50 protein-coding genes (1 of these 50 running past the window's edge) are annotated in these 57,671 nt (G+C 45.8%); 29 read left to right on the forward strand and 21 right to left on the reverse strand.

Features of this window, described 5'->3' with window-relative positions:
* Together putP and proB are read left to right on the forward strand one after the other, a co-directional pair.
* On the forward strand, positions 1-1,260 hold a 1,260-nt coding region (gene putP, locus ACTD55_RS16255; RefSeq protein ID WP_438865389.1), incomplete at its 5' end, for a sodium/proline symporter PutP.
* Positions 1,261-1,275: 15 nt separating this feature from the next.
* Positions 1,276-2,370: a glutamate 5-kinase gene (gene proB, locus ACTD55_RS16260; RefSeq protein ID WP_438865390.1), complete on the forward strand. Its 1,095-nt coding sequence runs from the start codon at positions 1,276-1,278 to the stop codon at positions 2,368-2,370.
* A gap of 18 nt (positions 2,371-2,388) precedes the next feature.
* On the opposite strand, the gene ACTD55_RS16265 is transcribed toward proB, so the two are convergent.
* Complete coding sequence (locus ACTD55_RS16265; protein WP_438865391.1) at positions 2,389-3,246, reverse strand: helix-turn-helix domain-containing protein; 858 nt, start codon at positions 3,244-3,246, stop codon at positions 2,389-2,391.
* Between the two features lie 135 nt (positions 3,247-3,381).
* On the opposite strand from ACTD55_RS16265, the gene ACTD55_RS16270 reads away from it, so the two are divergent.
* The gene (locus ACTD55_RS16270; protein ID WP_438865392.1) at positions 3,382-3,855 is read left to right on the forward strand and encodes a carboxymuconolactone decarboxylase family protein; all 474 of its coding nucleotides are present in this window, start codon (positions 3,382-3,384) and stop codon (positions 3,853-3,855) included.
* Positions 3,856-3,889: 34 nt separating this feature from the next.
* Here the strand turns inward: ACTD55_RS16270 and ACTD55_RS16275 are convergent, their stop codons facing one another.
* From ACTD55_RS16275 to ACTD55_RS16295, 5 genes are all read right to left on the reverse strand, one after another.
* Positions 3,890-4,870 carry a pectinesterase family protein gene (locus tag ACTD55_RS16275; RefSeq protein WP_438865393.1) on the reverse strand — a complete coding sequence of 327 codons (981 nt, stop codon included), beginning with the start codon at positions 4,868-4,870 and terminating at the stop codon, positions 3,890-3,892.
* Positions 4,871-4,969: 99 nt separating this feature from the next.
* Complete coding sequence (locus ACTD55_RS16280) at positions 4,970-6,187, reverse strand: ABC transporter permease (protein WP_438865394.1); 1,218 nt, start codon at positions 6,185-6,187, stop codon at positions 4,970-4,972.
* A gap of 9 nt (positions 6,188-6,196) precedes the next feature.
* Complete coding sequence (locus ACTD55_RS16285; protein ID WP_438865395.1) at positions 6,197-7,510, reverse strand: ABC transporter permease; 1,314 nt, start codon at positions 7,508-7,510, stop codon at positions 6,197-6,199.
* Positions 7,511-7,520: 10 nt separating this feature from the next.
* Entirely contained in the window at positions 7,521-8,222 is a 702-nt protein-coding gene (locus ACTD55_RS16290) for an ABC transporter ATP-binding protein (protein WP_438865396.1), read from the reverse strand.
* Between the two features lie 27 nt (positions 8,223-8,249).
* Positions 8,250-9,524 carry an efflux RND transporter periplasmic adaptor subunit gene (locus ACTD55_RS16295; RefSeq protein WP_438865397.1) on the reverse strand — a complete coding sequence of 425 codons (1,275 nt, stop codon included), beginning with the start codon at positions 9,522-9,524 and terminating at the stop codon, positions 8,250-8,252.
* A 208-nt stretch (positions 9,525-9,732) separates the two neighbouring features.
* Between ACTD55_RS16295 and ACTD55_RS16300 the strand changes: the two genes are divergently transcribed.
* On the forward strand, positions 9,733-10,599 hold the full coding sequence (locus tag ACTD55_RS16300; RefSeq protein WP_438865398.1) for a substrate-binding periplasmic protein: 867 nt from the start codon (positions 9,733-9,735) through the stop codon (positions 10,597-10,599).
* 3 nt (positions 10,600-10,602) lie between these two features.
* Here the strand turns inward: ACTD55_RS16300 and ACTD55_RS16305 are convergent, their stop codons facing one another.
* The 3 genes from ACTD55_RS16305 to ACTD55_RS16315 are packed head-to-tail and all read right to left on the reverse strand — an operon-like array spanning position 10,603 to position 18,034.
* A complete protein-coding gene (locus ACTD55_RS16305) occupies positions 10,603-13,671 on the reverse strand; it encodes an efflux RND transporter permease subunit (RefSeq protein WP_438865399.1) in 3,069 nt (1,022 codons plus the stop codon).
* Positions 13,664-16,960 (reverse strand): efflux RND transporter permease subunit, encoded by a 3,297-nt coding sequence (locus tag ACTD55_RS16310; protein WP_438865400.1) that lies wholly within the window; start codon positions 16,958-16,960, stop codon positions 13,664-13,666. Before ACTD55_RS16310 ends, ACTD55_RS16305 begins: the two co-directional genes overlap by 8 nt.
* 9 nt (positions 16,961-16,969) lie before the next feature.
* On the reverse strand, positions 16,970-18,034 hold the full coding sequence (locus ACTD55_RS16315; RefSeq protein WP_438865401.1) for an efflux RND transporter periplasmic adaptor subunit: 1,065 nt from the start codon (positions 18,032-18,034) through the stop codon (positions 16,970-16,972).
* Between the two features lie 354 nt (positions 18,035-18,388).
* Between ACTD55_RS16315 and ACTD55_RS16320 the strand changes: the two genes are divergently transcribed.
* Positions 18,389-19,336, forward strand: a complete 948-nt coding sequence (locus tag ACTD55_RS16320; RefSeq protein ID WP_438865402.1) for a GGDEF domain-containing protein — start codon at positions 18,389-18,391, stop codon at positions 19,334-19,336.
* 130 nt (positions 19,337-19,466) lie between these two features.
* On the opposite strand, the gene ACTD55_RS16325 is transcribed toward ACTD55_RS16320, so the two are convergent.
* Together ACTD55_RS16325 and ACTD55_RS16330 are read right to left on the reverse strand one after the other, a co-directional pair.
* The gene (locus tag ACTD55_RS16325) at positions 19,467-20,666 is read right to left on the reverse strand and encodes a M24 family metallopeptidase (RefSeq protein WP_438865403.1); all 1,200 of its coding nucleotides are present in this window, start codon (positions 20,664-20,666) and stop codon (positions 19,467-19,469) included.
* Between the two features lie 76 nt (positions 20,667-20,742).
* Positions 20,743-21,531 (reverse strand): hypothetical protein, encoded by a 789-nt coding sequence (locus ACTD55_RS16330; protein ID WP_438865404.1) that lies wholly within the window; start codon positions 21,529-21,531, stop codon positions 20,743-20,745.
* A 207-nt stretch (positions 21,532-21,738) separates the two neighbouring features.
* Here ACTD55_RS16330 and ACTD55_RS16335 point away from each other — a divergent pair, with 207 nt between their 5' ends.
* A complete protein-coding gene (locus ACTD55_RS16335) occupies positions 21,739-21,939 on the forward strand; it encodes a hypothetical protein (RefSeq protein ID WP_438865405.1) in 201 nt (66 codons plus the stop codon).
* 38 nt (positions 21,940-21,977) lie between these two features.
* Here ACTD55_RS16335 and ACTD55_RS16340 read toward each other — a convergent pair whose 3' ends face one another.
* The gene (locus tag ACTD55_RS16340) at positions 21,978-24,911 is read right to left on the reverse strand and encodes a Tn3 family transposase (RefSeq protein ID WP_438865406.1); all 2,934 of its coding nucleotides are present in this window, start codon (positions 24,909-24,911) and stop codon (positions 21,978-21,980) included.
* Between the two features lie 181 nt (positions 24,912-25,092).
* Between ACTD55_RS16340 and ACTD55_RS16345 the strand changes: the two genes are divergently transcribed.
* The 6 genes from ACTD55_RS16345 (at position 25,093) to ACTD55_RS16370 (ending at position 29,925) form a co-directional block, all read left to right on the forward strand.
* Positions 25,093-26,331, forward strand: coding sequence for an ATP-binding protein (locus ACTD55_RS16345; RefSeq protein WP_186507484.1), 1,239 nt, complete (start codon positions 25,093-25,095; stop codon positions 26,329-26,331).
* On the forward strand, positions 26,328-26,732 hold the full coding sequence (merR, locus tag ACTD55_RS16350) for an Hg(II)-responsive transcriptional regulator (protein ID WP_015485717.1): 405 nt from the start codon (positions 26,328-26,330) through the stop codon (positions 26,730-26,732). Before ACTD55_RS16345 ends, merR begins: the two co-directional genes overlap by 4 nt.
* Positions 26,733-26,808: 76 nt before the next feature.
* A complete protein-coding gene (locus ACTD55_RS16355) occupies positions 26,809-27,168 on the forward strand; it encodes a mercuric transporter MerT family protein (protein WP_015485718.1) in 360 nt (119 codons plus the stop codon).
* A 17-nt stretch (positions 27,169-27,185) separates the two neighbouring features.
* Entirely contained in the window at positions 27,186-27,473 is a 288-nt protein-coding gene (merP, locus tag ACTD55_RS16360) for a mercury resistance system periplasmic binding protein MerP (RefSeq protein WP_050660120.1), read from the forward strand.
* The gene (locus tag ACTD55_RS16365) at positions 27,473-27,706 is read left to right on the forward strand and encodes a GDCCVxC domain-containing (seleno)protein (RefSeq protein WP_015485720.1); all 234 of its coding nucleotides are present in this window, start codon (positions 27,473-27,475) and stop codon (positions 27,704-27,706) included. Before merP ends, ACTD55_RS16365 begins: the two co-directional genes overlap by 1 nt.
* A 230-nt stretch (positions 27,707-27,936) precedes the next feature.
* Positions 27,937-29,925, forward strand: a complete 1,989-nt coding sequence (locus ACTD55_RS16370; RefSeq protein ID WP_438865407.1) for a cytochrome c/FTR1 family iron permease — start codon at positions 27,937-27,939, stop codon at positions 29,923-29,925.
* Here the strand turns inward: ACTD55_RS16370 and cadR are convergent.
* Positions 29,903-30,310: a Cd(II)/Pb(II)-responsive transcriptional regulator gene (cadR, locus tag ACTD55_RS16375; RefSeq protein WP_438865408.1), complete on the reverse strand. Its 408-nt coding sequence runs from the start codon at positions 30,308-30,310 to the stop codon at positions 29,903-29,905. The genes ACTD55_RS16370 and cadR overlap by 23 nt on opposite strands.
* 77 nt (positions 30,311-30,387) lie before the next feature.
* On the opposite strand from cadR, the gene ACTD55_RS16380 reads away from it, so the two are divergent.
* The 7 genes from ACTD55_RS16380 to lspA all read left to right on the forward strand — a co-directional run bounded on the left by ACTD55_RS16380 (position 30,388) and on the right by lspA (position 38,351).
* Positions 30,388-31,287 (forward strand): cation transporter, encoded by a 900-nt coding sequence (locus ACTD55_RS16380; protein WP_438865409.1) that lies wholly within the window; start codon positions 30,388-30,390, stop codon positions 31,285-31,287.
* Between the two features lie 191 nt (positions 31,288-31,478).
* Positions 31,479-31,835: a hypothetical protein gene (locus tag ACTD55_RS16385; protein ID WP_438865410.1), complete on the forward strand. Its 357-nt coding sequence runs from the start codon at positions 31,479-31,481 to the stop codon at positions 31,833-31,835.
* Positions 31,836-31,918: 83 nt separating this feature from the next.
* Positions 31,919-33,259, forward strand: a complete 1,341-nt coding sequence (locus ACTD55_RS16390; protein ID WP_438865411.1) for a TolC family protein — start codon at positions 31,919-31,921, stop codon at positions 33,257-33,259.
* On the forward strand, positions 33,256-34,197 hold the full coding sequence (locus ACTD55_RS16395) for an efflux RND transporter periplasmic adaptor subunit (protein ID WP_438865412.1): 942 nt from the start codon (positions 33,256-33,258) through the stop codon (positions 34,195-34,197). Before ACTD55_RS16390 ends, ACTD55_RS16395 begins: the two co-directional genes overlap by 4 nt.
* Positions 34,198-34,271: 74 nt before the next feature.
* Complete coding sequence (locus ACTD55_RS16400) at positions 34,272-37,412, forward strand: efflux RND transporter permease subunit (RefSeq protein ID WP_438865413.1); 3,141 nt, start codon at positions 34,272-34,274, stop codon at positions 37,410-37,412.
* Positions 37,413-37,489: 77 nt separating this feature from the next.
* On the forward strand, positions 37,490-37,810 hold the full coding sequence (locus ACTD55_RS16405) for a P-II family nitrogen regulator (protein WP_438865414.1): 321 nt from the start codon (positions 37,490-37,492) through the stop codon (positions 37,808-37,810).
* 4 nt (positions 37,811-37,814) lie between these two features.
* Positions 37,815-38,351 carry a signal peptidase II gene (gene lspA / locus ACTD55_RS16410; protein WP_140907663.1) on the forward strand — a complete coding sequence of 179 codons (537 nt, stop codon included), beginning with the start codon at positions 37,815-37,817 and terminating at the stop codon, positions 38,349-38,351.
* A 66-nt stretch (positions 38,352-38,417) separates the two neighbouring features.
* Here lspA and ACTD55_RS16415 read toward each other — a convergent pair whose 3' ends face one another.
* From ACTD55_RS16415 to ACTD55_RS16425, 3 genes are all read right to left on the reverse strand, one after another.
* A complete protein-coding gene (locus ACTD55_RS16415; RefSeq protein WP_186507490.1) occupies positions 38,418-39,278 on the reverse strand; it encodes a sterol desaturase family protein in 861 nt (286 codons plus the stop codon).
* Between the two features lie 74 nt (positions 39,279-39,352).
* Positions 39,353-40,108: a helix-turn-helix domain-containing protein gene (locus ACTD55_RS16420; RefSeq protein ID WP_050991421.1), complete on the reverse strand. Its 756-nt coding sequence runs from the start codon at positions 40,106-40,108 to the stop codon at positions 39,353-39,355.
* Between the two features lie 26 nt (positions 40,109-40,134).
* A complete protein-coding gene (locus ACTD55_RS16425; protein ID WP_037431571.1) occupies positions 40,135-41,148 on the reverse strand; it encodes a tyrosine-type recombinase/integrase in 1,014 nt (337 codons plus the stop codon).
* 204 nt (positions 41,149-41,352) lie between these two features.
* Between ACTD55_RS16425 and ACTD55_RS16430 the strand changes: the two genes are divergently transcribed.
* Positions 41,353-42,402: a DNA-binding protein gene (locus ACTD55_RS16430; protein WP_438865415.1), complete on the forward strand. Its 1,050-nt coding sequence runs from the start codon at positions 41,353-41,355 to the stop codon at positions 42,400-42,402.
* 350 nt (positions 42,403-42,752) lie between these two features.
* Positions 42,753-44,642 (forward strand): TonB-dependent receptor, encoded by a 1,890-nt coding sequence (locus ACTD55_RS16435; RefSeq protein ID WP_438865440.1) that lies wholly within the window; start codon positions 42,753-42,755, stop codon positions 44,640-44,642.
* A 115-nt stretch (positions 44,643-44,757) separates the two neighbouring features.
* Here the strand turns inward: ACTD55_RS16435 and ACTD55_RS16440 are convergent, their stop codons facing one another.
* Positions 44,758-45,000, reverse strand: coding sequence for a YdcH family protein (locus tag ACTD55_RS16440; RefSeq protein ID WP_438865416.1), 243 nt, complete (start codon positions 44,998-45,000; stop codon positions 44,758-44,760).
* A 974-nt stretch (positions 45,001-45,974) separates the two neighbouring features.
* Here ACTD55_RS16440 and ACTD55_RS16445 point away from each other — a divergent pair.
* Complete coding sequence (locus ACTD55_RS16445; RefSeq protein WP_438865417.1) at positions 45,975-47,585, forward strand: phosphoethanolamine transferase; 1,611 nt, start codon at positions 45,975-45,977, stop codon at positions 47,583-47,585.
* Between the two features lie 56 nt (positions 47,586-47,641).
* Here the strand turns inward: ACTD55_RS16445 and ACTD55_RS16450 are convergent, their stop codons facing one another.
* From ACTD55_RS16450 to ACTD55_RS16460, 3 genes are all read right to left on the reverse strand, one after another.
* A complete protein-coding gene (locus tag ACTD55_RS16450; RefSeq protein WP_438865441.1) occupies positions 47,642-49,324 on the reverse strand; it encodes an ArnT family glycosyltransferase in 1,683 nt (560 codons plus the stop codon).
* A 75-nt stretch (positions 49,325-49,399) separates the two neighbouring features.
* Positions 49,400-50,125, reverse strand: a complete 726-nt coding sequence (locus tag ACTD55_RS16455; protein WP_438865418.1) for a TVP38/TMEM64 family protein — start codon at positions 50,123-50,125, stop codon at positions 49,400-49,402.
* Positions 50,122-50,844: a glycosyltransferase family 2 protein gene (locus ACTD55_RS16460; RefSeq protein ID WP_438865419.1), complete on the reverse strand. Its 723-nt coding sequence runs from the start codon at positions 50,842-50,844 to the stop codon at positions 50,122-50,124. The genes ACTD55_RS16455 and ACTD55_RS16460 overlap by 4 nt, the downstream gene beginning before the upstream one ends.
* A 178-nt stretch (positions 50,845-51,022) precedes the next feature.
* Here ACTD55_RS16460 and ACTD55_RS16465 point away from each other — a divergent pair, with 178 nt between their 5' ends.
* On the forward strand, positions 51,023-52,594 hold the full coding sequence (locus ACTD55_RS16465; protein WP_438865420.1) for a cation:proton antiporter domain-containing protein: 1,572 nt from the start codon (positions 51,023-51,025) through the stop codon (positions 52,592-52,594).
* Between the two features lie 29 nt (positions 52,595-52,623).
* Here the strand turns inward: ACTD55_RS16465 and ACTD55_RS16470 are convergent, their stop codons facing one another.
* Positions 52,624-53,076: a hypothetical protein gene (locus tag ACTD55_RS16470; RefSeq protein ID WP_438865421.1), complete on the reverse strand. Its 453-nt coding sequence runs from the start codon at positions 53,074-53,076 to the stop codon at positions 52,624-52,626.
* Between the two features lie 240 nt (positions 53,077-53,316).
* Between ACTD55_RS16470 and ccoN the strand changes: the two genes are divergently transcribed.
* The 6 genes from ccoN to ACTD55_RS16500 all read left to right on the forward strand — a co-directional run.
* A complete protein-coding gene (gene ccoN / locus ACTD55_RS16475) occupies positions 53,317-54,744 on the forward strand; it encodes a cytochrome-c oxidase, cbb3-type subunit I (protein ID WP_438865422.1) in 1,428 nt (475 codons plus the stop codon).
* A gap of 11 nt (positions 54,745-54,755) precedes the next feature.
* On the forward strand, positions 54,756-55,361 hold the full coding sequence (gene ccoO, locus ACTD55_RS16480) for a cytochrome-c oxidase, cbb3-type subunit II (protein ID WP_438865423.1): 606 nt from the start codon (positions 54,756-54,758) through the stop codon (positions 55,359-55,361).
* 2 nt (positions 55,362-55,363) lie between these two features.
* Positions 55,364-55,555 carry a cbb3-type cytochrome oxidase subunit 3 gene (locus ACTD55_RS16485; protein WP_438865424.1) on the forward strand — a complete coding sequence of 64 codons (192 nt, stop codon included), beginning with the start codon at positions 55,364-55,366 and terminating at the stop codon, positions 55,553-55,555.
* The gene (gene ccoP, locus ACTD55_RS16490) at positions 55,548-56,504 is read left to right on the forward strand and encodes a cytochrome-c oxidase, cbb3-type subunit III (protein WP_438865425.1); all 957 of its coding nucleotides are present in this window, start codon (positions 55,548-55,550) and stop codon (positions 56,502-56,504) included. Before ACTD55_RS16485 ends, ccoP begins: the two co-directional genes overlap by 8 nt.
* Before the next feature lie 66 nt (positions 56,505-56,570).
* Positions 56,571-57,059 carry a FixH family protein gene (locus ACTD55_RS16495; protein WP_438865426.1) on the forward strand — a complete coding sequence of 163 codons (489 nt, stop codon included), beginning with the start codon at positions 56,571-56,573 and terminating at the stop codon, positions 57,057-57,059.
* Positions 57,056-57,671, forward strand: partial view of a heavy metal translocating P-type ATPase gene (locus tag ACTD55_RS16500; protein ID WP_438865427.1) — the 5' portion only. The gene runs 1,772 nt beyond the window's last position; only the first 616 of its 2,388 coding nucleotides appear in the window; the start codon lies at positions 57,056-57,058; the stop codon falls past the right edge of the window. The genes ACTD55_RS16495 and ACTD55_RS16500 overlap by 4 nt, the downstream gene beginning before the upstream one ends.

Raw genomic sequence — 57,671 nt, forward strand, 5'->3', positions numbered from 1 at the left:
GGTTTATTATTAGGCGCCTTGGCCAATTACATATTAGTCGCCCCTCGATTACGGGTTTATACCGAAGTCGCTAGTGACGCGCTGACCTTACCGGATTTTTTTGCTAAACGATTTGGCCTTGAAAATGGGGCTATCCGTGTTATTTCAGCTGCTGTTATTGTAGTGTTTTTTACTTTGTATACCTCTGCAGGTATTGCCTCAGGTGGTAAATTATTTGAATCAGCCTTCGGTTTAAGTTATCACCTTGGCTTGTTTATTACGGTTTCTGTGGTAGTCGCCTATACCTTGCTCGGTGGCTTTTTAGCCGTGAGCATGACCGACTTTGTACAAGGTTGCATTATGTTTGTTGCTTTGGTTTTAGTCCCCATCGTTGCCTATATGCAATTTGATAATATGGGCGATTTAATGACTAATGCCACTCATACCATTAAGCCTTTTTCATCATTATTTGATGAGTTTAGTTTGTTGGCAGTGATTTCCAGTCTGGCTTGGGGATTAGGCTATTTTGGGCAACCACACATAATTGTGCGCTTTATGGCAATCCGTTCAGTACCCGATATTAAAGTTGCCCGTCGAATTGGTATGAGCTGGATGTCGGTGACGTTAATCGGTGCAGTTGCCACTGGATTAGTCGGCGTGGCGTATATTAATAAGTTTCCCCAACAATTAGATGATCCGGAAACTATTTTCATTCTATTTTCAGACATATTATTTCATCCCATTATTAGTGGCTTTTTGTTGGCGGCTATTTTAGCTGCGATTATGAGTACAATTTCGTCACAGTTATTGGTTTCATCTAGCTCGTTAACGGAAGATGTTTACCGTGCCTTTTTTAACAAAGATGTGGGTGAAAAAGAGTTAGTCAAAATAGGGCGAGTTGGAGTATTTGTAGTCGCGTTAGTTGCATGTTTACTGGCCTTTGACCGTTCCAGCAGCATCCTGTCGTTGGTTAGTAATGCATGGGCCGGTTTTGGTGCAGCATTTGGACCACTAGTCCTATTTAGCTTGTATTGGTCTAAAATGACTCATAAGGGGGCGGTAGCAGGAGTTATAACTGGAGCGGTAACAGTATTAGTGTGGATATATTTACCAGTACTGGCCGACGGTAAGACACTTAGCACGGTTATTTATGAAATTGTCCCCGGTTTTATTGTTAGTTCGGTGGCGGTTGTGGTGGTTAGCTTACTGGATACCCGTCCGAGCGAGCAGGTGCAGCAACAGTTTCATGCGACCCAAACGCAGTTAGAACAATATCATTAAACAAAAAGGATCCAGATGAATAAGTTTCAATGGCGCCGAGTCGTTATAAAGGTAGGTAGTGCATTAATTGCACCGGAAAAGAAAGGTTGTAGTTCTCGATATTTACTTAGCATTGCGCAGTTTATCCTGCGTTGCAGAATGCATGGGATCGAAGTCATTCTGGTTTCTTCCGGTTCTGTCGCAGCGGGTGCACATTTTTTCGCTGAAAGTGACAGAAACGATATTGCCATCAAAAAAGCGATGGCAGCGGCTGGACAAACTAGCATGATGGCCACATGGGATCGTTTCTTTGATTTCCCTTGTGCGCAAATATTATTAACTCATGCCGATTTAACGGATAGAGAACGTTACGAAAGTATCAGAGAGACGGTTTTTTCGCTGCTTCAGGGTGGGTTACTACCCATAATTAATGAGAATGACACGGTGACAACCGATGATCTCAAAGTGGGAGATAACGATAACCTGGCAGCAATGGTTGCGGCTGCTGCCGATGCCGATACCTTAATTATTTGTTCCGATGTGAAGGGGCTTTACGATAAAAACCCCAATAAACATGAGGATGCCAAACTAATTAATTGGGTAACCGAAATAACCGAAGACATTCACGCTATGGCGGGTGGTGCAGATAGTTCGGTCGGAACCGGCGGCATGAAAACTAAAATTGAAGCCGCGGAAAAAGCGACTTCCCATGGTATTAGTACCTTTATCGTGAACGGTTTTGAGGAAAATACCTTTAATGAGTTATTAAACGGTCGTAACCCGGGTACCTTATTTCAACCTTATAAACGTCCGTTACAGGAACGTTTGCACTGGATGACACATACGTCAAAAGAGCAGGGTGAGTTGATTGTCCATGGTAGTTTTGACGAACCACTGGATCAGGATAGCAGTCAATTAACCAGTGATGGCATTGTCGAAGTCAGAGGTGAGTTTGGAATTGGCGATACCATTTTGGTTCGTAGCGACGATGGTACCCGATTAGCCAAAGCGACCTCAAACTACAGTAGTTGCATGTTGACTTATATCTCTGAACAGGAAGGAGAGGACTTGCATTTACAGCCCGGTCCGCTTATCTCTGATGAAGATATTGCAATACTCGAAAAGCAGTAACGAGTGTGAAAAAAGCCGCTATTTTAATCGATAGCGGCTTTTTTGATCGCCAGGTTTAATTTGTGCGCTTTGTAACGCCCGTTGACGGTACTGGCCGGGAGTGATCCCGACCACTTGTTTGAATTCATGATTAAAATGCGCCTGGTCATAATAGCCAGCCTGATAAGCGGTATCGGTTAATGACAGATCAAACTGTTTCAGTGACTGGCGAGCATAATCAACCCGGTTTATGCGCGAAAATTGCTTGGGCGTTAATCCTACCCATTGTTTGAATAATCTTTCCAGCTGCCTCGCGCTGAGATTAAGTTGCTTCGCCAGAAGACTAATTGATTGTGGGGTACGATGCTGGTTAAGCCAGTCCATTGCCGGCACAATACGTTTTTCCAGCCCTGAATTGCCACTTAAACGTTGCAACAGCATCGATTCAATCATATTCAAACGTTTTTCAATAACAGATCCACCGCTATCGATAACCGGCTGAATGCCAAGATTGATCGACAACTCATCTGGATGCACCGGTAACCCCGGAATTTCATGGAGGGGCAGGGTAAAAAAATGGTAACTGGTACCGGGGTAAAAGCGCACACCCACTGCATCGATATAACCGTTTAAGGTTAGGCTGGCGGTGCGGGCATTCGGACCCATCACGATACAATCTGTTGTGACTTTTTGCTGGTTGTAAATAAAAGGAGTGGCGAAATTAAAAATAAGGCCGCTACCACCTTCGGGATGCAGGTATTCAGTGGTAGAGTCAATCGTTCCATGAACGTGCCAGTAGCTTTGCACATAAGGTTTGAGCATCAAACAGGGTTGATATCGTTGAAAACCGATATGAGATAACTCGGGGACTTGCATAAGCACCAAGAAATGACCCAAAACAGGCTCTTAGTTTAGCAATAAAGCGTCTGGCAACTAAATAGTTAAATCTGTTTGATGTCGTAAATATACAATTATTCGTTTTGCCAATCGTACAGAATTCATTTCCGTTAATTAACAACAGAGGAAATTAACATGACGATGAAACTTAACTATCAACAAGCTTCACCTGCTGCGGTCAATACCCTATTCGGTATGGAAAAATATCTTGCCGGAAAGGTAACTAAAAAAGAGCTGGATGACACTTTGGTCGAGTTGATCAAAATGCGTGTGTCACAAATAAATGGCTGTGCGTACTGCCTTGATATGCATAGTAAAGATGCCCGTGCCAAAGGTGAAACCGAACAGCGTTTGTATACATTGTCTGCATGGCGGGAAACCCCGTTTTTTAGTCAATCTGAACAGGCGGCATTAGCCTGGGCTGAGGCACTAACAAGGCTCGCATCGGCACATCCGCAAGATAAATTGCTGGAAGATTTACGTCAGCATTTCACTGACACCCAAATTACCGACTTAACGTTGGCGATTTGTGCAATCAATAGCTGGAACCGTTTTGCTATCGGTTTTGGTGCTGAAGTGGGGTCCTACAATGTGGGGGATTTTGGTTAGATCGCTTAAATAGCTTGGTATTGCAATTCTCCTGCTATCGAGTTGGTGACTTTTCCCACCAGCGGGCTTCATTATCACGACTTAATATGGACTCGGTCGTGATTTCGTTTGCTTGTTTGGTGCTAAGTTGGTGGCTCCATTTTACCCGCAGTAGTGGCGCGGCACCTGCACCACTACTGAGATATTCGCCATAATAACTGCTTTTTTGTGCATCCGGTTTCGACCAGTTGTGCCAACCTTCAGGGGCGATGTGTTGTTCCATTTGTGTTCTGATAAATAAAGTCTTTGCATAAAGACGCCAAGGTCGTCCCAGATACACCTTATTCAAATTTTTTTCTCCTGTTAGTTGGCTGTCAAAAAAGACCAAACCAAACGCTTGGTGTTGCGGGGTAGAGGCGGCGGTTATATATGAATTGGCTTTTGCATGGATTTCGCACTGGTTAAATACTGCCGTGGCGGCCCCGAAAATAAAATCTGTAGTACCTTCAATATAACAATTATTAAAATACTGGCGGTTACCTTCACCTGCGACGTATAAAGTATCCTGATTACCTATCAGACGAATATGACCAAAGCGTACGCGATCTGCGTTAACGGCTAAAGCAATAGCTTGCCCAACCGGTCCGGATGAGTTCTCGATAGTTAAACCTTCAGCATTAAAATCATTGCCATCAACCTGCATAGTCGCAGTATGAAACGTGCTGTTGCGTCCCAGATTGATTTTATTGAAATGATCATCAAAACGAATGATGGTTTGTTGTGGTCCGGCACCGATTAAAGATAAACGGGTATTCCAAGCATAAACCACCACTTTTTCTTGATAAATCCCTTTGCCAATGCGGATAGTAATACGTTTATCGGGAAACGACTTGGTATGATTGATCGCTTGCTGGATACTGGTGTAATCGCCGCTACCGTCCTGTGCAACGGTAATCTGGTATTGGATGTCGGCATAAATCAAACTGCATTTCAGTGCCCACAGCAAAGCTAAAATAGAAATAGCATATTTTTTCAACAAACTAACCTTACGAAATCGTAATAGTAGAGGGAACCATAATGTAAAACGGCTACCAAAGGTAGCCGTTGCGAAAGGTATATTGTCTGTGTTTCATATTTAAACTGTTCGGGTAGCCAGCGCCGGAGGGATCGATGCGGCACGTTTGGCCGGGCCGAATACGGCAATTTGGCCGACAATCCATAACACCACCATTCCGGCTGGAATTAAGTACCAGTCGATTCGGTTAAGTGAGAAGGCCTGCACCAGCCAGATATTTAATCCGACCGTTAATGCAGCACCCAGTACCACACCAACGCTGCTAATTAAAAAGTTTTCCAGCATAAAATAGCGCAAAATATCGCCCTGACTGGCACCCAGTGCCCGACGGGTACCAATTTGCTTCTTACGCCGGTTAACACTAAAACTGGCCAGTCCGACAATCCCTAATGCCGTTACTATGGTCAGGATCACCATAACGGTACTCAATATATTGATCATTGCACTATGTTGACGATAGCTGCGCTCACGCGTTTCTTCAATACTACGCATACTGCGGATAATCCGTCCTTTATTACTGGTGGCGAGCAGTTCTTCAACCTTAGGCATTAACTCGTCCCGACGACCGGCTTCGGTGCGGATGAAATAGCGATATGAATTAAAGTCTAAATATTGTGGTACCAACATGACATTTTCCACTTTATCCCAGCCAATCCACGGAGCCTGTAATTTATCGATGATGCCTTTGATGATGATCGCCTCATTGCGATTGATATATACCGTTTTACCTACCACTGATTGCCATGGATCATCAGGAAATAGGCTTTGCGCCATGGCTTTGGTAATCAGTATTTGCGCAGGCCAGTGATTTTGTCCTCTTTCCCGCCATTCAATATCGGTCGGTTTAAAATCTTCACCGGCAATCACTTCAACATCAAACGTTCGGGTCCCGTGTTCATCTACCATATAAACCGCAACGCCCGTGCCATCAATATCATCACCCGGTTCGGTTTGCAGTCCCATTGACCAGCCACCGCCACTAATGGGGATCGCATTAACCTGCATGGCATCTACTACGCCGGGTAGTTGTCTGATCATTTCCAAGTCTTCTTTTACCGTGACTTTAGTGTTGAATTCCGGTGCAAAGCTGTAACTGGTCAGATAAAAACTATTGGCTTCGTCCATGCCGCTTTCCCGTGCCATTAAGTCCTTACGTTCCGAGATAATAAAAATTGAATTAACGATAATGGTCATGGTGACAGCAATTTGCACAGCAATCAGTGCGGCTCCCACTTTATTGCGCATCATAGCGCGGAATATTGGTCCAATTTCCCACATAATATTATCCTATTGATCTTTTAATTGACTGGCAGGCTGAATACTACACGCTCGCCAAGTGGGGTAGAGTCCTGCGGCAATGCTGGAAAACAACGCCAAAAACATAGCCAGTATGACTAAATTAACATCCAGCGATGTTACCCGATCGGCAAACTCACCATAGAGTGCCTTGATCCCTTGCAATCCCAGTAAGGCCAATCCAATTCCTACAATACCTCCGGCTAAACCAATACAAGCGGTCTCTACCAGATGCTGCTTAAATAAGTCGGCTTTGGATGCGCCTACCGCTCGGCGCAGACTGATTTCTGCAGCTTTACCGGTAAACTTGGCCAGTAGTAGCCCAATGGTATTGAGCAAACACACCAGTAAAAACATAAAGCTTAACCACAACATTATTTGCGCATCATCGGCCACCACTTCCTTGATCTCCATCCATTCCATTACGTCAGATAAACGATTATTTAACGGGCGAGGGAAGCGGCCAAAGGCTTTTTGTTCATTCACATAGTTGTTCAGATAGTCCATAAATTGCTGTTTTTCTGTATCGTCACGTAACTCAACCCATATCTGGTAGTTAACGCATTCAGAGTTAAGAAAACCTTTAAATCCTTCTTCTGCAGGACTTTTCCAACAATTGGTATTGCCTCCTTGTGGCATTTCCAGTTCTTCTTTGAGCAAAAAGGGCATAAAAATTTCTTCAGGTTCATTAAACTGCCCGGTGCTTAAATCGTAAAACTTGGGAACCGGTATCCAGGTATCCAATACGCCTACAACACGGAAATTATTGCCTTTTACTTTAATAGTGCGACCTATCGAGTTTTCTCCACCAAAGACTTTATCGTTGGTCTCGCGACTGATAACTACCACAAACTCACGGTTTTGATCAGCCGTTTCACCCCAACCAGAGCCGTACAAAAAGGGTGTCTGAAACATGGCAAAGAAATCTGCGCTGGTTAGACGAATTTCCGCCATGAATGGTTTGCTGTCTTGCCCGGGAGGCTCAACTGCCGCTGAACTGCTGGCCATTACCGCTTGACGATAGGCTTTTTTAGCGTGCATAAAGTTTTTTGCTTCGGTCCAGGTCAACTGATCTGGCGGCTCATTAGGTTCGTCAAATGGATCGTTAGGATCCCAGCTATCTACCTGCACATAAAACAGCTGATCGCTTTTTTGCGGAATCGGATCTGCCGACATTAAATAGTTGATAGTAATAGTGGTCATACAGGCACCAATCCCCAGTGCGATTGCCATAACCATCAAACTGCTGAGGATGGGGTTACGCTTAATACTCAGCAGGGCTAAACGTAAATAATAATTAAACATGATGTGCCCCTTAACCGTTAACCGCTTCGGGAATGACCGATACATCATGCAATTCACTGACTCGGCCGTCACGTACGTATATATTTCGTTTAGCCTGATTGGCCAAGGTAGCGTCATGGGTCACCATCACGATAGTCGTACCTTGAGCGTTGATATCCTGCAGCAACTCCATCACGCTTTGTGCCATTTTGGTATCCAGATTGCCGGTTGGCTCATCGGCCAGTAAAAAACGAGGGTCGCCCGCCAATGCCCGCGCAATCGCCACACGTTGCTGTTGTCCGCCTGAAAGTTGTGAGGGCAGGTGTTTCATCCGATTGGCTAAACCCACCCGTTCCAGACTTTGTTCAATGCGTTGTTTACGTTCTTTGCTGTTAAAACCGCGATAACGTAACGGTACATCGACGTTATCAAATAAATTCAGATCGGGAATAAGGTTAAAGCTTTGGAAGATAAAACCAATTTTTTCGTTACGGATACGACTACGTTGTTTGTCGTTTAACGCACTAACATCCAGTCCATCGAGCATATATTTGCCTGATTCAAAGGTTTCCAGCAAACCGGCAATATTCAAAAAAGTGGTTTTACCTGAGCCGGAAGGGCCGGTAACTGCAACAAATTCACCTTCGGCTACACATAAATTAAAATCCTCCAGAGCATGGGTTTCTACCAGTTCGGTTCTGAATATTTTTTTTACATTAGTCATCTCTAACATGATGTTTTCCTTGGATTGAGTCTTGTTTTAATCGTTGATTAGTACAGTGTCGGCGCCTTGAAACTGGTCGGTGCCTGAAATGATAATTTGCTCACCCGCTTGCAGGCCATCGAGTATCTCTACACTGGCTAAGCTACGAGCGCCGGTTTGAATACGTCTTTTTTGTGCCACGCCATCGTGAATTACATAGGCAATGCTGCCGTTACCGCTTTCCAGAAATTGTCCGCGCTGTACCATCAAAACATCCGATTTATGTTCCATCAGTATGCGAGTGGTTAGACGTTGATTCTGGCGCAAACCGGCAGGCGAATGGTTGGCGAAACGCACCCGGCCGATCACTTGATTGTTCTCAATTTCAGGAGAGATAGTGATCAATTTAGCCTGATGCGTTTCACCATTAAGGGAGATTTCGGCATCCATGCCGATTGCCAAATCATCGGCATAGCTTTCCGGGATAGCTACTTCTATTTCAAATTCAGATAAATCCACCACACTTAAAATGGGTTGATTCTTGGCGACCTGATTCTTTTGTTCAACGGCGAGATTACCCACCAAACCATCAACCGGAGAACGCAAGGTAAGTTCGCTTACTTTACGTCTAAGTTCTGCCACCAGCAGGGTTTGCCGATCCAGTTGCAATTGCATGGTCTGAATTTCAAATGACAGGCTTTCCTTATTCAGGTCGGCATCGGCCACTGCATGTTGATAAACCAGTTGAGCGTTTTCCAGCTCATCCTGAGCTTTTTCATAATCTATCTGGCTAATGGCGCTGGTTTTATATGCCGCATCGGCTCGGCGCTTTTCTCGATCGGCAGCGGTTAAGGCCACTTTGGCCAAATCTACCGATTTTTGATTTTCTAACGCCTGTTTTTTGGCCTGAATTCGTTGGCGATCCAGTCCCATTTTTAAACTTAATTCGGAGGACTCTTCCTGTTTAAGCTGGTTGGTGAGTTCCGGACTATCGATGGTGGCCAGAACTTGATCTTTGCTAACCTGATCACCGGCATCGACTTCGAAGGTAATGGTACCTTGTGCGGTACTGTACAATCTGGGACTAACTGCTGCGACAACTTGCCCCTGTACCGATAAGTCTCGGATAAAATCCCCTTGAGTGACTACTGCGGTGCGTAATCGCTGTGAATTAATCGAAGCCTCAGCACTCGACCAATTATTTAATGTGGGCATTATCCAGACCAAAACGATAAGGACAGATAAGACAGTCAAACTGACAAATAGGTAGGTTTTCTTTTTGCTTTTGGGAGCCAAAACTACGTCTTGGCCACTGGTATCACTAATTTTCATTTAAGTCTCTTGAAGTAATAAGAACAATCAACAGATAAGTCGAGACAAATGATCAAAAAGTTTAAATTGAAAATAAAACTTTAATTGTGCAATAATTGGTCAGGTTGAAAAGATAACTTGTTTAAGTTAATGACGGCGGTGGGCGAGGGACTGTCAGTTTAGTTAACGGAAATTCTGTCGAATTACTTCCATAACAATAAGTATATAAATGAAGATATTCGCCACAAAACTGTTTTTCATTCTTGTACTAACTAGTAATGTCTATGCGGGCGATACTCAGCCTCACTCACTCCGATATATCAGCAATGTCACCAATGATAACGATCCGCAAAAAGGTTATTTTGTGGACTTACTGCAGCTAGCCATTTCGGCATCCGCTGAACATTATCAACTTCAACCTATCTATCTACCCATGAATCAGCAGCGACAGGTTCGTTATCTAGATTCGGGAAATATGGACGTCATGTGGAGTATGACCAGCAAGGAAAGAGAACAACAAGCGTTACCCATCCGCATACCATTGATGAAAGGGCTATTGGGGTATCGTATATTTGTTATTCGCAAAAAAGACCAACCGCGTTTTGAACGCATCAGCCATACAAGTGAACTGAAAAAATTTACCGCAATTCAGGGGAATGGTTGGCCCGATGTAGAAATATTGAAATACAATGGATTACCGGTTGAAACAACATACTGGTATAAAGCAATTTATAAGACCTTAAGTGCAGGGCATTTTGATTACTTTCCCCGTTCCGTGTTAGAAGCCCATTCCGAACTCTCGCATTATCAGTTTGATAACCTTGCTATTGAGTCACGCCATGTATTGTACTACCGCAGCGCGATTTATTATTTTGTTAAAAATGGTAATACTCAATTGGCAAATGCAATCGAAAAGGGACTAAGAATACTGATTGCTGATGGACGTTTTGATAAATTACTGTTTGAATTCCCCGAGCATAAAATAGCGCTGGAACAAGCCCACCTGGCAGACAGAACTATCCATAAACTGGATAATCCCTATTTATCTGACCAGATGCCTGAGGATCCGGCATTGTGGTATGCCGGACCTCAGTAATCGTTATATTTTAACCACCTTGTTAACCAGTCCTTTACTGTGTTCGATCATCTTGGTGGTATTGCGGCGCAGTTTGAGCAATAGCAAATAAGTCAGTGGTACTAAAAATAAACTGGTGATCGTGGAAAAAACCAATCCACCAATAATTGCAATTGCCATGGGCGCGTAGGGAGGGCCATCTCCACCAACTTGGGTGCCACCTAATGCTAATGGTACTAAGCCTAAAACCGTTGTTCCCACCGTCATTAATATTGGTCTGATGCGATTAACACAACCTTCCATAATTGCAGCTGGAACCGCATAGCCGAGGTTGACTAGCTGGTTTATCCTGTCCACCAGTACAATCCCGTTATTGACCACGATCCCCATTAAAATCAGCATGCCGATCATGCCCATAACCGACATGGAGGTCCCTGTTAGCAAGAATGCCCAAAAAACCCCGGTAAAGGAAAAGAGCAGGGAGGTAATCACTGCTGTGGGTAATAATATGGATTCAAATAAGGCGGCCATCACCACATAGATCATGCAAACAGCTAACAACATATTGGTTTGCATAACGGCTTGTTCTTCTCGCTGACGTTCAAAGCTGCCATCCAGTGTCCATTTATAGCCTGCGGGAAGTTGAATATTGTTCATCACCTTTTCAATTCGTTCACGGGCTTGCTCGATAGTGACATCCTTTTCCAAATTAGCACCAATCACCAGCGCAGTTTGGCGGTAATGACGATTAATTTGCGATAAACGAGGCTGGATTGTCATGTTGGCAACCATATCCAGAGTAATATTCCGGTCACCATCCTGTTTAATCGTCATCCGTTTTAGTTCTTGTACCGAATGTTGCAGTTTTTCATCGAACATCATTTTGACACCGACTTCACCACTTTCACTATGTCGGAAAGTTCGCAAATTCGTGCCCCGCAGCGCGGTGGCGACAATATTGGCAATATCCTGCACGTTTAAACCAAACCGATAAGCCTTTTGGCGATCAACATTGAGTTGAAGTTCGTATTTTTGTCCATCCAGTTCAGTTTTTACGTCGGTTAGTCCTTCAATATTGGCTAACGTAGGTACAATTTGATTGGCTACTTTGATCAATGTGTCAGAGGATTGGCCAAGTAATGTCATCCGTACTCCGCCACCATTGCCGTTATTCCACTGAAAAGTTGGTTTGGCCCGCACAAAAGGGGGAAAGTCTTTTTTAATCATCTCTTTGACTTCAGCTACTTTTATTGGCAAGTCATCAATCAAGGTAATGCCGGAGACTGCTTCACCGGCGTTGTAATAGCTATATACTTGTTTAATATAGAATTTTTCTTTATTTGCAAATAAATAATCTTCCATTTTATTAACGGTTTTTTCTACTTCATCAAGGGAATAATTACTATTCATTGCGTAGTTCAGCCAAATCCGGTTATTTCTGCCATTGTTATCCTCATTATTGGTGACGACACTCATCGGAATAGCCGTGCTTATCAGGATTAATAGGGCTATTACACTGGTTTTACCCTGATGTAATAATGTCCACTGCAGAATACGTTGATACCAGAGAATGTAGCTGCTTATCTTGGCATCTTGTTTGACCGGTTTAGGCTTTATTTTGGCTGCCAGAAGCGGGATTAGGGTCTGTGCAATCAATAATGAAGCAAACAATGAAATACAAATCGCGATAGCCACGTGTTCCAGAAAAATAGTCAGGTCAATTTTTTTACCTACAATGTTGGGTAAAAATACAATGGCGGTGGTGGCCGTACCGGCAATCACCGCCATGCTTACTTTGCTGACACCGGCTTGAGTCGCTTTAACAGGATCGGTTGTATGTTGTTTTTCCTGAAAAATACTTTCGGTAATAACCACCGCATTATCGACCAACATACCGACTGCCAGCATCAGTCCCATCATTGACAGAATGTTCAGCGTATAACCCATAAAATACATACAAGCTAAGGTGATACAGATAGAGAAGGGGACCGATAACACCACGATCAAGGTCGTGGTAAATTGGCGTAAAAAAGCGTAAAGCACCAGTATGGAAAGTAACGCTCCGATCAATCCGGCATCCAGTAAGTCATTTAGTGAACCGGTAACCGTTTTGGCTTCATCATCCATCATATATAAGTTGATACCGTTAAACGCCGGATCGGTTTTGGCCTCGTCAATGACTTTGTTGACTCTTTCAGAGACCTCTACCAAATTGGCACCTGATTCACGGAAAATATTAAAACCTACCGCAAAGGTTTTATCCAGATGACGTCCTTCGGTGCGTATCGGCGTTTCATAATTAACATCGGCAATCTCTTTAAGCTGTATGCCTTTGGAAATGTATAAATCCTCAATTTCAGCTTTGCTGCGAAACTCACCAACGGGGTTGACGGATATTCTTTGGTCTTGCTGGTAAAAATGTCCGGCTGTCATCGAGAAATTAGCCTCTCTAAGACTTTTAGCTAATTGCAACGCATCAATGTGCATGGCGGCCATGCGTTCAGAATCGAGGCGAATGGATATTTGCCGTTTTTGTACGCCGTACAGTTCAACCTTGGAGACACCCGCAACACGTTCCAAGGGCATTTTCAAATTACGCTCAAGCAAATCGTAGGCATCGGACAAGTCCCGATCACTAGATACTCTAAATTGGAAAATAGGCGCATCGGACGTGTTAAATTGATATACCAGTACTCGTTCGACATCACTGGGTAATAAATGTCGAATAGCATCGACTTTTTCCCGAGCTTCTACGCTTTTCGCCTTTAGGTTTTCATCCCATTTAAACTCCATTTCAATTTCAGCCCGGGTTTCATTCGAGCGGGAACGCATTTTTACGATCCCTGACATCGTTGCCAGAGCTTCTTCTACCGGACGGGTTATCATTTTTTCTACTTCGACGGGAGTCGCATTCTCGTAGGGTACAACGACGACAATAAATGGCACATCAATGGCCGGAAACCGTTCCAGCGGCAACAAACGGCTTGCCATCAGGCCCAGCATCAGCATGGAAAAGAACAGCATACAAATGGTAACCGGACGGCGTAAGGCAAATGTGGCCAGTCCGGCGCCCATTGACTCAAGCTTATTCATGACTGTTCTCCACTACAAAGTGTTTGCGATCAAACAGACTATAAAGCACCGGTATCAGGAACAATGTAAGCAAGGTCGCGAACAGTAAGCCGTAAATTACCGTAATAGCCATCGGCGTCCGTATTTCCGCGCCTTCACCTAAACCGATAGCCATAGGTAGCAAACCTAAAGTGGTCGTCAGGGTTGTCATTAATATTGGGCGTAAACGACTGCTAGCTGCTTCGAGGATGGCCGTGGATTTTTCAGTCCCACTGGTACGTAATTGATTGATTCGGTCAATTAGTACGATGGCATTATTCACAACAATACCGGCCAACATAATCAACCCGATAAACACCACCACAGAGACATTAGTGCCAGATATAAACAGGCCGTAAATTGAGCCAGCACAAGCAAGTGGCACGGTAAATAAAATCAGTAACGGATGCAGTAACGATTCAAATTGTGATGCCATCACCAAATAAACCATAAATACGGCCAGCAGCAAGGCGAACTTGAGTGACTCAAAAGACACCTGCATTTCTTCATTTTGTCCGGCAACTTGAGCTTTCATATTCATGGGCAGATTTAACTGCTTAAGTAATTGTTTGGCCTCAAGTGCAGCTTCACCTAAATCGCCATAAGCCAGATTGGCAGAAATTACCGTTACCCGTTGTTGGCCTACCCGGGTGATTTCACTTGGTCCCACCGACATTTGAATATCCGCAACTGCATTTAATGGCACTGAAGGAAGTGAACCTGGATTGACAATCATTTGGGCAATGTCATCTACGGAATCCCGCTGATGCTCGGCGGTGCGCACCAAAATATCAACTTTACGATCATTAATGGTAAATTGGCTGGCTATCTCACCGCCAACTTTCGCGGCGACCATTTTGGCGACATCGGGTGCATTAAGGCCAATTTGAGCTAATTTGGTATGATCAAAATAAATTTGCAGCTCCGGATTGCCATTTTGCAGGGTCGACTTCACATCGGCAAAACGATCGTTTTGCTGCATCAATTCGACCAGTTTATCGCTATAGCGACGCAGCATGCCCAAATCATAACCACTTATCTCTATTTCCAGTGGTGTACTGAAACTGAACAGCTCAGGTTTGCCAAATTTAGCGTCGACACCGGCTTGATTGCGTAAAAAATCACGCATTGACTGGATAGTTTGTTGTTCGGTATCGGCGGTGCTGCCGGGTTTTAGTACGACATTCAGTCGCCCCCAATAATCTCCTCCTTGACCGGGAGAGGCATTCATCAAACTGCCGGTTCCGGCTAATGAATAGGTGCGCTCAACTGGGTCAAGAGTTTGGGTGTATTTTGCCAACGACTCTAACACCGCATCGGTATTTTCCAGTTTGGCACCGGTAGGTAAGGTTATTTCGGCATATAGCTCACCTTGTGCCATTGACGGAATGAGCTCTACGCCAATACGAGGTAATAGCAAAAGGGAGCCTAATGACACTAATAAAATGGCAGCTAATACAGCTAATCTACTTTTTAATGCCACTTGTAAGGCGCGCTGATAAATAAGGCTCAGGCGGGTATACGTGCGATCAAATAGCCACAATATGGGCGTAAATATTTTACCCAGTAGGGCGCTAATTAACCGGAACAGACTGACAATCGCACTGCTGATGGTCAGACTAATGTAATAAATTGACTGAGTTAGTAACCATAACAAGGTTTTAAATGGCCACAGTAAATAGTATCCAACTTTTCCCAAGGTAGTGGTCGGTTTAGCGGCTGTTGTCGACTCACCTAAATCCAGTTGATCGACGTTATTGGCTGATTGTTTTTCTCGTGCGGCCATCATTGGAATAATGGTTAACGCCACGAGCAGTGAGGCACCAAGTGCAAACGTCACGGTTAAAGCTTGATCGCTAAATAACTGGCCTGCAATCCCTTCTACAAAGACCAGCGGAAAAAACACCGCCATGGTAGTGAGGGTTGAAGCAATAATCGCGGTAGACACTTCTTTAGTGCCCAAAGCCGCCGCTTGCTCAATCGGCATGTTGTTACTTTTTAGCCGATCGATATTTTCCAGTACCACAATGGAGTTATCCACCAATAAACCAATAGCAAGTGCTATCCCGCCTAAACTCATAATATTTAAGCTAATGTCATTGGCGTACATCAAATTGAATGTGGCAATAATAGAAACCGGAATAGAAATGGAAACGATCAAGGTTGGCCAGATGTTCTTTAAAAACAGGAAGAGTATTAACATCGCCAAGATACCGCCCATAATACCCGCGGATTTGACCTGATTTATTGCATTGGAAATAAATTGAGACTGATCATAAACCAGTTGCAGCTGGTATTTATCTGATAGCTCCTGATTAATTTCGGAAAGCCGTTTTTGTACGTTCTGAGCAACTTGAACGGTGTTGGCATCACCTTCTTTGTAGATGGCGATTTCTACGCCTTCCAGTCCATTAAAACGAGTAATCGACGAGCGTTCCTTGTAGGCATCTTTGATCTGCGCTATATCACCTAAGCGAATATGACGGCCTTCACGAGTGGCAATAAACACATCTCGCATTTCATCCAGCGTTTCAAACTGATTCAGGGTACGGACCAGATATTCCTGATTACCATCTTCAACGCGCCCTCCGGACGTATTGACATTCTCCGCTTTTAAGCGATTGATAATATCTTCGACTTTAATATTGAGTTGGCTGGCTTGGTCTTGGTTAAATAACACCTGAATTTCATTTTCCAGACCTCCTCCAATACGAACCGAAGCCACCCCCGATACTGATTCAAGCTTGCGCTTGATCTGCTCTTCAGCGTAGGTTCGCAGGGATTTCATTTGTTCAATATTAAGCTTCGAGGCGTCATTTATATTGGCCCCATCAGCGATTTTATTCCCAAATCCAAAGCGTAAAATAGGATCTAAACTGGGGTTAAAACGCAATAACAAGGGTCTTTTGACATCCAGAGGTAACCACAACACATCCAGTTTTTCACGTACTTCAAGGCTTGCCACATCCATATCAGTACCCCATTCAAACTCAAGTACCACATCTGATTGACCGGCTTTGGAAATAGATTCGACTTTACGTACGCCTTTAACCACACCGATGGCTTCTTCAATCGGTTTAGATACCAGCTGCTCCAATTCGCCTGGAGCGGCACCCTCATAATTAGTGCGGATGGTCAGGGTAGGGTAGGATAACTCGGGCAATAAATTAAGCGCTAACCGTGATAGGGACACAAAGCCAAACAACAAAATGGCAAAAGTAAACATCCATACCGTTACAGGCCGTTTTACAGCAACATCAACAATACTCATGGTCAGTCCTTAACCGTTAACGATTTCGACGGAGGCTTTATCTTTTAAATTATGGTGGCCGGTAATCACGACTTGTTCATTCCCGGTTAAACCTTGGGTAACCTCGATAATACCTTCTTCCTGATAACCGATACTGATTGGCGTTTTAGTTGCGATCCCATCTTTAACCACAAAGACATTAAGTTGGTCATCTATATCTAACAAGGCTTGGCGAGGTAGCAAAATCGCATTATCACGGGTGTCATAATTGAGTTTTACTTGAGCAAACATGCCTGCTTTAAGGGTGTTACTTTGATTTGGAACACTTAGCGTTACTTTAAATGTACCGGTTTTGGCATCAATTACTGGACTGATCCGCTCTACCGAAGCATTGACAATTTGATCGGATAACGCGGTTAAATTTAAACTGGCATGTTGTCCTTTATGCACCCGGGATAGTTCTTTTTCGGGTAAGTGTACAATGCCGTACAATTGTTTTTGTTGAACAATGTGAAACATTCTTTCACGTTGAAACGATTCGGTTAAATTACCAACTTTGGCGTTACGTTCGGCGATAAAGCCGGAAATAGGGGCTAATATGGTGGTTTCTTCCAGATCAAGCTGAGCGAGTTCCAGTGATGCTTTCGCCGACGCATACTGCGCTACCAGTTTGTCGTAGGTGTCGTCGCTGACTAATTTTTTTTGATAAACATCTTTAATTTTACTGAGTTCTTTTTCGATACCAACCAGATTGGCCTGGGCTTTAAGCAAGTTAAGGCGATAACGTTCTGTTTCCAATTTGGCTAGAACTTGGCCTTTTTCTACATAATCACCTTCTTCGACCATTATTTCATGAATAATCCCGGATGCTCGAGCAACCACAAACGCCTCTTCTTTGGCTTCAAGCACCGCAGTGGTGGCATAGTTCGATGAAATGGCACCCTGTTGCAGGGTGGCGACTTCAACCGGGATGGCGATGACATCATTTTTTTGTTCTGTACTACTGGTGGCTTCCGCTTCTCCGCAACCGGACAATAAAGTACTGCTGGCAAGAAAGGCGCAGAGCATAATGGGTTTCAAAAGGTGGCGTTGCATGTGTTCTCCCTAATTCGTATTTTAATTTGGTTTATTAAACCAGTTAAAGCGTGTTTAAAAAGGTTAAAAGCAGTTTTTATGCCATTAAAAAATACTTAATAAAATCATCTATTTAGCCTTTTTAATAAGTGATTCCCAAAACGTTAAATAGAGTTATTTAGTTGTTTTGACCAAAAGTTAGTTAAACCGACACGTTTCACTGAACTCAGAGAAAGTGGAATACCGTATATTGTGATGGGCGACAGACTTTTACTTACCCTTAAAAGAGAACTGTGTATATACTGAGCAATACATACTCTATAAATAAATACTGTAGAGCATTAACTCTGTGCAGATAGTCAAGCAAGGTGTGTGATGGAATCTGTTTTTTTGACATTAAGTTCACGCATTGGTGATTTTTTAGATGTGACTCAAGATGGGTATGCCATTTTTTCCGCTGAAGATATTGTCATCGGTTGTAATAAAGCATTTGCTGAAATTATGTTTGTTAATTACGAACAGATTGTAGGGATGAGTTTTAATCAAATACTTAAAGCCGCCTTTATCGCCAATAATGGTCCTAAAATAAATACCGATGATATTGACCAATGGTTGTTAGTGGCTAACAGTAAAAGACGTTCACGAGAATTTCGGTTGTTTGAAGTCGATTTAGTCGATGGTCGCTGGTACTTAATGTCGGAACAAACATTAGCTAATGGTGAAATGCTCCTCCAGGCAAAAAATATTACTAAGCAGAAAGTTCTGGAGCATACTCTTTATGAACATTCTCACCAACTGTCTAACTTGGCCTCAACCGATGAGTTAACCCAAATATCTAACCGACGCAGTTTTATCGCTCAAGTCAATTCAGAGTTAAATCGCAGCAGCAGGAATGACACACCCGTTGCGTTCTGCTTGTTAGATATTGATTACTTTAAAAAAGTAAATGATGAATATGGTCATCAGGCCGGTGACAGGGTATTGACCGAGTTGGCTGACATGATCCGTACAACACTTAGAGAATATGATTTATTTGGTCGTATCGGTGGCGAAGAGTTTGGAATTTTATTGCCTGACACCGACGGTGATAGCGCCAAAGAAATTATGCAACGATTACGATTATTAGCCATGCAAAATGTTTTTTCACCGCTCGAACATCGGGTCAATATCACGATTTCTATTGGCATTGTCGTTGGTGAAGCAGGGTGTAAATTTGAACAGCTCTATAATGAAGCTGACATTGCCCTATATCAGGCAAAAAACAAGGGCAGAAATTGCGTCGTACAGCGGCAGAGAATGAGTGTCGATAAAGGTGTGGCATAATTACTAATATTTAATATATCAGTTTAAATACAATAACTTAAAATAATTCTCCCGAGTCACGCATAACCCATTTTAACCAAGCTGGCAGGCTAAAAATGGCTTTTAGCCTGCTTTTTTAATCGGTGTTTATTTAGGCTTGATAACCAAAGGGATCATCGATTGAAAAACTGGGTTGAGTAAACCATTTCGGTCCGCTATCAGTCATATAAAAGTGATCTTCCAGCCGTACTCCAAACTCACCAGGTAGCACTAACATGGGTTCGTTGGAAAATACCATTCCCGGTTTAAGCGGGGTTTTATCACCCTGCACCAGATAGGGACCTTCATGTATATCCAGTCCGCAACCATGCCCAGTGCGGTGAGGTAAGCCCGGAACCGCGTATTCAGGTCCAAAACCATTTTGTTGCAGTGATTGGCGTGCCGCGATATCGGCGGCTTCACAAGGCTTACCAAGTTGGGCGGCATCAAAAGCGGCTAATTGTGCCTGTTTTTCACGTTGGCGCTCTGTGGCCTGGCCATAGGCATAACTGCGGGTAATATCTGAATTATAGCCATGCAATAAACAACCAGTATCGATCAGTACCCAATCATTTTCTTGAAGTATTTGGGGATCTTTCACGCCATGGGGGAAACTGCTGGCCAAGCCAAATAACACAATACAAAACGACGAGCCGGACGCGCCGACTTTTTTGTGCGCATCGTTAATAAACTGGGTAACTTCAACCGTGCTAATTCCCGGCCGTAATATTCGCGCCGTGGCTTTATGCACTTCCAGGGTCATATCTTTAGCCCGTTGCATTAGCGCGATTTCTGCTGCTGATTTTTGTTCACGGCAAGCGGCGGTAATACTGTTGCTGGTGACAATATTTAATGCTGGATTAGCCTTACAAATACCATCGACTACAAAAAAAGCACTACTTTCATCAATGGCTAAGGTTCCAGTATTTATATTGGCGTTTTTAAGCACTTGGCCTAGTAAAACATAAGGGCTTTCGTGTTCTTGCCAGCCATGAAACGGGGCATCGATTCGCATAAAATCAGATAAGGAATCGTACTCAAAAGCGGGTGCAATATAATGTAGTTCACCGCTGGCGGTGAGTAAGGCGCCCACCAGACGCTCACTGGCGTACCATTTTAATCCGGTAAAATAGGTCAGGTTAGAACCGGCATTTAGATAGAGTGCAGAGATATTTTGCTGCTGCATTAACTGACAGGCTTTTTGCTGTCGCTGACGGATTTCATTGACACTGACAGGATTAATATCGACTGTCATATCGGTTAGTTTTGCGAGTTCTATTTCTGCGGTGGAGCCGCCAACACCTATTGTCATTTACTGTTTCCTGTGCATTTACTAAGGCCTTACATCATACCACAATGACAGATTCTACTCAGGCAAAAACCTGTGGTTATAACCCATCAAGTAATTGGTTAAAGGCAAATTGATAACCTAAATCCGTTAATAACTGACTGGATATAATGCGTTGGTGCGCTTTACCTGACGTAAATTCCGGGGCAGGGAGATTGAGCTTTTGCGCGGCTTGTTGATAAAACGCCGCTTTGGTTGGATGATCCGGCATAACTAGATTGATAATCGGTGGTATTTTGTCGATATGCTCAATGATGTAGCCAATGGCCCTTACCGCTTCCGTTTGATGGATCATATTGACTGTTTCAGCACCATTGGAGCTAGGCCTTTTATGTTCAAAAAAACGGCCCGGATGTCGCTTGGGTCCATATAATCCTGCCAACCTGAGTACTTTACCTTTATTACCCAATGCCGTTGTTAAGGCTTCATTTTGTAGCAGGCGAGACTGTCGTTCTGAGGTTGCTGTAATATGATCACTTTCGTGATAAAGCCCGGCTTCAGTGGGGTAGACGCCCGTAGTAGAGCATAAAACGAATGCTTGCATATTTAACTGCGTTGCCAACTGGATTGCTCTGGCTAAGTAATGGCGATAACTTGCCTGTTTTTCCGGTGTTCGGCCAGCAGGAATACAAAATATCCATACCGCTTGTTGTAATGTAATACGGTGCTCAATGGTGTTTCCTTCGCAATTAAATAGTGTCCAATAATGTTGGCTAGACCTGAGCGGTTCACGGGTTGTCATCTGTACGCTAAGCCCAGCATCGATTAAATGTTGCCCCAAGGCTTGGCCAAGCCATCCGGCTCCCACAATTACCGCGTTCTCGATCACGTATCCGCACTCCATCAATTAAAAACGCTATAAGAAACCAAACCTGTACTAGTTTCAACATTAATCCTGTCTTTTGTTTGCTTCGACGCATCCAGTTTGGTGATTAAATCGTTTACTAGTAGAGTCCGCATTTTTGCGTATTCCCAACTTAGTCCGCCTGCGAAAGAATATGAATAAATATCAGATATTTAGGGAGATTGATTAATAATGACAAACGACCGGTTGCAACTAATCGCCAGCGCTGTATTGCTATCCATGCTTTCTGCGCAAAGTGTCGCCGATGACAAAATTGAAAAGATCACTATTCTAGGCCACGACACCGATTTAATTGGTTCGGCAATCTCGGCCTCTGAAGGTTTTGTCGGTGAGGACCAGCGGGGGCATTTGAACGAAAACCTACGGTTTTGACTCCCAGGCCCTCCGCGTAACCGTAGGTTTCCGAATAATCACCCCTTCCCCTCATCTTCAATAAAGTACGTACCATTGGTCAACACATGCTTATAGGGCAATAACGAGATATGGGATAAGGTCTTGTCGTCGATATCCTCCCCCTGCTGCCGGAGCTGCTCAACCACGTCATTTATCTTGATCGTGTTCCAGTACAGAATGGCATTGGATACAAAGCTGAGGCTGCTGGCCTTGTTCATGATTTCCTCATAGTCCCCAGTGGTGAATTCACCCTGGTCCGCAAAGAATATCCAGCGCGGCAGTTTGTGCCGGTATTCCCCTTTGTTCAGTTGCCGCTGGACGGTTTGGCGCAGTTCTTTGTCAGTCAGGTACCGCAGAATGTATTCGGTCTTGATGATCCGGCCCAGGTTGGTAAAGGCCTTGGTGAGGCGATCGGAGGGTGAACTGTTGGTCAACCGTTGAACGATGACGTGTGCTGGCGCAGTTTTCTGCTTCAGAGAAATAACCACCCGCATCATGTATTCCCATTGCTCCTCAATGATCGACAGATCAGCTGTTTTCGTGAGTAAATGGTTGAGGTCACCATAATCGACGGATTTGTCGATACGGTATAGCTGCTGATCCTTCAGATCCCGAATACGTGGCATAAAGTAGAAGCCAAGCAAATGACAGAGGGCGAAGACGATTTCAGTGTACCCGTGCGTATCGGTGGTGTGCTCTCGGATTTTCAGAATCGTGTTGTTTTCCAGCAGACCGTCCAGAACATACAGGGCTTCACGAGGGCTACAGGAAATGATCTTGGTGCTGAACACGGAATATTGATCGGATACGTGGGTGTAGATCCCGATGGCTTTTTCATAATAGCCGTAATAGCGGGGATAGTATGAAGCCAACAGGCTGTCGGCGCGGATTTTAAAGCGTTGCGCATCTGAAGAGGACAATGTACCGGAACCATACACCGCACTCAACGGCAGCTCATGGTGTTGATTCACAATTTCAGCACTGGCGTTGATCAGGGTTTCTTCGCGAATATAGTATTGCAGGATATGCCTTAGCATATCGACAGTAACGCCATTGACGCTGTTACTCATGGACACGACGCCCAGGTTTGTGGCTTGTGAAATAATGGCAGCCATCAGGCTTTTGTAAAAGTTTTTGGGCCGTGACTGGTGATGCTGGATAGGGACAAAGTGACGACTGTAATGCGTCATTTGATCCACCTCCATCAGCAGTTGCTCGATGCGTATGCTGGGCATATGCGCATCGATCACCTTTTGCAGTTGGTTGACTTTATCCGGTACGTCCAGTTTGTCGTCACGCTTGAGTTTCAGCCGGCCATTGTGTATCTCGGCGAAATTATCCAGTCCAAAACGCTTTTGCGCTGCTGACACCGCTTCGTGGAACTGGGATGAAATGGCGGAACGCACTTCGTGTGGCAAAGGCTGCTGTAGCTCGGTATAGACGGTGTGTTTGGTTTCATCCCAGTTGGGCTCGTTCAAGGTCAGATCCCAGAACGACACATGCTGTTTGCTCTGTGGTAAATACAAATCGCCGGAACGCAACGCATCTTTCATCGCGAGAGCAAGGCCCATTTCCCAAACATTGCGATTGATGTTGCCGGTTTGATCTTTAAGGCTGCGACGCAGCTCGCGGGGAATGAACGCAGTCGGTGTATTCTCCGGCAGTTTTTTCAGATCGCCGTCATCCAACTGCCGGACGAACTGGATGGCTTTTATCAGTGGCCCAGAACCTTTCGCCACTTCAAACGGTAACCGTATAAAGTCGGAAAAATACTTTCGTAAACTGGGGTAACGGGTCAGCAACAAATCGCAATAGCCGCGTTCTTCCAGGCGTTTAAAAATGTGCAGATCCTCAATGGAGGCCAGCAAGTGCTTCTCGTCAATACGCTGCCATAAGTCATTCTTGTACAACGGCTGTTCCTCCGGCCATTCCAGCAAAACATGCGTGGTATCGAGCACAGCATCGATGGCTTTCTTCTGGCGTTTACGGAATTCCTTGTGCTTTTTGTCGTGACTGTTTCTGGTTTGTCGGCACAGTTCCGTCATGTACTGATCGTGCATTTTGACCAGGTTATCCAGCAGAATCTTGCGGGATTCTAACAGGAAGCACACCATCAGGGCATAGCGCTTGTGGTCTTTGAAGCGTTTCATGTCCTTGGCGCTGTAGCGCTTGGTCAGTCGATACAGGTAGTGAAGAAAAGCGGTATCAATGACCTTTTCCTCGAATTCATTAATGCCGGTGGCCACCAGATTGTCATAGCGCTCCAAATAGCGTTTCAGCGATGAGATTTTGGCGGCCGGTGGATACTCTTTGAGTTGGTTGAAGTAGGTTCGTTGATTACCGTCCGTGGTTTGCAACAGATCGTCGATGGCACCGCGCAGTTCAGGGGACATCTGATCAAACACCTGCTCGAAAAGCTGAGTGTGGACCTGGTTACAAATACGGATGATCTGCCGTTCGATGGTCGAGGGTCCTGGCAACATAATACGGTTCAACAACAGGTAACGTTCTGCCCGGTGAAAAAGTTCATCCGGCAGCAGCCCCTGACGGGCGTGTTCCTCTATCCAGCGATCCAGGTCGGCTTCCACTTTGTCATCAAACCGTTGAAAGCCCAGATACTTGAGGATGTTATTCCGATGCTCCAATAGTGTCGCTTCCCGCTCGGGCACGTCCACGGTTAGCGTGGGCGGGTGGTCGAGTTGACTGCTTAGGTAGCTGATTACCCGGGGGGATAGATCATGGAGCTGGTTAAGAAACCGGCCATAGAGACGCATGGCGCACAGTTGGATGGCAAATCCCAGACGGTATTGCTTACGGTACTTGTTGACCACCTGGCAATCGCGTCGGCTCAGCGTCCAATCGCGAACCATTTCTTCGTCGGAAAATCGTTGTGGCAGCATTAACGGTTGGTATCGCTGCTGGTTGGTTAAGAACTGCTCTTTGGCTGTCATGGGCTCTCACTTGGGCTCAGTCACGCCAACTACTCCTATAGCGTTGTTTTTATTGATGTTTTTATATTCGTAAGTCGCCATTGTCGTATCTAACAATCAGACGGCATTGTAATAACGAATAGACGATAATAAAATAACGAATAGACGAATTTCAACCATCAATTAGCCGAGCGCTTATTTTATGTACCCACGTTACTCTGAATACAATGTCAAAGAAGCGCTGAGCGACACCCCGGTGGTCTTTGTGATGGGGCCTCGCCAAGTCGGTAAAACCACTCTGGTGAAGGCGTTGATTGGTGAGATGGGCGCTGAAAACTGGGAATACATTACCCTGGACGATCAGGCCCAATTCGAAATTGCACAAGCTGATCCCGTCGGGTTCATCCGTAATCTGCCACCGAAACGAATTGCGCTCGATGAGGTTCAGCGCCTGCCTGAACTGTTCGTCTCCATTAAGCAGGCTGTGGATGAACAACGCACGGCAGGTCGCTTTCTCCTGACGGGTTCCGCCAATGCCTTGTTATTGCCCCGGCTATCGGATTCCCTGGCCGGCCGGATGGAGTCGGTTCGCCTGACAACGCTTTCCGAATGTGAGATCCATGGACGACCCCCCAGCTTTTTAAGCAAACTACTGAACCAGGAAGCGCCTTCGGCTCAGGACATTCGTGTGCGGGATCATCTACTGCAACGGTTGATTACGGGGTGTTTCCCCGAGCCTCTGCAACGTGCCAATGAGCGGCGAAGCACCGCTTGGTATCAACAGTACGTCAGTACATTGATCCAGCGGGATATCCGCGATCTGACCCATATCGATCACCCCGATCTGATGGCCAAGTTACTCAAACTCACCGCCTTTTATGCGGGGAAACTGGTTAACCTGACCGAACTGGGCGCTAAACTTGGGCTGGATCGACTGACCATCAAAAAATACATGGCGTTGTTGGAGCAGTTGTTTTTGGTGGAACAGCTGCCGGCCTGGCATTCCAACGAATATAAGCGCCTGGTGAAAACACCCAAACTGCACTCGGTCGATACCGGCATGATGTGCGCCGTGCGGGGCCTCAATCGGGAGCGCCTGCTGAAACAGCCAGGTGATTTTGGGTTGGTGCTGGAATCCTTCGTCTACAACGAATTGCGCAAACAGGCGGTGTGGATCGAGGAGCCCTTGAACTTCTACCACTACCGTGACAAGGACAAGGTGGAGGTCGATGTGATCATTGAAAACGCCATGGGCGATTGTTTTGCCATTGAAGTCAAAGCGGCGGCAACCTTGAGCACGAAAGATTTTACCGGCTTGAAACGCTTTCAAAGTGTGGCCGGCAAGCGCTTTAAAATCGGTGTCCTGCTCTACGATGGCGATCATACGACGGCTTTTGGTGACAATCTCTTTGCTGTCCCGCTGGGAGCGCTCTGGTCATGAACGAAAACCACACCATTGGCCAGCTGGCCAAGACAGCAGGTGTCAACGTCGAAACCATCCGCTACTACGAACGCCGTGGTTTGATCCGTCAACCACCCAAACCCGCAGAGGGATACCGTACCTACCCAAACGCAACCTTGGCTCGGATTTTATTCATCAAACGCGCCCAGGAACTGGGTTTTACGCTGGAGGAGATCAACAACCTGCTGTCATTGGGCGAGTCGCATTGCTCGGAAGTCCAGGAGCTGGCCGAAGCAAAGCTGGCCAGCGTGCGTGAAAAAATTAACGATCTACACCGCCTGCAACAGGTGTTGGAAGAGCTCGTCACACAGTGCCGGACCAATCCTGACAATGCGGCATGTCCTATTGTTGAATCCCTCCAACCTGCTCCTCGTCAATAAAAGGCATTGGACTTGACTCCGTACCTTGGTACGGGACTTACACTGATTTCACTAGGTCAATAAAGTGGAGTCGGCGATGGCAGGAAAAGAGTCATTCACCAACACAAGGCTACCTATCATCGGTGGCATTACCGCTGCCACCGTCGCCAGCCTGTGTTGTGTTGGGCCTTTTGTGCTCCTGTCACTGGGTATCAGCGGGGCCTGGATCGGTAACCTGACTGTATTGGAGCCCTACCGTCCCGTATTCATCATGCTTGTTATGTTGTTGCTCGGTTGGGCTGGCTGGCAGGTTTATCGACCGGTCGATACCTGTGAACCGGGAACCGTCTGCGCTGTGCCGCAAACTCGGAAACGGCGGCAAATGGTTTTCTGGATCGCTGCAATCGTGGCGCTGGTGCTCGTCACCAGCACCTACTGGATTCCTCTGTTCGCATGAACACTCTGGAGCTAACCATGCAGAAAATCATTCTCGGTCTCGTATTCACCATCGCCAGCTTCTCGGCCTGGGCCAAGCCACAAACCATCACGCTGGATCTGCCAACCATGAACTGTGCCATGTGCCCGATCACGGTCAAAAAGGCACTCACCAAGGTCCAAGGCGTGACAAAAGCCGAGGTCAGTTATGAGCATAAGCAAGCCGTAGTAACCTTTGAGGATTCCCTGACCAACGCTGACAGATTGGTCGAAGCGACCACCCATGCCGGTTATCCATCGACCATCGTGAAAACGGAAACACCATGATGCCAGAGGTGATTTTGCAGTCAGTGCTGACTTGTCCCGAATGCGGCCATAAAAAAACAGAATCCATGCCCACCGACGCGTGTCAGTGGTTCTACGAGTGTGAGCAGTGCCATGTTTTATTGAAGCCGAAGCTCGGTGACTGCTGTGTCTACTGTTCCTATGGCTCGGTACCATGCCCGCCGATACAGTTGTCACAGGGCAATAAAGACACAGGAACCTGTTGCGGCGGTTAAGTGGACCTCGCAAATCTGCATGTCACTCACCCGGTTAAGTCGATGATTTTCCAGTATCAATCCACCTTCAATGATCTCTGTAAGATAAAGGAGCGAGCCTTGGTAAGGCCTCTCTATCAAAACGGTTTCCAACCGACTGTAATTTTTACTTCTCTTGACTCTATAGCGGCTATAGGGTTTACAATTGCGATCAATAATCATTAGCGATTCATGAATAAGAGAACACCGAGATGTTTGATTGCAGATTGCAACGCCTGAAACGAGCCACCCTTCATGCCATCATATTTCTGATGCTGCCACTTTCTCTATCTGCCGGGGCGAATGAAGCTGAGATCCCAGACAACGTTACTCAACTCCGGCAACTGGCACAGCTCGCTGAATACATAGGCGTTGATTATGCCGAAGCGGTGAAAAACGGTCAGGTAATTAATGACAATGAATATCAGGAGATGGTGGAGTTTTCACAACTGATTGTTAGCAAGAGCTCGCTGGCCGCCACTGCTGATGCAGAGTCACTCGCAGTGCAAGCAATGGCATTGCAGAGGGCCATCCATGATAAGAAAGGTGTTGATGAGATCCGTCAAATGAGTGCCAGCCTACGCGGCACATTGTTGGGATTGATGCCACATTTATCCCTGCCGGAACGGATATTACCTCAAGAAAAAATCCGGCCGGTATTTGAGACTAACTGCGGATCTTGCCATGGAGTATCTGGTCAAGGTGACGGAGTGCTGGCAGCACAACTCGATCCCGCACCCACGGACTTTACCGATAAAGAGCGGGCATTAAATCGATCAATTTTGGGTTTATACGACGCCATTACCAATGGCATTGACGACACCGCCATGCCATCTTTTCAACAACTAACGGAGCAAGAGCGTTGGTCAATGGCATTCTATGTCGGTGGACTCGCTTTTCAATCCAGCGAACCTACTCACAATGATTTGAATATTACCAAACTGCAGCTGATTAATCACAACCCACTGCAACTGGCAGCAGCACGCCCTGATATAACCCTACAAGCTTTGGAGAGTTTACGCGCTAACCCCTCGGCATTATTCAAGGCATCCCAAGATCCCTTGGCAATCACATGGAATCGACTTCAAGCCGCCCAAAAAGCGCATCAGAAGGGAGATTTTTCAACCGCAAGTGAACTCGCCGTCAGTGCTTATCTGGACGGTTTTGAACTGATTGAAAACAGCCTCGATGCGCATGACAAAGCACTGCGCCAATCCATCGAGTCCAACATGATGGCACTACGACAATTGACCAGCCGCCCCGACGTAAACGGAGAATTGGGTGCGCTAATGGCGGAGACGCGGCATTTGTTGGATGACGCACAACGTTTGTTATCAGAGTCCACCTTGTCCGAAGGAACCTTATTCACTGCTAGTCTGGTCATATTGTTGCGCGAAGGCCTGGAGGCATTGCTGGTTATCATTGCCTTAACGACGGTTTTGATAAGAACCGGGCGTCGGGATGCGCTTAAATATGTCCACATAGGCTGGATTGCGGCATTACTTGCCGGTGGTGCCACCTGGATCGCCGCTCAATCGTTGATCACGATCAGTGGTGCCAATCGTGAAATCATGGAGGGAATTGCCGCTTTATTGGCCGCGTTGGTACTGCTCTATGTTGGGATCTGGATGCATAGCAAAACCCAGGCTGCACAATGGCAAGCCTACATTCAGCAACATGTCGATACCCAACTTAAGTCTGGCACCTTGTGGGGGCTGGTGGCGTTGGCATTTGTGGCGGTTTACCGGGAGGTGTTTGAAACCGTATTATTTTATCAATCGCTGTTAACGCAGGCGGTATCAACCCAATATTCTTCTGTTGGTGGTGGCTTTGCGCTCGGTTTGTTGCTGTTAGCCATATTGGCGTGGGTGTTGATTCGCTTTTCCGTCAAGCTGCCGATCGCCAAATTCTTTTCAGCCACCACCTACTTGCTGCTAGCGCTGGCATTTGTCCTGATGGGCAAAGCTGTGTCGGCATTACAGGAGGCGGCCATCATCGGTATGACGTCATTACCTGTGAGTTTTGAGATTGACTGGATTGGCGTCAAATCCACCTGGCAAGGCGTGCTTGCGCAACTTTCGGTACTTCTGGTTTACCTGGTATTTTTAATACTATCCAAATCAAAACGCGCAACATCACAGCCGATAACACAGGCGTCCGATTTCAAGCGCGTAAGTGTTACCGCTTCTGATGCTGATTAGTGGTTAACGTTTGCAAGATGCCGCACTGTTCGATCGTCCTTTCACTGGAGCAGCTGCGGCGAAGTACTTTCAAATGCTCGCGCAGCTGAACCAGCTCCTGAATGCGCGTTTCCACTTGTTGAATGTGCGTATCCATCATGCGATTGACTTGATCACATTGCGCACCCGGTGAGCGTTTTAATGTGAGTAGCTGGCGGATCTCGGACAAACTGAGATCCAGGTTACGGCAGAGCTTGATAAATAGCAGCTGTTCGACAGCAGCTTCATCGTAAAGTCGAAAATTGCCGTCACTACGCTGTGTCGTGCACAGCAACTGTTCTTTTTCATAGTAACGGATAGTTTGCACCGAGCAATCCGTCCTTTTTGCCAGCTCGCCAATCTTCATTTATTCAATCTCTGTGCTTGACTCTATAGTAACTATAGAGTTTAAACTGCCCACCTTGGATAGAACAAGGGTTTTTTATGACGACCACATGCGGTGGCAATTGCCAAAATAACGCGACGGAGAACACTCCCCAAATTGCCGAAGTACACGACGCTTCTCATGGCGGCTTTGTTAGTGAGTATCATGTCCCCAAGATGGACTGTCCTTCAGAGGAAGGCATGATCCGTATGGCGTTGGACAGTGTGCAACCTAAAGTCACATTGGAATTCGATACCCCCAAGCGCAAGGTGAGTGTCTACCATGGTGATAACGCTGACCTTATTGAAAAAAGAATGCAATCAGTCGGTCTGGGCGCGAGACTTGTCAGTACAATGCCCGTCGCCAGCGAGTCCATCGCCCGTGCGCAGGCGTCTGCAAAACAGGAGGCAGAAAGAGAAGCTGGCATTCTCAAGTGGCTACTGGCAATCAATGGCATCATGTTTGTCATTGAAATTACTGTCGGCTGGTGGGCGCAATCCACTGGTTTGATTGCGGACTCCCTGGATATGTTCGCTGATGCCGCCGTCTACGGCGTGGCGCTGTATGCCGTAGGGCACAGTGTGCGGATGAAGTTGCGTGCAGCCCATTTTTCCGGTTGGCTTCAGATCATTCTCGCCCTGGGCGCTTTGGGCGAGGTGGTAAGGCGATTAGTATTGGGTAGTGAACCGGTTTCCACTTTGATGATGAGCTTCGGGCTTGTTGCCTTGACGGCCAATGTGATCTGTCTGCTGTTGATTGCCAAAAGCCGGGATAGCGGCGCCCATATGAAAGCCAGCTGGATTTTCTCCGCCAATGACGTGATTGCCAATCTAGGGGTGATCCTTGCCGGTGGATTGGTGGCCTGGACGGGCTCACGTTATCCAGACTTGGTGATTGGCCTTATCATCGGTTTGATTGTGTTGAATGGTGCGCGCCGTATCTTGCAGCTCAAGTCCTGAGCCGAGCACAATATGAACAACAAGCAATGGTCTTTTTTTGATAACTCGCCAATAAAAATCCTCGACCTGGCTCGCTTTGATAAGCGGATAACAGGTAAACGAAAGGCGCTGGGACAATCGGGGATTGAATCCGTAATCAAGGGTGGACTGCTTCGCAGTTTATTCCATTTCATTGGGGTTATGTTCGGTTTATGAGTCGAAAAGCACTGTCTTATCTGCTGTTACTCTTGATTGCACTGCCATCAGTGACAGCTATGGCTGACGTGCATCCCATTAATTATTCGGATACAGCCCCTTATTCCTCTGATTTCATCGATGGCTCATCATCGGGAGTACTGGATAGCTCGACCGTTACTGATCCCACTGATCAGAATATGTCCACTGACTGCCTGTTTCATTGCCATCACCATGGCTGCCATTGCCATATCTATTTATCCGGTAACCTGACTCACTCAAACTTTTTGCATAAACATTCGTTGCATAACGACTCTCAAGCCCTCATTCCCGAGGCCCCATCCTCGTCGCTGTACCGCCCTCCAATCGCCTGATTTTACCGATTATGTTTTTTCTGTGTTGCCGTTATCGCTGCAACGCGCGGTTTGAATTATCTTAAATAAGTAGGATCTACCATATGCTATCAATACGTACTGCGCCGGGTTCTGGCGCTACGGGTCGGCGGAATATCAAAAGCCGCTGCATTCTGTTCAGTTTATTATTTTTTATTTCTTCGTCGGGGCTTAACGCCGCACCTGGGGACTCAACGATCACGCTGACCAATGCAGTGCAGCGCGCCTTGTCACAAAACCCGTCTTTAAAAGTTTTTCCCTACCGCTATGCAGCCCTTCAAGGGCAGGCCGAAACAGCCGGGTTAAGACCGGCGTATGAGCTGGGATTTGACGCTGAAAATGTCGGGGGCACTGGGGACTTCAGCGGCGCAGGTGCTGCTGAGCTGACCATTGCCCTGTCTTCGGTCATCGAAATGGGGGATAAGCGCGCGGCACGACAAGGCGTAATCTCCCACAGTCGGTCGGTGCTCAATGCCAGCCGCCAGGTGGAATCCTTGGCCTTATTGGGCGAAGTCACCCGCCGTTACGTCGATGTGCTAGCAGCACAGGAGCAGGTCACCCTGGCTGGCGAGGCCGCCCAATTGGCGAGCGAGAGCTTACGCATTGTGAAAAAGCGGGCTACGGCGGGAGCGACACCCGAGGCGGAAGTCAAACGGGCACAGGCCGCTGCCGAGCAAGCGAAGCTCGCGTTGCTGTCGGAGCAGCAACGGCTTACTTATTTGAAAGTGTCGATGTCTGCCTTGTGGGGGGTAACCTCACCGGACTTTGACAAAGTGGAAGGTGATCTATTCCAGTTTGGCGAGGATGTGGCATTCGACCTGTTGTACGCCAAAGTTGAAAAAAATCCTGCGATAGAAGTATTCGCAGCAGAGTCCCGCCTCAAAGAAGCAGAAATACGCCTTGCTCAAACCCAAGCCAGTGCCGATATCAGTTGGTCGGTGGGGGTTCGTCGCTTGCAGGAGACCGATGACACCGCATTGGTAGCGGGTTTCAGCATGCCGTTGTTTTCCGGCAAGAGAAATGTCGGCGCCGTTTCGACCGCGTTGGCCGAAAAAAATCAGGTGTTGGCAGAGCGCGACGTAATGCTGCTGGATCTACACACGCAACTGTTCCGGGCTTTTCACAACCGCAAACAAGCCATTGTCGCGGTCAAGGCGCTACGTACCGCCATCATTCCCGCCCTTGAGCAGGCCCTGGTAGAAACTCAGGCGGCCTATCAACGCGGTCGCTACGGGTATCTCGACTATGTCAGCGCGCGGCAGGAATTATTGAGCGCCAGGCGTACCCAGATCGAAGCGGCCGCAGCCGCCTTAACCTATGGTGCAGAAATTGAGCAGCTAACAGCAGAGCCCCTGGCCTTGACGCAGTATGGCGAAGACAACACATTTCCAGGAACCCCACAATGAAATCAAATACCCAGTTAAAAAAATCATTTATTCGTCTAATTACGTGTTGCTTTGCGATCACCCTGTTGTCCGGACAAACTTTCGCCGAGACGGGTCACGGAGAAGAGGAAGAGCACGGTGAAGAAGGCCACGTCGAGCTGACCCAGGAGCAGATAAAACATGCCGGCATTACGCTGGCAACCGTTACCTCGGGCACCATCCGCGATGTTTTGCCAGTATATGGCGTCGTCGCCACCAACGCAGAGCGTGTACAGTCGGTAACGGCACGCTTCGACGGCGTTATTCGGGAAGTTAAAAAAAGTGTTGGTGATCCGGTTCGCAAAGGCGAAACCCTGGTGACTGTGGAAGCGAATGAAAGTCTGAAAACCTATTCGATAGTATCCGCACTCAATGGTGCCGTTACCCAGCGTAATGCAAACGCTGGCGAGCACACTACGGATACCCCATTGTTGGTGGTACAAGATTTCTCAACGGTTTGGGTGGAGCTGTCGGTTTTTCCCAAGGATGTTGCTCAGGTTGAATTAGGCCAGCGGGTTCACATTCTCAGTCTCGATTCGACCCAAATCGCAGAGGGAAAAATCATCTATATTGCGCCGCTTGGCCAAGCTGGTAATCAGGCCATTACAGCTCGCGCTTTGATCGACAACCCGAATGGCATTTGGAAACCCGGTCTCTTTGTCAACGCGCAAATCACCCGTGCCGAAATAGCCGCTCCGGTGGTGATCCGCAACGAAGCCTTGCAAATTATCGACGATAACCCCGTCGTTTTTGTCCAGGGTGAAGAGGGTTTTGAACCACGTGCGGTGACGCTGGGACGCAGCGATGGCGAGCTAAGCGAAGTCGTAGCTGGTCTGTCCGCAGATGAAGTGTATGTCAGCAACAACAGTTTTATTTTGAAAGCGGAATTGGGTAAAGGGGAGGTTGGCGATGATGATTAATAGCTCCCTGAAAGACATTCTGGATTCCATCGGCCGGAGCAGCATTCTATCGCCGCTCAACGAAGGAGTGTGTGATGATCGATAAACTCATTCAATTTTCCATCGCACGCCGCTGGCTGGTGATGTTTCTGGTGCTGGTAACGGGCGCCCTGGGTGTCTGGAACTATCAGCAGCTACCCATTGACGCGGTACCCGATATCACCAATGTCCAGGTGCAAATCAATACAGAAGCCCCAGGCTACTCACCGCTGGAAGTGGAGCAACGCATTACCTACCTGGTAGAACTGGCGATCACGGGGTTGCCCTACGTTGAGAGTACCCGTTCGATATCACGCTATGCCCTGTCTCAGGTGACCGTGGTGTTTGAAAAAGGCACGGACATTTACTTTGCCCGCAATCTTATCAACGAGCGCTTGCAGCAGGCGAAAAGCGAGATGCCTTCGGGAATCGATCCGGCGATGGGACCCGTTGCCACAGGCCTCGGTGAAATCTTTCACTATGCGGTGCATGCGAAACCGGGCGCCTTGAAGGAAAATGGTGAGCCGTATGATGCGACGGCCTTACGCACCTTGCAGGATTGGGTGATACGTCCGCAATTGCGCCTGGTTCCAGGTGTTACCGAAGTCAATACCATTGGCGGCTTTGAAAAGCAGTTCCACGTCACCCCGGAACCGTCAAAACTGCTGGCCTACCAGCTCAGCTTCGATGATCTGGTGGCGGCATTGGAGAAAAACAACGCCAACATCGGTGCCGGATATATCGAAAAAAATGGCGAACAATACCTGATTCGTGCCCCCGGACAGGTAGCTGACATCCCGGCGATCGAAAAAATCATCGTCGCCCGTCGTGACGGCCTACCCATAACCGTGGCTGACGTGGCCGAGGTGGGATTCGGCAAGGAATTGCGCACCGGTGCTGCGACGCTCGATGGCGAGGAGACGGTCTTGGGTACCGCCGTCATGCTACTGGGCGGCAACAGCCGGACGGTTTCCCAAGCGGTGTCGGCCAAGTTGCTGGAGATCAACAAAACACTGCCCGAAGGCGTGGTTGCAGAGCCGGTTTATAACCGTACAGTACTGGTCGATAAAACCATTGCCACGGTACAGACCAACCTGGTCGAAGGCGCGATTTTGGTTGTCGTCGTGCTCCTGGTCATGCTCGGCAATGTCCGGGCGGCCTTACTCACCGCAATGGTGATCCCTTTGTCAATGTTGATGTTGATGACAGGCATGGTGCAAACCAAGGTCAGTGCCAATCTGATGAGTTTGGGCGCACTCGATTTTGGCTTGATTGTGGATGGCGCGGTGATCATTGTCGAAAACTGTATCTTGCGCTTGGCCGGGCGGCAACACCATCTTGGGCGTACCTTAAAACTGGACGAGCGCCTTCAGACGGTGTTTGCGGCCACCCGCGAGGTATTTACACCAAGTCTGATCAGCGTGTTAGTGGTGATTCTGGTGAACTTACCCATCCTGGCTTTGACGGGCGTGGAAGGCAAAATGTTTACGCCCATGGCCATGGCGGTAATCATGGCCTTGCTGTCTGCGTTGGTGCTGTCACTCACCTTCGTCCCTGCCGCCGTGGCGCTGTTTATGACGGGGCATATCGAGGAGAAGGACAATTTTATTGTTCGCCACTCCAAACGGTTTTACGCCCCGGTTTTGGCGTGGGCACTCAAATTTCGCGTACTCGTATTGTCTGCGGCCCTGATCTTTGTGGTTTTGGTCGGCGCACTGGCAACGCGGATGGGTACGGAATTTATCCCGAATCTGGATGAGGGCGATATTGCCATCCAGGCGCTGCGAATACCGGGTACCAGTCTCACTCAATCTCTGGATATGCAGTTTCAATTGGAAAAAGCGGTGCTGGAAATCCCTGAAGTCAAAACCTACTTCGCACGCGTCGGCACGGCTGAAGTTGCCAGTGACCCCATGGGACCCAACATTTCCGATGGCTATGTCATGCTCAAGGATCGCAGTGAATGGCCCGATTCTGATAAAACCAAAGCGCAGCTGTTAGAAGAAATTGGTGAGAAACTGACGTTGTTGCCGGGAAATGCCTATGAGATCAGCCAGCCGATCCAACTTCGCTTCAACGAGTTGATTTCAGGTGTGCGTTCCGATCTCGGGATCAAGGTGTTTGGTGACGATTTGACGCAACTGCTTAAATCGGGCGGCGAAATCGCGGCGGTATTGAACGGTATTGAGGGCGCCGAAGAGGTTAAGGTCGAGCAGGTGTCCGGCTTGCCTATTCTGTCCATTAATGCCGACCGTTCAGCCATGTATCGCTATGGCTTGAATGTCGCCGATGTGCAGGACGTAGTCGCCGCCGCCACGGGTGGTGAAGAGGCCGGCCTGATCTTTGAGGGCGATCAGCGTTTCTCGATAGTGGTGCGGGTAGCCGAGCGCGTCAGGGGTGACTTGCGCGCGTTGGAGCGTTTGCCGATACCGCTGCCAGACGGCGGATACGTGCCACTGCGGGAAGTGGCCAGTCTCACCCTGGCGCCTGGACCTAATCAGATCTCTCGTGAAAACGGCAAGCGGCGACTGGTGGTCAGCGCCAATGTTCGCGGTCGCGATTTGGGTGGCTTTGTGGCTGAAGTTCAAGGCAAAGTGGCGCAACAAGTGAAATTGCCACCTGGTTATTGGCTGGAATACGGCGGCACGTTTGAGCAACTGCAATCAGCCTCGCAGCGTTTAAGCCTGTTAGTCCCCGTCACTTTGGTGATGATTTTTGCACTGTTGATGATGACCTTTGGCTCAGCAAAAGATGCGGCATTGGTCTTTAGTGGCGTACCGCTGGCGCTGACCGGTGGCGTTATCGCCTTGTGGTTACGGGACATCCCCCTCTCGATTACCGCCGGTGTTGGGTTTATTACTTTATGCGGTGTATCGGTACTGACCGGGGTCATGATGGTGTCGGCCTTTCGGGATGAGCTCAATCGCGGTGAATCCGTCGAGCAGGCGATTCTGGGCGGCGCCATGTTGAGATTGCGGCCGATATTGATGGTCGCTCTGGTGGCCGCATTAGGTTTCCTGCCGATGGCACTCAATACCAGCACCGGGGCGGAAGTTCAGCGGCCACTGGCCACGGTGGTTATCGGCGGCATTATCTCTTCCACGTTACTTACGTTATTGGTGCTCCCCGGTCTGTATCGATTGGCTTGGCGAAGGCCAAAAGCGATTGATAACAATGGCGAACCGATCGCTGAGTAATACCCGCTGGATCGCGGCAAGCATCCTCTTGCCGCGATCCATCTAACAGTAATAGCGAATTTTTTTGGAGTATTTACATGAAACAAATTACCGCCTTTATCCACCACGTTCGATCCGCCGATGTCATCGATGCATTGCGTGATGCAGGCTACAAAAACCTATCACTACTCGACATCAAGGGGACTTTAAAGCCCTTAGGCGAGCAGGAGTTGGCCTATTCGTCAGAAGCTGGTGTGGTTATCTCAGAAGTCCAATTATCACTGGTCTGTGATGACAATCAGGTGGATGAGGTGACGACCATCATTCGCAAAACCGGGAAAATCGGACCCAACATATCCGGTTGGGTATACGTCACCCCTGTCGAGCAAGCGCTACCGATTGGAGGAAAAGAAAATTAACTTCATGGCGAACTCTAACCCGACAAACACCTTTTGTGGTTGGCTGTGTCTTTCCGGTTTGATATTACTGATGGACCAGGCGAGTAAGTATGCCGTTGAGCGTACGATAGAGTACGGTGAGCGCGTGGAGATTAACTCAATTCTTAATATCGTACACATGATGAATCCTGGGGCTGCATTCAGCTTGCTAGCTGATGCTGGTGGCTGGCAACGCTATTTCTTTATTGCATTAGCCTCTGGCGTATCGGTTTGGTTGGTTTGGACAATGCGGCGGCGTCCAACCCGGCTTGAAGCGGCGAGCTATTCGATGCTGCTTGGTGGTGCATTGGGCAACCTGGTTGATCGTGTATGGCGTGGATCGGTAGTGGACTTTCTTGATTTTCACTGGAGCTATTCTCATTGGCCAGCATTCAATCTGGCTGATACAGCGATATTCATAGGGGTATGTATTTTTATTGTGAGTACCATAGGTAGTAGGAATCATCAAGTTCATGATGAAGGCGATAACAGCGACCATGAAAACAACAAAGGAATGAGGTAAGTGGAGAACACGCTCCCGCTGTGGCATGTGGAGCGTGTTCTCGGATTTATCAATTACTAAATAACCTCATGTCTTGTCCCGTCGAAAAGGCTGCATCAACTGTTGCCAATAGTCAGCTGGATAATTCGGCGTTGAAGCGATACCAAGATCTTTAGTACCGATCGTTCGTTCAGAGTCAAAATAAGCCGTTCCCAACAAGCGATCCGTCAAGGTGGTAAAAAGCCCGAAGTTCACATCGCCTTCTTCTGCCGTATTTAAGTGGTGGAAACGATGCACCGCGTTGATTGCGAGAACCCTCCTCAGCGGTCCAGTAAAATACGCCACGTTCGAGTGCTGCAATAGTAACTGAAGCACTACTGCAACCACCAACAACATCAGGACATTTTGTGGCACTCCTACAAAGAGCAATGGTGTCGTTCCTGCGACGGTTTCTATCAATTGATGCAATGGATGTTTCATAAGACCATTAAAACCGTATAGCCGTTTTACGCTGTGATGAACGGCATGAAGGCGCCACAGTGAAGAGAGGCGATGACTGGCAAAATGCGCCAGGGTGATGCCAACATCAGAAATGAGGATCGCCAAAAGTAACTGGAAAGCCAGCGGCCACCCGGAAGGCCATATCGGTGCCAAGACCAGCAAGCCACCAAATAACGGGAGTACAGCAACGCCAATAACATTAAGTGACTCGTTCATAAAGGCGTGAAGCAGATCGCGTCGCTGATCTTGTTGCGGTTCATTAAACGCACGATCATAGGGTGTCAGTTTTTCGGTGGCGAAGGAAATTCCTATAAATACCAAGATCAAAAATACCAGCCAACCTTGGTTGTAACCCTCGGCAACAAGATAGATAGCGACGCCATTTCCGACGAGCAAAAACAACGGCAAATACAGGAGCCTAACCAACCACGTTATGCTACGAATCATTTTAACACTCCTCGCTGATTGAGAGTGTTCAGCATCTCATGTTTACACGTAGCCACATTGAACGAAAGTGCTGTTTATTCTGACAAAAGCCGTTGAATAACTGCCGGGGAAACACCAAAAGCCTCGGTAACAGACCGGCAGAAATGGGCCTGATCGGAAAATCCCGATGCAATTGCCGCATCAGTGAGTGACATTTGGCGTGATAACTCAAACCCCGTTAATAGTTTTAACCACTTTTTATAGCTGCGTAAAGGTAAGCCGGTGCTTTCGGAAAACCAGTGGGAAAAACGACTTGGGGAAAGACGAACTTTCTTTGCCAACTCGGCTCTAGAGATTGATCGCCCATCCATGGCTTCGGCATGTAATGCTTTTAAAATGTGGCTCAATCTGCTCTTTGGATCAGATGTTTGATCGTGCCGGTAGTGACGCTCGAAAGCCTCCAGTTCGAATGAAAGGTTTTCCGTGGCAGTAAAGCGAGATAAACACGCCGTATTGAATTCCTCACGGAGTGTCCCAATGGGTTGCATCAACGGATTTTTTATGTGAGGCAGCAAGGCTTTGCAAATATCATGGGTTGGATCGATATAAATACACAGTACCTCGGCCATTATCAATTGATGAGTAACTCCAGCCGGTATCCATAACCCCTTTTCTTTGTGCCGTGTTTCGCTGGAAATGACTTCAACGTTTGCATCTAAACCGATCGCGATTTGATGCGCCCAATGTTTATGGGGCTTATTGTCTCCTGACTCGCCGAGGAACGCACCGATACCTGGTGTTATCGCTACTGAGCCGCGCCATGGGTTCACTAAAGTATTTGTTGTGATCATTACCCTATCTCTACAAAGGCAGCTTTTCATTGTAGTTGACTGTCTATAAGCGCTTGCAACTTTTCTAGGAGGATAAATGAGGCATTATTGGTGAATTGCTGTCCTTCTTCGATGTACTCCCATACGGTAGCGTCGCTCTTCCAGCCGCCTTGTTTCTTAATAAACTCAAAGTCGATTTTTTCCCTCGCTGCCGATGTAGAGAGGCCACGCCGAAAGCTATGGCTGCTCAAGTCCGGCACGAAATCGAACTGACAGGCGTTGCCCAGAGTCTTGAGTAATTGATTAATGCCACCGGGATTCAGTGCTTTGGGTTGAACCTTATCCCAACGGTTAACGGGACGAAAAACCGGACCTTCATTGATATCAGCCAATTCTATCCAGTTCTTCATGGCCATAGCAGGACAGCAGCCTGGTGCACCGAAAGGTAATGCTCGCACTAAGCCCATGGCTTGTTGATCGGTCTTGGAACGAGACAGCCGGATGAGAAGTCCTTCTGGTTCCCACACCAGATCACCGATTTGAATGGCCACCAATTCGCTACGACGAAAGGCGCCAAAAAAGCCGGTCAACACCAGCGCGATATCCCGCTGTTTCTTTTTGGTGTCAGGCAGTTGCCGCAAGTGATTCACCATCTGGGCAATGTGCTCCAAACGTAATGCCTTGGCTTTGCGTTTGGGTTGGCCTTGAGTACGACGAACGCCTTCCATGGTTTTGCGGACCAACGGATCACTTACCGGATCGATGAGCCCTTGGTAATGGTGCCATTGGCTAATGGCGGTCAGGTGCAGATCCAGGGTCCGGGGGTTGAGTGATTCGGCTCTGGCCAGCAGGTAACGCACGACAGTATCCCGATCCGAGGGCAGGCGACCACCCCATTTTTCAAATTGGCGAATGGCCGAGCGGTAGGCTTTGCGCGTGTTGTCGGACGTCGCTGCCTGGAGGTAGTGCCGCAATGATTCGGCTTCCTGACGTTCAATCAGGGTCGATTCCTCATTACGTAATGGCAAGTTGCTAGCCGGTTTTGGCGGTTTGTTGTTCATGAATAGGATTTCCTTCGATGTCGCTCAAAAGGCGGCTATGTACCGGCGTTACAAGTCGAAAATTTACGTCAAGATCCATTAACCTACGATAAGGTAGATTATCGGTGGTTAGTATCTTGAATTCAAGCGATCTTGAAAAACACATATATAATGTTATATTACGTGTTATGTAATATGTTACTAAATAATCCGAGAGGAATCACCATGGCCCGTGCCGGAGTCACTTATCACGATATCGCTAAAGCAGCTGAAGTCATTAAAACACATGGCCAGGAACCCACGGTGGATAGGGTGCGCGAGCATCTGGGCACCGGCAGCAAAAGCACCATCGCGCCATTGCTCAAGCGTTGGCGGTCAGACAATGGGGAGGCGGCCGATGTCAGTGGACTGCCGAACGACCTCATCGAGGTGGTAAAGTCCCTGCATGAGCGGGTACAGCAGATGGCCGACCACCGTATCGAACAAGCTCGCCAGGAATTCGAGACTTTAAAGGAAGAACTCCGCACAGAGTTGACCTATGCCAACAACACCATCGCGCAACTTACTGCCCGACAACGGGACCTTGAGAACCAGATAGCACGAATTACCGAGGAAAAAAGCCTGCAAGACAAGTCCCTGGAAGACGAACGCGTCAGGCTGGCAAAGGCCGAGTCTCAGCGGGACGAAGCTCTTACGCGAGCCAACGACTTGAAGGATAGTGTCAGTGAACTCAGGCAAGAAAACCGGGATATTCGCGATCATTTCGAACATTACCAGCAGCGCACTGCCGAAGACCGCCAGCAGGAGCGCGAACAGTTCCGTATAGTTAACCAGGGGTTAAATGATCAGATTCAGGATCTGCAACACCGGCTCGCACAGACTGAGTCGAGAGCGTCCGAGCTATTCGACATCAACGCGCAGTTACAACGAAATGCCGATGAATTAAAACGGGCCAATGCGGCGCTAAATAGCGACTTGAACGCAAAGATGGAAGATATCCAGAACCTGGAACACGAGTATGAAGAAGCCGTGACAAGGTGCCGGGAATACCAGCATAAAAATGAGCAATTGTCGGAAAACATGGCCGCGCTCACCACTCAGAAAGCAGATGTCGATAAGCAAGTGGCCGTGTTATCCCACGCACTGGAGACCACCAAAGCCGAACTGAAAACCGCCCAGGATAAAGTGGCATTTCTGACCGATGAGAATAAGGTGATTCTTCAGGAAAAAGCAGTGATCCAAGGGCAGTTTAAACAGCTTCAAAGTTCGCTATAACGATTTAATGGATGTGTTTTGATCGTCTGGCTGCAAATGCAGAAATCGTTGCCAGCCCCTAAACGAGCAAACTTGGCAAATTTGTCGGTTCTTCCACAAGACCCTGCAGGCCAAGGAGAAGCATCGATTCGACCAACGTCAGGTGGAAAAAGAATATTGATATTCCTACATATTATCAATGTGTTATAGGTTTTGTGGCTAAATTCAACGCTTTTACCGGCCGAATGCAGCCGAACCTCAAATACAGGGATTAACGGCTATCAAACGAAAACCTACGGTTACGAGGGTGCCACAGGATTCAAAACCGTAGGTTTTCGTTCAAATGCCCCCGCTGGTCCGGTGAGGCTGAAATTAGCGTACGGCCACTGTTGCGTACTGGTGAGTTGATGGAATTGGTACCCGGCATGGTCGCCACTCAACATAGCGGTAGCGGTAAAGCCAATCAGTATTTTTTGCGTGGTTTTAATCTGGATCATGGCACCGACTTTGCCACATTTGTTGATGGTATGCCGGTGAATATGCGTACTCATGGTCATGGACAGGGGTACACCGATATCAACTTTATCATCCCTGAACTCGTGGCTAATATGGCTTACAAAAAGGGGCCTTATTATGCCGAAACGGGAGATTTCTCTGGTGCCGGTAGCGCGTTTTTCACTACAAAAGCCAGCCTTAAACAGGGATTTGGCCAGATCACATTAGGTGAAGATCAGTATCAGCGCCTGTTATTGGCAAACAGTCAGACCAATATATTGGGTGGCGAATTACTTTATGCGATTGAACAGCAAAGCTACGCGGGCCCCTGGAGCGATATTGACGAAGACGTCGATAAAATCAATATTTTGCTCAAACATTCGCAGCAACGTTGGGGCGGGAAATTGTCGATTATCGCTATGGCTTACGACAACAGCTGGAATAGCGCAGACCAGATCCCGCAGCGTGCGGTTGATGCCGGGCTGATTGATGAACTCGGTTCAATCGATACGAGCCTGGGCGGTGATTCCAGTCGCTACAGTGTGAGTGCCAGCTGGGATTCACAACAGGGCTCGTTGTCGGTTTATGCGATAGATTATGATCTGGATCTGTTTTCCAACTTCACCTATTTCTTAGATGATCCGGTTAATGGCGACCAGTTTGAACAAGTGGATAATCGACAAATTTACGGTGCGTCAGGCCATTGGCATCTTGATAGTCAATCAATGCGAACCACATTCGGTTTCGACACCCGCTTTGATGATATTAATGAAGTCGGTTTGTATAAAAGCAACAACCAACGTCGACGCGGCGCAGTCCGCAGTGATCAGGTAAATGAGCTCAGCTGGGCGCTATACGCGAAAAATGAACGAGACTGGAGTAATAACTTCAGAACCTCGGTTGGCTTGCGTTACGATTACTATGACTTTGATGTGGACAGCCTCATTGAACGCAATATTAATGATATAGATTTGGCTGCCAACAACGGTCAGCAAAATGCTGATTTACTGTCGATTAAAGGTAGTGCCACCTACAAATTGAGTGATAGTACAGAAATTTACGTTGCCGCAGGGCAGGGTTTCCACTCCAACGATGCGCGGGGAACGACTACTATTGTCGATCCTAACGACGGTAGTCAAATCGATCCGGTCGATCCTCTGGTCAAATCCCATGGTGCAGAATTAGGGGGGCGGTTTAACGCTGGTTCAAACCTCAATACTTCGATCGCACTGTGGACGTTATCTCTGGACAGCGAGTTATTATTTGTTGGCGATGCGGGCAATACCGAATCCAGCCGTCCCAGTCGACGGAAAGGTATCGAGCTGACCAGTTATTACCGGATCAATGATACCTGGACGCTGGATCTGGAATATACCGTCACCGATTCGACTTTTACCGATCACAGCGAAGATGGCGACAAGGTACCCGGCGCGATTAATCAGGTTGCGCAGTTAGGGATCAGTGCCAATTTTGATAACGGCTGGTTTGCCAGTGCGCGATTGCGCCACTTTGGTGAACGGCCTTTGTTGGAAAATAATCAGGTTAAATCCGATCCTTCCAGTATTTTTAATGCCCAGATTGGCAAAAATTGGACGCGTTTTGGTTTAAAACTGGAATTACTTAATCTGTTTAACAGCAATGACCATGATATTGACTATTTTTACTCCTCCCGATTGCCAGGCGAACCGGTTGATGGCGTAGAAGACAGGCACTATCATCCCATTGAACCGCGCACCATCCGATTGACAGCACAATACCGTTTTTAGTCAGTCGTCAGTTATAGGGCTGAAGTGCAATTAACATTGCCTACAGCCTTGTCTAACAGCTTTAATGTGACTAAATCAATCTCCAATACTCTCTATAGGAGCTAGTTTTAGTCACTTACTTATTTGCCAACAAACACTGATAAAGCGCGTCTTTAAGCAATGCCCGTTGATGCTTTTTTTGTGCCATAGCCTCATCATCAACAGGGGAGTTGTCCAGTTCCAGCGTTCTGATTTCTTTATCTAGCGCATCATACTGCTGCATATTGTCAGCAAACGCTTTATCGCTTTTAACCAGACCTTGTATCGTCGATTTATGTTCCGGGAAGTCGTGCAGAAGAGAGTGATTTTCACCTAACATCGTTTTTCCTTATTGTTAACAGAAGTACTTAGAATAGACCCTCATTAGCTGTGTTATCCAGCCAAGATCAGTATTTTGGTTGAGTAACCATTTGTCTCAATAATTAACCGCGGATACATCTGCGTATTTTTTTCATGTGAGCAATTCAACGAAGGTTCTCAATTTTTTGATTTATTAACTTATCCTTGATCTGTAACGCTACGTTAAATTTTGCGTAGTTTGACTAGCAAAGTGTTTTAAATTTTACGTAGCGCACGATTCTACAAACCCTAATTATTTTCGCACAGCAGCTTCGATTTCCGTTCTGTCCAAATCCAACCAACTGGATGAAATGCTTTTAAATCGGCAACGGTTTATTGCCTCAATTTAGCCTGGTGAAGTACACAATCGATTTAATCACAGGTTCGGGATACTCTTATCCTGCAATATATAAACATTCCTATAATGTATATTATGTTAAATTGATAATTATTGTTTATAAAGCTTTTATTAACAGTGTGTGATTACTACTTTAATGGTCCCTTTTGTGTTTACACGATCATTATTAAAGCGTTTGGTAAATGCACATTGTTATTTAGCGGGTTAATAAAGCTTATTGGTTTGGTGTGTTAGTGATTTGTCATTATTGAAATGGAATGGTGTTTTACTGGGAGTAACTTAATGATTTTAGCGATGTAAAATTTAACCCTGTTTGAGTGGATTAACGTCACGGTATTTGCATCGTTTTAGGGGGTAAACTATGGAGTATCAATATCCTGTTAATTAACGTGATGACTACCCTGCACTTCAAATTTCGTCACGCATTGGGTTATAAATGTTGTCGGGTAATGTAAAAACGTTGCGTCATTAACCTATGCTTTATAACCCTATAAATCCCGCTATATTGATATTTTAATTCAATCTAATTTAAGCCCCTGATAAGATTAAAAAATTAACCTCTAGGTAGTATTCAACATTTTTGGAGTGATTTAGGTTTGAGTCGTTTTAAGTTTACTCAAAGTATTCAGCCTCTTTGGCTAATATTTTTAAGCTGTTTATATATTTTAGTGGCAACCAATTTCACTTTTTATCAGCAAGTTAACCAAGTCTACCCCTGGAATGAGAGTTTTGTTTTTGTGCTATCACTCTCAGTGTTAGTGTTTTGCGTTATTTTTCTCACTACCTATCTGTTTAATCTTTTTATGCCGGTAAAACTGGCCGTTAGCTTAATGATCTTAATTGCCGTTTCGTCGAGTTACTTTGCTGATACGTTTGGTACTGTTATCGATAATGTCATGATCCGCAATACACTAGAAACTAACATTGCAGAAGCCACCGACTTATTTACCGTTTCATTATTGTTGAGATTGTTCTTACTTGCTGCGTTGCCTATTGCCTTGGTATGGGCATTGCCATTAACCACTTCATCAATTGTTACTCGTGTTAAACGTAATGTGATTGCCTTAACCCTAATCATTTTGGTTGTTTTGGCAAATTTGTTTGGGTTTAGCGATTATTATGCCAGTTTTTTCCGCGAACATAAGCCCTTGCGATATTTTATTAATCCCGTTTTCCCAATCTATTCCTCGATAAAATATATCAACAATCAGTTTGGCGACAATCGCCCGAAAACGCTTATAAAAAGCGCATCCTATTCGAGAGTAGCGGCAAGTGATCATCATAAAAAACTGGTTATTGTTGTTGTAGGTGAAACAGCCCGAACCGACCGTTTTTCGCTAAATGGCTACCAACGTCAAACCAATCCATTGCTTGAACAAGAAAGTAATTTGATCAGCTTTACCAATATTAGCGCCTGTGGCACATCAACCGCTATTTCTGTGCCTTGTATGTTTGCTATTAAAGGGCAACAAGATTTTGATGTCAGCGCATCCAGATATACCGAGAATGTATTAGATCTGCTCGCGAATGCTGGCGTGAGCGTGTTGTGGCGAGATAACAATTCTGACTCGAAAGGTGTTGCCGATCGAGTTAGCTTCGAAGATTTTCGTAAGCCTGAGAACAATTCCATTTGTGATGATGAGTGTCGTGATGTTGGTATGTTAAATGGTTTACAAGATTATATTGAGCAACAATCAGGAGACATTGTGATTGTATTGCATCAAATGGGAAGCCATGGCCCGGCTTATTTCAAGCGTTACCCTGCTGAATTTGAGTATTTTAAGCCTAGTTGTAAAACTAAAGAGTTAGCCAGTTGCAGCATAAAAGAAATTAATAATGCCTATGACAATAGTATCCGTTATACCGATTATTTTTTATCGAAGGTTATTACTCTGCTTAAAGCCAATACCCCTAAGTTTAAAACTGCGATGTTATATATCAGTGACCATGGGGAGTCGCTTGGTGAAAACGGGATGTATTTGCACGGCATGCCACTGATGTTCGCTCCCAGTGAACAATTAAAAGTGCCTATTATTGGTTGGTTTGGTGATTCATCCGATGTTGATCTTACCGCTACTGAATCGATTAAAGGAGCGGCCAATTCTCATGACGCAGTATCAAAAACATTATTAGAGATGCTAGAGATAGAAACAGACGCAGCGATCAGTGATGCCCCTGCTCTGTTGATAATGAAATCCAAAGACTAAAACGTGATTATTGCTATGCAAATTTAATGATAATCAGGTTCAATTAGCTGGCTGTTTTACTTATGCTGATAGTAATACTGTTGCAGTCGTTCATCAGGTTTAGGGCAGCTGGCTAATCGGCTGCTAACCGGTAATAACCACCAGTTAACACGATGCGCGTAGCCGACATCGATGCCTTTAGTTAAATCAAAACAATCAGTTTGGCTGGCCTTGTCTAATAATAAGTAACGTTGGTTATGATTTCCTTGCCAAAGCCACGCAGCCCGGATTTGTTGTTCATCCGGCGTATGATAACCAAAATGGGTTACCTGATAAGGCGCAAACAACAAAAATTGTTCAGGGGTATTAATTAAAGCTATCTCTGCGTTTTTAGGGATAAGGGGCGCCATATTTTGGTAAATATTTTTTGGAGTTTTGACTGGGTTGAGTAATTGATATCCCCAAGTACTGTAGATTAACCATAAAGCCGGTATAAACAGTATCCAACTGACAAAGCTCTGTTTTCTAAAACTAAGTAACGCACTAAATAGGCCGCATAACCCTATAGTAAGTAACATTGCCCAAGGGTTCACATCATATTGTTCAACTATTTTTACCGCTTTAGGCAACTCAGCCAATCCGGCAATAGCTAATGCCGATAGCAATACTGCAATAAGCATAACCACGGCCCAAATTAAACGCGCAGGCCATTGTCGACTTAATAAATTTTTAATGTAGGGAGCGCTGATCAGGGCCAACATTGGCAAGGCAGGTAAAATGTATACTCCTCTTTTGCCGGGACTAATGCTAAAGAACACCAGTAGCAGAATGATCCAGCCCAGAGGCAGAATAATCCGTCTGTCCCCTGCTTTAATTGCGTGCCACCATGGCTTAATTAGCCAAGGTAAACAAAGACTTAGAGGTAGCCAGAAGATTGGAATGACCTCAGTTATATAATACCAAAATGGCTTAACATGGTGCCATGAATTAGCGTAACGCGTGACGGTTTGCTTAAGTAAAATGTTATCTCGATACAGATCAAATAAGGGATTATGCTGTTGCGCTACCCAATACAACATGGGCATAAACCATAAACTGATTGCCGCCAGCATCACTGCCAAACCAGCCAGCCATTTTAAGCCGCCGACGATCTCTTTGTCTGCTTGCAGATTATGGTGCTTAACACGAACCCAAACATAAGGCAGTAACATTAGTACCGGTAAAAAACCGACACCTTTAGTTATCACGCCAATCCCCATAAAAAACCAGGCAATAAAATACCAGCGCCATTGGTGTTCTAGTAATAAAAAGCGCATTAGCCCATAACAGCCAATGGTAATCCAACAACACACCATGGCATCTATTTGTGCGGTTTTAGCCTGCAACGTAAACTGAATTGAAAATAGCAGTAACAATGCTGCATACCAGGCAATTTGGCTATTCCACAAACGCTTGGCTAAATCATAAATCAATCCAACGGTAATAAAGGAACACAGCGCTGAGGGCAACAAAAAGGCAATTTTTATTGAGCCGGTCAAGGCGTAAAACAATGCGATAGACCACATAAATATGGGCGGTTTATCGGGATACAGTTCTCCCCCCCTCATTGGGAAAAACCACTGTCCACTATCCACCATGGCTTGGGCGATGTGAGCAAAGCGAGGCTCATCGGCTGGCCACGGATCGCGCAGTCCAATCCCGACCAGAATTAATCCTGCAGCAAGAATAAACAGCCATACCAAATTAAAGTGGTTATCCATCCCGTTTTTGAATTTATGGCTATCGAAATAATATGAAAATAATGACTGCACAATTAATACCTGAAATAAGCAATACTACTGAGTAGTAGCGGAGGTTGGTGTATCAAGAGGATCGGATTCAGTGTCCAGTTGGCGAGCCGCTTTATACTGTTTATACAAGCGTAAACTGAGAAAACTGGATATGACAAACAGGATAATACTGACACTAATTTTCCATCCGGATAATACCACTACCCCTTTGCCCATTAAGGCAAAGACCAGCATTTGTGGAAGATATCCAAGTGCTGAACCACTGATAAAATAGCGGGCTTTAATGTTAGTCACACCAGCAACCAAGTTGGTCACCACATTACTACCGACTGGCAATAATCGAATGATTACGGTTTTTAAAATTGGTTGTTCACATAAAAAGTCATTCACCCGTTGGGTTTTATGACTGTATTTACGTTTAATCAAGGGTCTAACTAGATAACGAGCGGTATGAAAGGTAATCGCACACCCCAGAGTCGCTGCTAATGTGGATAAAATAGAACCGTTAACAAACCCGAATGCGTAGCCCCCCAAGAAAGCCAGTAACTGACGAGGAGCCCCGAACGCAGTGGCTACAGAAGCAATTAAAATAAAGTAGCCAATTCCGAATAGGCCATTATTGCGAATATGAAGATCAATCCAGTCTTTATTTAAACTTGCAAATAAATTGCTGTGACTGAGTAAGTAACCAAACAACAAGACACAGCCGACAAAAATTGCGCCTCGCTTTAGTACTTTAAATTGAAGCGCTGAAAAACGACTGCTTTTCATTGTTTGTCCGCAATCACGGGCTGCTTAAAACGTTTTTGTAGCCACATTACGCCAAACATATCGACAATCCCGACTCCTAAGCGCCCTAGCATATTGTATTTGGATACCCCGGCTTGCCGATCTCGATGATTAACTTCGACCACAACCACTTTACCCTGCATTCGATTCACCAAAGCAGGAATGAATCGATGCATATGATCAAAATAAGGCAAACTCAAAAAGGTCTGTTTTGGCAGTACTTTTAATCCACAACCGGTATCGGGAGTACCATCATTAAGTAATTTGCTGCGAATTTTATTAGCGACTTTGGATTGAAAGCGATACCACGCCGTGTCTTTTCTGTTTTTACGATAACCGGCAATACAAAAATGACTCTCTGCAGGCAACGCAGCGGCCTGTTGAACCATAACGGGAATATCTTTGGGATCGTTTTGACCATCGGCATCCATAGTAACAATCCAACGCCCCGATGCCTGCTTAACACCACTAGCAATGGCTGTACTTTGCCCGACCGAGTATTGATGCCTGATAATGTGGATAAAGGGTTGGTCTTGTCGTTTTAAACGTAGTAATTCATCAAAAGTACCGTCATCACTACCATCATCAACATAGATAATCTCAAAATCATATATACCTTTTATCGCCGCGACTATTTCATTAATTAGCGGCTCAACATTATCTTTCTCATTTTTAGCCGGTATAACAATTGATAAATCCAAACTCAGTTCCTGTCTTTTTGATGCTTAAACACCTTATTATATTAATTTAATCTTAAATTAAACTGAAAACGCATAAAAGTAGAATTGAAGGATAAAAGATAAATAACTTCCATTAGTTAGTTTATTCAAATGGTAAAGTTGGTATAAATACGATGATGGCATAAATAAAGGGAGTGTTATGGAGTTCGCCTGGATTTTGATTGCGTTAGTGTTTGGAGTGGGAGTCAGATTATTGCGCTTCCCGCCCCTTATCGGCTTTTTATTGGCTGGCTTCGCCCTCAACTTTCTTGGTTACCAAGCCAATGACACTCTTCATTCGGTAGCCGATATTGGTATCACTCTGATGCTATTTACTATTGGCTTAAAACTTAATGTTATTGATTTACTCAAACGCGAAATTTGGCTCAGCGCTATTTCCCATATGACGATATGGATAACGGTATTCGTCAGTTTAATCTGGTTGCTGGGCATTGTAGGGGGAGCTTATTTTGACGTAATAGAGATAAAAACGGCGTCACTGCTGGCCTTTGCTTTGAGTTTTAGTAGTACCGTTTGTGTGGTTAAAGTACTTGAAGAAAGTGGCGAGATGAAAACCCGCCACGGTAAACTCGCTATTGGCGTTTTGGTTATGCAAGATGTCATTGCAGTAATATTTTTAGTCATTGTAACCGGTGTAATGCCATCCATCTGGGCGTTGGCACTGATTCTCCTGTACTGGCTTAAACCGCTTATTGGGCGACTTTTAGATCTTGCCGGCCACGGTGAGTTATTACCTTTAACCGGTTTTTTTCTTGCTTTAGGCGGATACGAATTATTTAGTCTGGTTGGTATAAAAGGGGATTTAGGCGCCCTGATACTAGGCATGTTATTAAGTAAACATGTTAAAGCCGCTGAGTTAAGTAAAGCTCTACTTAACTTTAAAGACATATTCTTAATAGGCTTTTTTATTTCCATTGGGTTTACCACCCTCCCCGATTTAAAAATGATTTTGGTTAGTCTGATTATCAGCTTGTTATTACCATTAAAATTCGTGCTGTTTTTTGGGCTATTTACTCGTTTGCAACTCCGTGGGCGCACGGCTTATCTTGCGGGCCAGGTTTTAAGTAATTACAGTGAGTTTGGTCTTATTGTAGTGGCGCTATGCGTCAATCTCGGGTTGTTAGCCAATGATTGGTTGGTGATCCTGGCCTTGTCAGTCTGTTTTTCTTTCGCATTAACCAGTCTGGTTTATCAACATTCTCATCAAAGCTATAACCAGCTCAAACACATTATTCGTCGTTTTGAACGGGCAGACCGTTTACGGGAAGATATTTTTCATCAACCTAAAGATGCCGAAATCCTGGTGGTTGGGATGGGACGTGTTGGTAAAGGAGCCTATGAAGCCTTATCGGCAGTATTGGGAGACAAAGTATGGGCGATGGATGCGGATCGGGAGCGGGTGAAAAAACAACGTAAAGCGGGCTGCAAAATTATGTTAGGTGATGCGGAAGATGTCGATTTATGGGATAACATTGACCATAGCAATATCAAGCTGATTCTTTTAGCCCTGCCCTCTATTGGTGATATTACCAGTATTAACCAACAGCTTAAAAACGTGAGTTATCAAGGAAAGTTAGCCGCTATTGCCCGCTACGAAGATGAACGTCAAAAATTATTAAATGCGGGCGTGGATAATGTGTTCAACTTCTACACTGAGGCTGGAACTGGCTTTGCAGAAGAAAGTCTGCTACTGATGGACCATAAAGTGTAGAACGACTGTAATATACATAGCCGCTATTTTTATTCATTTTGGGTAGTAAAACGAAAATATAAGCGCTGTTGTTGATGGGTTTGACGGTTTTCAACATCAAGGCTTAACAGCCATTGCATATGGGGTTCGCTGCAACTGCCCAAGAATGTGACAGCTTGGGTGACATTTCCTGCGACAGACTCAATGATGACCGGCGTTTTGCCCATATACATGTTAATACCAGTAACCCAGGCCTGATTAACTATCAATTCATTGGGTAAGGTAAATTTCAGGGTTATTTCTTCTTCTAAAGGGATATTGGCAGGACTCATCTGTAATGAAATCACTTGACCATTTTTAGTGATCTGGCATTGGCCATCGTTAATCGCACAATAGGTATCATTGGTATAATGAATTTGCTGATTATTAATTTTAACTAGTATAAAAATCACACCCAAAAAAATTAACGCAAAAATTACACCAGTTGATTTTTTCTTTATCAATCAATCACCTATTACTTACACCTTTCATTTTAAAACAGTTTGAATTATTGATTCAGATCAAGCAAGTGTCATTACGACTTTTCTTTTAACCCCAAGAAACGTATTATGCGCGCCGAATCGGCATGCCATTCGGGTGGGTTTTCAAACAGTTAGCGGTAAATGCTGGCGAATTTAAAAATTTTACCTATGGTTAATTACAGGTTTGCAATAACACACTGATAATACGGAAGAACCAGCAAAATGAGTGAAGTCAGTCAAGTACAAGAGCAATACAATTATAAAGTTGTAAGGCAATTTTCGATAATGGCTATCGTATGGGGTATTGTTGGTATGTCAGTTGGGGTGCTCATCGCTTCCCAGTTGATTTGGCCAGAACTTAACTTCAATACGCCCTATTTAACTTTTTCTAGAATACGTCCACTGCATACCAATTTGGTGATATTTGCCTTTGGTGGAAGTGCGCTAATGGCGACCTCATATTATGTGGTTCAACGTACCAGCCAGGTACGGTTATTTAGTGACAAGCTAGCGGCATTTAACTTTTGGGGCTGGCAAGCGGTTATTGTATTGGCAATTATTACCCTGCCAATGGGCTTAACGTCCACTAAAGAGTACGCAGAATTAGAGTGGCCAATTGACATTCTACTTGCGGTAGTCTGGATTGCCTATCTGATTAACTTTTTCGGCACGATAATTATCCGTAAGGTCTCCCACATTTACGTGGCTAACTGGTTCTACGGCTCTTTTATTATCACTATTGCGGTATTGCATATTGGTAATAGTATGGCGATCCCTGTTTCGCTAACTAAATCCTATTCTATCTATTCTGGTGCAGTAGATGCCATGATGCAGTGGTGGTACGGCCATAATGCGGTAGGCTTTTTCTTAACGTCCGGTTTCTTGGGAATGATGTATTACTTCATTCCTAAACAAGCGGGAAGACCTATATATTCTTATCGTTTATCAGTTGTCCATTTCTGGGCATTGACGGCATTATACATTTGGGTTGGCCCACACCATTTACATTACACCGCCCTACCCGACTGGGTGCAATCGGTGGGTATGGTGATGTCCATTATTCTGTTTTTGCCTTCCTGGGGCGGCATGATCAACGGGATTATGACGTTATCCGGAGCCTGGGATAAATTACGACACGATCCGGTGTTGCGTTTTCTGATCGTTTCCCTGTCTTTCTACGGCATGTCGACCTTTGAAGGCCCAATGATGGCAATTAAAACCGTTAATGCCTTATCTCATTACACTGACTGGACAATTGGTCACGTGCATTCTGGTGCTTTGGGTTGGGTAGCGATGGTGTCGATTGGTTCGTTATATCATCTAATTCCAGTGTTGTTTGGCAAGGCGCGCATGTATAGCTACAAACTGGTTAATATCCATTTCTGGTTGGCGACTATTGGCGTGGTTTTATACATTGTTGCCATGTGGATATCTGGCGTGATGCAAGGCATGATGTGGCGCGCAGTGAACGCTGATGGCACCTTAACCTATAGCTTTATTGAAAGCATCGAAGCGTCTAAACCGTTCTACTTTGTTCGATTCTTGGGTGGTTGTTTTATTGTTACCGGTATGTTGATCATGGCATACAACACTTATCGCACGGTTCGCGGTAAGGAAGAACATATGCAACTTAACACGCAAACAGCATAAGGTAGAATGTGATGAAAAATTATCATGAAATCATAGAAAAAAATGCTGGTTTGATGGCCATCTTGATTATGGTGACCATTAGCTTGGGTGCCATGGTTGAAATATTACCTTTGATGTACCAAAAAGAAACAGCCACTCCTGTGGATGGCTTAAAGCCTTATACCGCATTACAGATGGAAGGACGTGACATTTACATCCGTGAAGGTTGTGTTGGTTGTCATTCTCAAATGATCCGCCCTTTCCGTGCTGAAACAGAGCGTTACGGTCACTACTCTGTTGTGGGTGAATCGGTTTGGGAGCATCCTTTTTTATGGGGTTCTAAGCGTACTGGTCCCGATTTAGCCCGTGTTGGCGGACGTTACAGTGATGCATGGCATAAAGTGCATTTGAATAACCCTCGTGCCGTAGTACCGGAATCCATTATGCCGGCATTCCCCTGGTTAGAAAAAAATGTATTAACCGGGGAATTAACCGCCAAAAAATTACAGACATTTCGTGATTTTGGCGTGCCTTATACCGATGAAGATATTGCTGGAGCTAAAGACGCAGTGAAAGGCAAGACTGAACTTGAGGCATTGATTGCTTACCTTCAATCATTAGGTACGGCGCTGAAATAGCCATGGATAAGGTATTAGCTAATTCTATTTTTACGGTAACGTTACTCGTCATTATGATTGGTATTATTGCTTGGGCTTTTAGTAAAAAGTCAAAAAAACGCTTTGATGAAGCGGCCAATTTAATATTTGACGACGAACCTACAAACCAACACAAACCGGATCAAAAAAATCGGGAGTCATCTGAGCATGAGTAGTTTCTGGACTATTTGGATTTCTGTTATCACCCTTGGCACCATCATTGGTTGCTACCTACTACTTCGCTGGTGTTTGACCAATTGGGTTGGCGTCGAAGAAGGTAAAGAAATGAGCCATGAGTTTGATGGCATTGTTGAAGTTAACAATCCCTTGCCACATTGGTGGAAAATTTTATTTTATATCACCATTGTATGGGGCTTAATTTATTTACTGCTATATCCGGGCTTAGGTGGTTGGCAAGGTTTATTAGGCTGGAAGAGCTCTAACCAGGGGATTCTAAGTATTGCCGAAGGTGAAGCGGCCACTAAACGTGCCAAAGAAGAAGGACTTGTGGTCCAGTATGATCGTGAACTTGAGCATGCGAAAGAGACCTATGGCCCGATATTTGCCGCTTATGCAAAGCAAGATATTGAAACCTTATCGCAAGATCCTGATGCCGCTAAAATCGGCCAGCGATTATTTTTACAAAACTGTTCCCAATGTCATGGCTCTGATGCTCGTGGTGGAATGGGCTTCCCTAACCTAACCGACGATGATTGGCTACATGGTGGGACGGCAGCGGCAATTAAAACGACTATTATGAATGGTCGTCAGGGTGTTATGCCTGCTTGGGGTGAAACTCTGGGTGAACAAGGGGTTAAAGAAGTTGTTGCCTATGCACTGAGTCTTAGTGGTCGTAAAGTTGATCAAGCGTTAGCTGACAAAGGTAAAGTCCGGTTTGCTATTTGTGCTGCTTGTCATGGTCAGGATGGTAAAGGCAATATTGCCACAGGTGCCCCTAACCTGACCGATAATATCTGGCTTTATGGTGGTAGCGAACGAACCGTTACCGAAACCGTCACTAATGGTCGTCATGGCGTAATGCCTGTTTGGAAAGATATTTTAGGTGAAGAAAAAATACATGTGATTAGCGCCTATGTTTATGGCTTATCACATAATAACCAATAATATCGTCGTCCATTTCAACAACAAATAACCCCGTTTTTACGGGGTTATTTATGAGAATCAAACATAATGAATACTCCCCAGCCTTGGTACAAACAGTTTTGGCCATGGGTGTTAATTATCCTGCCAAGTATTGCGGTTATTTTTAGCATTAATATGTTTTTTATCGCGATGAATACCGAAGATACCCTCGTGGTTGATGATTATTATAAAGAAGGTAAATGGATTAACATTCAGTTAGCTAAAATCCACAAGGCCCAAGAGTTGGGCATTCAAGGCAAGTTAACGGTGATCAATAACCGTATCGAAGTAGCAATACAGTCAAATACCCCACTGGACGGAACCGCATTATCACTCGACTTTCATCATGCTACGCTAAGTAAACTGGACTTCCATGTGCAACTGTTAAGAAATGCTGCAGGACTCTACGTAGCTGAACATAGTTCTGATATTGCAGGAAAGTGGCAAATTACCTTAACCCCTTTTGACAAACTATGGAAAATCCAAGAGAACATTAATTTACCTAGTAATGATGCGATCACATTAGCCCCAGAATGACGACCACTTGTTACCATTGTGATCAGCCAATTGCGGCTGGCGATAATTTTAACGCTTTTATATTAGGCCAGCACAGAGCGATGTGTTGTCCGGGCTGTGAAGCCGTTGCGCAAGCTATTGTTGATGGCGGCATGGAAGATTATTATCGTTTTCGGACAGAAACGGCTGAAAAGGCTTCCCCACTAAATGATGAGATACGTGAAAAGTTACGTATTTTTGATGAAGCCGAACTGCAACAAGAATTCGTTGAAACCGACTCTGAACAACATCAACAAATACAACTTACTATTGAAGGGATTAGTTGTGCAGCGTGTGGGTGGCTGATTGAGCGGCAAATAAGCCAGCAGCCAGGTATCAATCAGATTAGTGTTAACATTTCAGCACGTCGGGCTACGGTTAACTGGAACAATGCCATTACGCCGTTAAGCGAGATTTTAACCGGGTTTGAAAAAATAGGTTATCACGCACTGCCCTTTCAACCTGATTTACACGAAGCGTCTTATCAGAAAGAAAATAAACGTTTTCTAAAGCGTCTTGGATTGGCCGGGATTATGACGATGCAACTGATGATGTTGGCGTTTTGTCTCTACTTCGGCATTTTTGGTGATATTG

Source organism: Neptunicella sp., assembly GCF_048268085.1.
Classification (GTDB): Bacteria; Pseudomonadota; Gammaproteobacteria; order Enterobacterales; family Alteromonadaceae; genus Neptunicella.

Coding starts and splice junctions, on each gene's coding strand:
- merR (WP_015485717.1), top strand. CDS start 26,328: ATGAACGAAAACCACACCATTGGCCAGCTGGCCAAGACAGCAGGTGTC.
- ACTD55_RS16450 (WP_438865441.1), bottom strand. CDS start 49,324: ATGGATAACCACTTTAATTTGGTATGGCTGTTTATTCTTGCTGCAGGA.
- ACTD55_RS16365 (WP_015485720.1), top strand. CDS start 27,473: ATGCCAGAGGTGATTTTGCAGTCAGTGCTGACTTGTCCCGAATGCGGC.
- ACTD55_RS16310 (WP_438865400.1), bottom strand. CDS start 16,960: ATGAGTATTGTTGATGTTGCTGTAAAACGGCCTGTAACGGTATGGATG.
- ACTD55_RS16300 (WP_438865398.1), top strand. CDS start 9,733: ATGAAGATATTCGCCACAAAACTGTTTTTCATTCTTGTACTAACTAGT.
- ACTD55_RS16390 (WP_438865411.1), top strand. CDS start 31,919: ATGCTATCAATACGTACTGCGCCGGGTTCTGGCGCTACGGGTCGGCGG.
- ACTD55_RS16485 (WP_438865424.1), top strand. CDS start 55,364: ATGGATAAGGTATTAGCTAATTCTATTTTTACGGTAACGTTACTCGTC.
- ACTD55_RS16270 (WP_438865392.1), top strand. CDS start 3,382: ATGACGATGAAACTTAACTATCAACAAGCTTCACCTGCTGCGGTCAAT.
- ACTD55_RS16325 (WP_438865403.1), bottom strand. CDS start 20,666: ATGACAATAGGTGTTGGCGGCTCCACCGCAGAAATAGAACTCGCAAAA.
- lspA (WP_140907663.1), top strand. CDS start 37,815: ATGGCGAACTCTAACCCGACAAACACCTTTTGTGGTTGGCTGTGTCTT.
- ACTD55_RS16370 (WP_438865407.1), top strand. CDS start 27,937: ATGTTTGATTGCAGATTGCAACGCCTGAAACGAGCCACCCTTCATGCC.
- ccoN (WP_438865422.1), top strand. CDS start 53,317: ATGAGTGAAGTCAGTCAAGTACAAGAGCAATACAATTATAAAGTTGTA.
- proB (WP_438865390.1), top strand. CDS start 1,276: ATGAATAAGTTTCAATGGCGCCGAGTCGTTATAAAGGTAGGTAGTGCA.
- ACTD55_RS16290 (WP_438865396.1), bottom strand. CDS start 8,222: ATGTTAGAGATGACTAATGTAAAAAAAATATTCAGAACCGAACTGGTA.
- ACTD55_RS16355 (WP_015485718.1), top strand. CDS start 26,809: ATGGCAGGAAAAGAGTCATTCACCAACACAAGGCTACCTATCATCGGT.
- ACTD55_RS16395 (WP_438865412.1), top strand. CDS start 33,256: ATGAAATCAAATACCCAGTTAAAAAAATCATTTATTCGTCTAATTACG.
- ACTD55_RS16305 (WP_438865399.1), bottom strand. CDS start 13,671: ATGAATAAGCTTGAGTCAATGGGCGCCGGACTGGCCACATTTGCCTTA.
- ACTD55_RS16385 (WP_438865410.1), top strand. CDS start 31,479: ATGAGTCGAAAAGCACTGTCTTATCTGCTGTTACTCTTGATTGCACTG.
- ACTD55_RS16430 (WP_438865415.1), top strand. CDS start 41,353: ATGGCCCGTGCCGGAGTCACTTATCACGATATCGCTAAAGCAGCTGAA.
- ACTD55_RS16380 (WP_438865409.1), top strand. CDS start 30,388: ATGACGACCACATGCGGTGGCAATTGCCAAAATAACGCGACGGAGAAC.
- ACTD55_RS16440 (WP_438865416.1), bottom strand. CDS start 45,000: ATGTTAGGTGAAAATCACTCTCTTCTGCACGACTTCCCGGAACATAAA.
- ACTD55_RS16335 (WP_438865405.1), top strand. CDS start 21,739: ATGACAAACGACCGGTTGCAACTAATCGCCAGCGCTGTATTGCTATCC.
- ACTD55_RS16420 (WP_050991421.1), bottom strand. CDS start 40,108: ATGATCACAACAAATACTTTAGTGAACCCATGGCGCGGCTCAGTAGCG.
- ACTD55_RS16280 (WP_438865394.1), bottom strand. CDS start 6,187: ATGTGGGAAATTGGACCAATATTCCGCGCTATGATGCGCAATAAAGTG.
- ccoO (WP_438865423.1), top strand. CDS start 54,756: ATGAAAAATTATCATGAAATCATAGAAAAAAATGCTGGTTTGATGGCC.
- ACTD55_RS16340 (WP_438865406.1), bottom strand. CDS start 24,911: ATGACAGCCAAAGAGCAGTTCTTAACCAACCAGCAGCGATACCAACCG.
- ACTD55_RS16465 (WP_438865420.1), top strand. CDS start 51,023: ATGGAGTTCGCCTGGATTTTGATTGCGTTAGTGTTTGGAGTGGGAGTC.
- ACTD55_RS16285 (WP_438865395.1), bottom strand. CDS start 7,510: ATGTTTAATTATTATTTACGTTTAGCCCTGCTGAGTATTAAGCGTAAC.
- ACTD55_RS16455 (WP_438865418.1), bottom strand. CDS start 50,125: ATGAAAAGCAGTCGTTTTTCAGCGCTTCAATTTAAAGTACTAAAGCGA.
- ACTD55_RS16495 (WP_438865426.1), top strand. CDS start 56,571: ATGAATACTCCCCAGCCTTGGTACAAACAGTTTTGGCCATGGGTGTTA.
- ACTD55_RS16295 (WP_438865397.1), bottom strand. CDS start 9,524: ATGAAAATTAGTGATACCAGTGGCCAAGACGTAGTTTTGGCTCCCAAA.
- ccoP (WP_438865425.1), top strand. CDS start 55,548: ATGAGTAGTTTCTGGACTATTTGGATTTCTGTTATCACCCTTGGCACC.
- ACTD55_RS16415 (WP_186507490.1), bottom strand. CDS start 39,278: ATGATTCGTAGCATAACGTGGTTGGTTAGGCTCCTGTATTTGCCGTTG.
- ACTD55_RS16425 (WP_037431571.1), bottom strand. CDS start 41,148: ATGAACAACAAACCGCCAAAACCGGCTAGCAACTTGCCATTACGTAAT.
- ACTD55_RS16400 (WP_438865413.1), top strand. CDS start 34,272: ATGATCGATAAACTCATTCAATTTTCCATCGCACGCCGCTGGCTGGTG.
- merP (WP_050660120.1), top strand. CDS start 27,186: ATGCAGAAAATCATTCTCGGTCTCGTATTCACCATCGCCAGCTTCTCG.
- cadR (WP_438865408.1), bottom strand. CDS start 30,310: ATGAAGATTGGCGAGCTGGCAAAAAGGACGGATTGCTCGGTGCAAACT.
- ACTD55_RS16345 (WP_186507484.1), top strand. CDS start 25,093: ATGTACCCACGTTACTCTGAATACAATGTCAAAGAAGCGCTGAGCGAC.
- ACTD55_RS16405 (WP_438865414.1), top strand. CDS start 37,490: ATGAAACAAATTACCGCCTTTATCCACCACGTTCGATCCGCCGATGTC.
- ACTD55_RS16315 (WP_438865401.1), bottom strand. CDS start 18,034: ATGCAACGCCACCTTTTGAAACCCATTATGCTCTGCGCCTTTCTTGCC.
- ACTD55_RS16320 (WP_438865402.1), top strand. CDS start 18,389: ATGGAATCTGTTTTTTTGACATTAAGTTCACGCATTGGTGATTTTTTA.